Genomic DNA, 44,439 nt, shown 5'->3' with positions numbered 1-44,439 from the left:
AGAAGGGCATACGGCGGATGCCTAGGCGTTTCGAAACGAAGAAGGACGCGATAAGCTGCGATAAGCCATGGCGAGCTGCAAGTAAGCATTGACCCATGGATTTCCGAATGGGGCAACCCGGCAGGAGTAATGACCTGTCATCCTACTTTCGAGGTAGGAAGACCCACCCGATGAACTGAAACATCTAAGTAGTCGGAGGAAAAGAAAACAAAGGTGTTCTGCTCATGAATGGGCTGGATGCAGATCGACAGGATATTTACTTCTCAGCAAGGAAGAAGACGGAGTCGTAGTCGGAAGCTACGGCGACGGCTGATGACACAGCTGAGGAGGAAATAGACCGAGAGATGCGCCAGAATGTTCATGAGTAGAGCACAGTGATTCCCTGAGTAGCGGCGAGCGAAACGGGAGGAGCCCAAACCAGAGGACTTCGGTTCTTTGGGGTTGCGGACCTGCAACAAGCTTCATCATCTAGTGGAAGTATCTGGGAAGGTACGGCGAAGAGAGTGAGACCCTCGTACACGAAAGAAGAGAGAGTGGGCAGGAATCCAGAGTACCACAGGGCACGAGGAACCCGGAGGGAAGCAGGGTGGACCACCATCCAAGGCTAAACATGACGAAACGACCGATAGCGGAAAAGTACCGTGAGGGAAAGGTGAAAAGAACCCCGGGAGGGGAGTGCAAAAGACCTGAAACCGTATGTCTACAAACAGTCGAAGCACAATCAATGTGCGACGGCGTGCCTATTGAAGAATGAACCGGCGAGTTGATTTATACTGCGAGGTTAAGCGGGAGACGCGGAGCCGCAGCGAAAGCGAGTCTTAAGAGGGCGGAAGTAGTATGGATCAGACCCGAAACCACAGTGATCTATGCATGTCCAGGTTGAAGCTCAGGTAAAAATGAGTGGAGGACCGAACCGGTGAGTGTTGAAAAACTTTCGGATGAGGTGTGCATAGGGGTGAAATGCCAATCGAACGTGGAGATAGCTGGTTCTCCCCGAAATAGCTTTAGGGCTAGCCTTAAGCGAATAACCATAAAGACGGTAGAGCACTGATCGGGCAAGGGGGCGTAAAGCCTACCGACCCCAGTCAAACTACGAATGGCTTATATGGGGCAGCTTAGGAGTCAGCGTGCGAGTGATAAGACCCGTACGCAAGAGGGAAACAGCCCAGACCGCCGGCTAAGGTCCCAAATGCTGTGCTAAGTGGAAAAGGATGTAGGACTTCGAAAACAACCAGGATGTTGGCTCAGAAGCAGCCACCATTAAAAGAGTGCGTAATAGCTCACTGGTCGAGAGGCCCTGCGCCGAAAATATCCGGGGCTCAAGCACAGAACCGAAGCCGCGGCAAAGTAGTAATACTTTGGGTAGGGGAGCGTTCTTACTTGGAAGAAGGCAGACCGGAAGGACTGCTGGACGAGTAAGAAGTGAGAATGCCGGTATGAGTAGCGAAACGACAGGTGAGAATCCCTGTCCACCGAAAGCCTAAGGGATCCTGGGCAACGCTCGTCGCCCCAGGGTAAGTCGGGACCTAAGCCGAGGCGTAAAGCATAGGCGATGGACAACCGGTGAAAATTCCGGTACCGGGTCAGTTTGTTTGAGGATGGAGTGACGCAGGAAGGAAGCTGAGCGCGCGACTGGTTGGGCGCGTCGAAGGCGGTAGGCTAGTACGGAGGCAAATCCCCGTACTATAAGGCCGAGAACCGATAGATAGGAGAGACTACGGTCAATCTGAATTCAGCCGCACTACACTGCCAAGAAAAGCTTCTAACGAGAACTGATCCGCCCGTACCAAAACCGCACAGGTAGGCGGGGAGAGAATCCTAAGGTGCGCGGGAAAACCCTCGTTAAGGAACTCGGCAAAATGCATCCGTAACTTCGGGAAAAGGATGGCCGGAGGTTGTGAAGTTATTTACTGATGGAGCGACAGCCGGCGGCAGAAAAGAGGCCCAAGCGACTGTTTACCACAAACACAGGTGCCTGCGAAAGCGCAAGCTGAAGTATAGGTGCTGACGCCTGCCCGGTGCAGGAAGGTTAAGGAGAGTTGTTAGTCTTTGGGATGAAGCAGCGAACTGAAGCCCCTGTAAACGGCGGCCGTAACTATAACGGTCCTAAGGTAGCGAAATTCCTTGTCGGGTAAGTTCCGACCCGCACGAAAGGCGTAACGATTTGGGCACTGTCTCAACGAGGGACCCGGTGAAATTGAAATACCTGTGAAGATGCAGGTTACCCGCGACTGGACAGAAAGACCCCATGGAGCTTTACTGCAGCTTGGCATTGGTCTTTGGCATATAACGTACAGGATAGCCGGGAGACTGGGAAAATATCTCGCTAGAGGTATTGGAGTCACCGTTGGGATACCGGCCTTTATATGCCAAGGATCTAACCGAAACGTTAACAGCGTTCGGGACAGTACCAGGCGGGCAGTTTGACTGGGGCGGTCGCCTCCGAAAGAGCAACGGAGGCGTCCAAAGGTTCCCTCAGCGCGGACAGAAATCGCGCGCAGAGCATAAAGGCAGAAGGGAGCTTGACTGCGAGACTGACGGGTCGAGCAGGTACGAAAGTAGGGCTTAGTGATCCGGTGGAAAGAGAGTGGAATTGCCATCGCTCAACGGATAAAAGCTACCCTGGGGATAACAGGCTAATCTCTCCCAAGAGTCCATATCGACGGGGAGGTTTGGCACCTCGATGTCGGCTCATCACATCCTGGGGCTGAAGCAGGTCCCAAGGGTTGGGCTGTTCGCCCATTAAAGTGGTACGTGAGCTGGGTTCAGAACGTCGTGAGACAGTTCGGTCCATATCCATCGCGGGCGCAAGATACATGAGGGAGGCTGCTCCTAGTACGAGAGGACCGGAGTGGACGAACCAACGGTGTACCGGTTGTCCTGCCAAGGGCACGGCCGGGTAGCTGCGTTCGGAAGGGATAAACGCTGAAAGCATCTAAGCGTGAAGCCGTCCCGAGATGAAGTATCTCATCTCAATCAGAGAGTAAGACCCCTTGCAGAAGACGAGGTAGATAGGCTGGGCGTAGAAGTGCGGCAACGCATGCAGCTGACCAGTACTAATCGGTCGAGGGCTTGATTTATTTTTGTTGGTATTTCGCAACTAATTTGCAAAGAGTTTCTTCTGTCTAGTTTTGAGTGAGCAAAAGTTTACTCAAGTATGCGGTGATGATGCCCGGACGGTTCCACCTGTTCCCATTCCGAACACAGCAGTTAAGCGTCCGCAGGCCGAGGGTACTTCGTTGGAGACGACGCGGGAGAGTAGGTAGTTGCCGCAAAGAAAGCTCGTGAGAACTCACGGGCTTTTTTATTTGTCGGCGGCGGGTTTTTCTTTCAATTGGAATTTGCCTTTGAAAAACAGGGAAATACGACCTCTTGCAATATTGAGCGCACAGGACTATAATAGCGGTCAACTTAGGCAGCGTTTATTTTTGACGGTCTAGGTGCCGGTTTTTATATAGACCTTGAAGGGAGGCCTTCTCTATGATTTTGGATCGTTTGGAATATCTGCCGCTCGGCAGCTTCCAATACAAGCTTCTCGCAGTTACGGGACTTGGCTGGCTGTTCGATGCGATGGATACGGGGCTTATCGCCTTTGTTCTGCCCGTGCTCGCGCGGGAATGGTCGCTTTCGCCCGCGCAGACCGGATGGATCGGGTCGATTGGACTCATCGGTATGGCGCTTGGCGCCGTGCTTGCAGGTACAATTGCGGATCGTATTGGCCGTAAACAGGTGTTCACGCTTACGGTTTTGCTGTACAGCATTTCGACGGGGCTTTGCGCAGTCGCATGGAATTATGAATCGCTGCTTATTTTTCGCTTTCTTGTCGGATTTGGGCTCGGCGGGGAGCTGCCGGTCGCGGCAACGCTCATGAGCGAATATGCGCCGGCACATCTGCGCGGTCGTTTCATTGTACTGCTGGAGAGTTTTTGGGCGCTTGGATGGCTCGCGGCGGCGTGTATCGCGTATTTGCTGATTCCGGTTTACGGTTGGCAGGCGGCGTTTGTCATTGGCACATTGCCCGCGCTGTACGTATTCGTTCTGCGTCTGCATATGCCGGAGTCAGTTCGCTATCTGCTCTCGAAAGGCCGCGTGGATGAGGCAAAAGAGATCATTCGCGCGATTGAGCGTCAGCTGAAGCTGCCGGAAAAACCCTTCCTCGATCAGCTTGCGCCGCAGACGGTGCAGGCAGAGACAGTCGAGACGCCCGGATTCCCGGCGCTCTGGGCGAAGGGGATGCGGCAGCGGACGATCATGCTGTGGTGCGCGTGGTTCGGCATTGTGTTCAGCTACTACGGCATCTTTATGTGGCTGCCGTCCATCGTCTATGCACAGGGGTTCGAGATTGTCAAGACGTTTGAATATGTTCTCGTGATGACGCTCGCGCAGTTGCCCGGCTACTATGCGGCGGCATGGCTGGTCGATGTCATCGGACGCCGCTATACGCTCGGTCTTTTCCTCTTGATGAGCGGCGTGTGCAGTTTCTTCTTCGGCAACGCGGGCAGCGTCGCGGCGCTCCTCATGTGGGGCGCGGCGATGAGTTTCTTCAATCTCGGCGCGTGGGGCGTTATTTATACCTATACGCCGGAGCAATATCCGACGTCGATGCGTGCGCTCGGCAGCGGCTGGGCGGCCGGATTCGGTCGCATCGGCGGCATGATTGCGCCGATGCTTGTCGGCGTCATGATCGCGCAGGCGTTTCCGCTGCAGAATATCTTTTTGATGTTTGCGTCGGTTTTTGTGCTGATTTCCGTTACGGTGGTTCTGCTTGGCAAGGAGAGCAAGCGGCAGACACTTGAGGAGCTGGAGCATTCGCTGGGCTGATTATCTTGCGTACCGGCTCTATCCTGCCGTATGAAAAAACTAGCGAAAAATCTTCGTCTGTGCTACAATAGAGCGAATCAACTCTATTGCAGTACAGATTTTTTTGAGGTGACATTTTGCGAAAAAATTTGAAGCGCCTTCTTGCGGCGTCTCTTTTTGCGTTTTCATTGAACTTTGCTGCGCCGAGCGTCCATGCGATGCCTCCGATTCTTCCGTATGCCGAGGTCACGGAGGGGATGCACGGAACGGCGTATACGGTGCTCGATACGTCGGGCGAGATTCGTACGTTTCCAATTGAGATCATCGGGCGCATGGAGAGCGGTAAAGGCTCTCAGCGGATGATCATGGCGCGGACAAGCGGCGATTTTATTGAGCATGTCGGCGGCGTTCTGCAAGGGATGAGCGGCAGCCCCATCTATGTTGACGGTCGTCTTATCGGCGCGCTTGCGGCAGGGCTGAAAGATCTCAGTCCTTATACTTTTTTCATTACGCCGATTGAGGACATGACGCCTCTTTGGGATATGCCCGATACGAAGAATCAAACACGGATTCAGACGGTGAATATTGTCGAGGCGGTTGAGGCGCGCCGGAAAGCAGAGGAAAAGGAAAAACTGCGTGCGCGCGAAAAGGCTGTTGGAAAGATGTCGCGTGCGGAGCGTGAGGCAGAGTGGCGCGATATGATCGATGCGCTCACGGGTAAGAAGGCGGACGAGACAAAAGCTGCAGAGGAGACCTCCGAAGGAACAAACGAAGCGCCTGAAGAGAACACGCCGGCACAGAGCGAGACAGCGGAACAGGGCAAGACGGAGGAGAAGGCGTATTTCTTTACGCGTGGATTTAATGCGGCGGGGCTGCGTTATTTGGAAAAGAACCTGCCCGCCGGCACGACGTTCATTCCTCTCGGTACGACGGGAGACAGCGGTAAGATACATACGCGCTACGATGCAACGCTTGAGGGCGGTCAGCCGATCGGCGTTGCCGTTGTCTACGGTGATTTCAGCATCGGTGCGACGGGAACGGTTACGGCGGTCGACGGAAAAAAGGTCGTTGCCTTTGGGCACTCGTTCATGCATAAGGGAAATGTCAACTATTTCATGACGGATGCGGATGTCATCGGGACAATTGCGGGGCAGAGCAACGGCGTTAAGATTGCCAATATCGGCAGCGTGATCGGGCGCATCAGCCAGGATCGCGAGACCGGAGTAGCGGGGACTCTCGGCACGTTCCCGACGGCGGTGCCCGTGCGCATTCATGTGAAGGACGATGCGCTCGGCACAGAGGAGACATTCGGGGCGCAGATCGCCTATGACGAGGATTTTCTCCCTGTGCTCTCCAGCAGCATCGCCTATGCCGCAATGAGCAAAGTGTCGGATGCGCTCGGCAGCAGCACGGCGCGCATTCACTTTACGATTCGGACGAACGCCTACGAAAACGGAGTGTTTGAGCGGCGCAATATGTACTACAACACGGCGGATGTCGGGCAGATCGCAGTCACGGAGCTGCTGCAGGCGCTTGGGACAATCGTGACGAATGCGGAGAAGGAATCCGACATCGTCGATGTGGATGTGGACGTCGAGCTCACCGGTGACCGCCAGACGGCGCTGCTGGTCTCGGCTACCCCGGATAAAACGACTGTAAAGCCCGGGGAAACGGTGACGTTTCAAACGAAGATCCGTCCGTATCGAAAACCTGAGGAAACACTTTCCATCCCTTACAAAGTACCGAAAGATCAGGTACCCGGCACGCTGAACCTTGATATTCGCGGCGGGGGATTTGTCCCCGTATCGCCGCTTGCACTGCTTGCACAAGCAGGGCTTGAGGTTCCGGACGACGAAGAGCGGTTCAAGACGACGGAAGAAAAACTGCGCGATCTCGCGGAAACAGGGCAGAACAACGAGGTCATCATTGCGCCCGGTGCCGCACCCGCACCTGCTTCCGAGAAAGAGCTGAAAAAGCGTATCAAGGAAGCAGCCAAGGCATCGGCGCGCGCGGCGAAGAAAGAACAAACGCAGGGCGGTGTGAAGCTCCTCGCGGATGAGAAGAAGCGTGAGAAAAAAGAGAGATTCTTTGCGCCCTATGTGATCGAAAATGTCATACATGCAAGTCTCAAGGTAGAGGAATAGCCGCATAGGAGGAAAACGGCGAATGGAACAACTGGTCATTCATGGAGGGAGACCCTTGTGCGGACGCGTCAAGATCGGCGGGGCAAAGAACGCGGTTCTGCCCATCATTGCGGCGGCGCTGCTTGGCAGCCGCGGCGTATCGGTGCTGGACGATGTGCCTGCGCTTGAGGACGTCTATACGATTTCCGCTGTCTTACGTTCGCTTGGCGTCTCTGCCGACTATGCGGCGGCGGAGCATCGGTTAAAGATCGACGCCACGCGCATCGGTACGACATCAGCCCCCTATGAGCTCGTGCGCAAGATGCGCGCTTCCTTCCTCATCATGGGACCTCTGCTTGCGCGTGAGGGACGTGCGGAGATATCGCTCCCCGGCGGCTGTGCGATCGGCACGCGTCCCATCGACCTGCATCTCAAGGGCTTTGAGGCACTTGGCGCGCAGGTTGACATCACACAGGGCGCAATCCATGCGAGTGCACCGAACGGGCTGAAGGGCGCGAATATTTACTTTGACTTCCCGAGTGTCGGAGCGACGGAGAACGTCATGATGGCCGCGTCCTGCGCCGAGGGGCAGACAATTCTCGAAAATCCTGCGATGGAGCCCGAGATTGTTGACCTCGCGAACTATCTGAACGTCATGGGGGCGCACATCCGCGGCGCCGGGACGAACCGTATCAAGATCGACGGCGTACCGGGACTTTCGGCGGCGGACTATACCATCATCCCCGATCGTATCGAGGCGGGGACGTACATGGTAGCGGCAGCAATGACACGCGGCGACGTCTACATCGAGAATGCCATCAGCGAGCATCTGAAACCCGTCGTGGCAAAACTCCAAGAGGCCGGGGCGATGATCGAGGAGAGCATCGAGGGCATCCGCGTCCGGGCGGAGCAGCCTATGCGGGCGATCGATCTGAAGACGATGCCATACCCGGGGTTCCCGACAGATATGCAGGCGCAGTTCATGGCGATGCTTGCCGTCGCGGAGGGGACAAGCACGGTGACGGAGACCGTCTTTGAGAACCGGTTCATGCACGTCGAGGAACTCGTGCGTATGGGTGCACAGATTCGCGTGGACGGCCGCACGGCGACCGTGGAGGGCACGGCGGCGCTGCACGGTGCTCCCGTGCGTGCGACTGATCTGCGCGCAGGTGCGGCGATGGTGCTCGCGGGACTCGTCACCGAGGGCGAGACGCGCGTCGGATATATCCATCATATCGATCGCGGCTACGATGATCTCGTGGCAAAACTCGTCGCGCTCGGTGCGGATATTGAGAGACGCGAAGCGGAATGGACAGAATAATAAAAAGTTCTTGCATAAATATGATTTATGCGATAAAATTAAGTGACAATGACCGATTGAGGAGGAATGAATCATGAAACACATCAAGACGGTCAACAAGCCGACGATGCAGTCCACGCTCTACACGGGCGGCTGCGGCGAGTGTCAGGCATCCTGCCAGTCCGCCTGCAAGACTTCGTGCACAGTAGGCAATCAGCCCTGCGCGAAGTAATCAGCGGCGGGTGACGAAGCTGCCGCATCGGCGAGCCTATCGCAGAGCGGCAGTTTTGTTTTTTCATCGCATCATATCGATTTATGCCGCCCCCCGGTAGCGGCACGGCGACGCCGTGCCCTTTGCCGATAGAGGGCGGCATATCTTTTGTAGTGTTACGTATAAGGAGAAATAATGAAAGTCCGAACGCATAAGTTCAAGCAGAACGGTATGCATATCCTCGTCGATGTCAACAGCGGCGCTGTCCACGTCATCGACGAGATGATCTACGACATCATGGACGACTTCGACGGGACGAACGACGAGGCGGTCGCCGCACGTCTCGCGGGACGCTATCCTGCGGCGGAGCTGCGCGAGGCGATCGGGGAGCTGCATGAGCTCATGGCGGCGGGGGCGCTCTTTGCTCCCGATATCGACGTGCCGCCGACGTTCAAGTCGCGCGGTCTTGTGAAATCCCTCTGTCTCATGGTCGCGCAGGACTGCAATCTGCGCTGCAAATATTGTTTCGGCGACGGCGGCAGCTACGGCGGGCACCGCGCAATCATGTCGCCCGAGGTCGGGCGCGCGGCGGTCGATTTCATCATCAATGGCTGCGGCCCGCGCAAACACTGTGAGATCGATTTCTTTGGCGGCGAGCCGTTGATGAATCTGCGCACGGTCAAGGAAGTGACGGAGTATGTACGTAAACGCGAGCAGGAATCCGGCAAGGAGTTCAAGCTGACGCTCACAACGAACGGGATGCTCCTTTCGGATAAAAATATCGCGTGGCTGAACGACAACAACATCTCTGTCGTCCTCTCCTCCGACGGGCGGCGCGAGGTGCATGACAGTATGCGCCCCGACTCTGCCGGACAGGGCACGTACGACATCGTGATGCGCAACTTCCGCAAACTCGTCGAGGCACGCGGGGGCAACGACTATTATTTGCGCGGCACCTATACGCGCGAAAACCTCGACTTTACGAAGGATGTGCTCGCGCTGAACGAGGCGGGGTTTGACATCCTCTCGATGGAGCCCGTCGTGCTGAAGGACAGTCCGCTCGGCTTTACCGAGGAGGACTTGCCGCGCATTTACGAGGAGTATGACCGCCTGACGGAGACCTATCTGAACCGCGTGCGCGAGGGGAAGGGGTTCTTCTTCTTCCATTTCAACATGGATCTCAATCACGGCCCCTGCGTCGCGAAACGCCTTGCGGGCTGCGGCGCGGGGCACGAATACTATGCCGTCGCCGAGAACGGTGACCTCTACCCCTGCCATCAGTTTGTCGGGCGCGAGGGCTACCGGCTCGGCTCGGTATTCACGGGCGTTGAGAGCATGGAGCTCCCGACGTATTTCCGCAATTCCCACGTCCTCAATAAGCCGCTCTGCCGTGACTGCTGGGCGCGGTTCTATTGCAGCGGCGGCTGCCATGCGAACGCTGACCTCTTCCACGGCGATATTCGCCACCCGTATGAGGTGGGCTGCGAGATTCAGAAGAAACGCCTTGAGTGTGCGATTCTCGTGCAGGCGGTGTTAGCGCTGGAGAAAGAGGAAGCAGAAGCGGGGGCGGCATCCGAAGCAGAACCTATGAGTATGGCGTGAAGGCGTGACGCGGGATTTTGGCGCCTAGCGTCGTTATTCGTCGAATACTTCGCTCGTATTCTCCTCATGCCTAGCCATGCATCCAAACTGCCGCGTCACTCAGGTTACGGCGGCGTGACTTAGCGCCAAACATTGTTCCGCCTGTGCGATGTGATATGCTGCCTAAATAAAAACTTCACCTAAATTTAAGTTTTCCAACGCTCCATCCGATATATTCGGTGGAGCATTTTGTTTGCTCACATATCAAGAGGAGGTGATGCGATGAGAATTGCAGGCGAGCTGACGGCGCCGGTCGGGCAGGGAAGCAGGGGAACCCGGCACGGACGAAGAGCGATAGGCGGCAGCGAGGCGTCGTTTGCACAGGTACTCGAAGGGGAAAAACGGCGCGTCCGGTTCTCGCAGCACGCGGAAGAGCGGCTGCAAAGACGCGGCGTGATGCTCACAAACAGCGAGCTCGAGAAGCTCGGCAGTACGATTGACCGCATGAGGGAAAAGGGCGCAAGGGAAGCTCTTATCTACATGAAGGACAGTACCGCAATGGTCGTCTCCGTGACGAACCGTACCGTGATTACGGCGCTTGATGACGTAACCGCGGCAGACAGCATATTTACGAATATTGACAGTGCAGCCATTATCTGAAAAAGCCGGACCTACGGGAAGCTTTTGACCGCGCTCGACTAGTGCGGTCAGCATGGAGACACTGTGAACACAGATGTCTCTATTTTGGCGCGCAGGATCGTATGGACTGCGCCCTACGACAAGATAACGGCTCTTCCTTTGCACTGTCACACACGCAAAGGAGAGATTCATTATGATGCGTTCCATGTTCTCGGGTGTTTCCGGGCTGAAGGGTCATCAGACCCGCATGGATGTCATTGGCAACAACATCGCGAACGTCAACACGACGGGCTTCAAGGCGAGCCGCGTGACGTTTGCAGATATGATTTCACAGAACCTTTCAGGTGCGTCCGCACCGCAGGGGACGATCGGCGGCGTCAACCCGAAGCAGATCGGTCTCGGCATGGCGGTCGCGAGCACCGATCTCCTCTATACAAACGGATCCGTACAGTCGACGGGCAAGAACACCGACATCGCCATCTCGCGCGGCGACGGGCTCTTTGTTGTATCGCGCGGCAATGAGAAGTACTACACCCGCAACGGTGCGTTCGAGTTCGACGCGCAGGGCAACCTTACGATCCCGAGCACGGGTCTCTATGTGCAGGGCTATATGGCGAACAATGGCGTGATCTCAAACGGCGGAGCGAATACGACGAATATTCAAGTCCCGGCGGGTAAGTCCATGAAGGCCACGACGACGACGACGGCGTCCTTTACAAAGAACCTCAATGCGACGACACCGGGGTATGAGGTTGCGAATACTCTTGTGCGCTATGCGGACGGAACGACGGGAACGGTCAGCTCCTATACACCGACGGAGTCCGGCAGCTACGTTCTGACGACCGATAAAGGGAAGAAAATTAGAATTGCGAATACTGCACCGGCACAGGCGATCGGTTCCGCACCGAACGGCGCTCTCTATTCGTCCAATATCTCCAATATCACGGCGAAGACCGGCGGCACCGTGGATTTGCAGCTTGACGTAGATACTACCAACCCCTCCAGCCCGTTGAAGATTGGTACTGCGACGACGGTGAACCGTACAGGGCTGACGACGGGGACCTATGCCTTCGGCGATATGTATAACATCAGCGGCTCGATCACGGCGGCGACGACGGTTGCCGGAACGCCGCCGACAGTGAAGCTGACACTTGACACAGACAATAACATCAATCCGGGATCTACCGTCGAAGTGGTCGTCCCCAACCCGACGAGTTTTACTTATAAAGTGGGCGATAAGTATACGGGTCAGCTCAAGGTCTCAAAGGTGACGGGCAATACCGGCGCTACAGTGACGACGGCAGACGGCAACAAGGCCGAGCTCACGAGCGCACTGGCTGTCACTAGTGCGACGCAGACCTACGCACACACCGGCAGCGCGGCAGACGGGCTCATTACGGCAATTACACGTGAGTCCACCTATACATACGGTGGAAAGACCGTATCGAGCGTGACGCTGAATACAAAGACGGGCACTTCCGTCGACGGCCTTGTCGGTAAGAGCTATGCCGCAGGGGATACGTTCTATCCGTCGTTCACGTCTCTCATTACAGTCTACGATTCGCTTGGCAAGAGCCATTCCGTTCCCGTGGTCTTCACGAAGTCGTCGAACAACACGTGGACGCTTTCCCTCGGCACGGGCGGTGATACCTACAACATCACCGAGGAAGACGGAACAACGACGACGGTTGCGCTCTCGAAAACCGATTTGAAATTTGACGCTACAGGCGCCTATGTAAGCGGGTCGGCATCGCTCAATATGACCTATACGAACGGTGCCGCGGCACAACAGTTGACGATGAATCTCGCCGCCCTCACGCAGTATTCGGGGACAAGCACTGCCGCCGGGACGACGGACGGCAATGCGGCAGGGACACTCTCGAAGGTTGAGATCGACAGTGCGGGCGTGATCACGGGCACCTACACGAACGGTGTACGACAGAAAGAGGCGCAGATCGCGATGGCGCAGTTCAACAACCCGTCGGGGCTTACGAAGATGGGCGGCAACCTCTATCAGGAGTCGAACAACTCCGGTACGCGTACGATCAGCGGCGCGGCGGACATCGGTTCGGAGCTGACGACCTCGGCACTCGAGATGTCGAACGTCGACATTGCCGATCAGTTCTCCGACATGATCATCACACAGCGCGGTTTCCAGTCGAACTCGAAGATCATCACCGTCTCAGACGAGATGCTTGAAACCCTCATCAATATGAAGCGGTAAAATTTTATAGGATCTACAAGCGAGCCTATCGCATATGCGGCAGGCTTGCTTTTTTACTCTTTTGCACTTGCTGCGGCGGTGGAACTTAACGGCACACAAACATAGAAACTTTATTGATAGCAAATATAACTTTTATTTATACGCGCAATGCTTTACCTATAAAATAATATGATGTATAATAAAGTCGTTATGAGAACTGTATATGATGAGGGGCTTGTGTGGAAAGTGCCGCCGGAATGGTGCTTTCTAAGAATGGAGGAATTATATTCATGGACATGTTGTTAGGCTTTATTGTCCTCCTCGTCTGCCTCATTGTCGGCGTACGGCACGGCGGACTTGGACTTGCGGTGATCAGCGGAATCGGTCTTGTGATCTACACGTTCGGGTTCGGCTATCAGCCGGGCAAGCCGCCGGTCGACGTCATGCTGATCATCCTTGCGGTCGTGACCTGCGCGGGCTTCCTGCAGACGTCGGGCGGTCTCACTGTCATGCTGAAGTATGCGGAGAAGTTCCTCCGGAACAATCCGAAGCATGTCACGATCCTTGCGCCGCTGACAACGTGGTTCCTCACGGTGCTTTGCGGCACGGGACATGTCGTCTATACGATGTTCCCGATCATCTACGATATTGCCATCAAGCAGGGCATCCGTCCGGAGCGCCCGATGGCGGTGGCATCCGTTGCTTCGCAGATGGCGATCTGCGCATCGCCGGTATCGGTCGCAGTCGTATCGCTCGTCGCGTTCCTCTCTGCGTCGGGGCATGAGTTCACGGTGTTCCAAGTGCTCTCCGTGTCGATTCCGGCAACGTTCTCCGGCGTCCTTTTTGCGGCGCTGTGGAGCTATCGCCGCGGCAAGGATCTTGAGGACGACGAGCGCTTCCAGGAGTTCATCCGCGACCCGGAGAACAAGCAGTATGTCTACGGTGATTCCGAGACACTGCTCGATAAGGAGCTGCCGAAGGAATACTACCGTGCGATGTACATCTTCTTCGCCGGCATCATCGCGATTGCCGTGCTCGGCAACTTCCCCGAACTCCTGCCGAAATTTGCGGCAAAGGAGGGAGCGGCGCCGAAGCCCATCTCGATGGTTGTGGTCATTCAGATGGTCATGCTGCTCGTGGGCGCTGTGATCCTCATTACCTGCAAAATGAAGGCAAAGGATGTCGGCAATTCGCAGGTGTTCCGCTCGGGCGTTGTCGCGCTCGTCTCCGTCTACGGCGTCGCGTGGATGGCGGATACCTACTTTATGAACCATATCGCGTTCCTCAAGCAGTTCCTCGGCACCGCGGTGCAGACCTATCCGTGGGCATATGCGGTGCTCGCCTTCCTCACGTCGAAGCTCGTGAATTCGCAGGGCGCGGCAATCGCGATCGTGGTGCCGATGGCGATCAACGTGGGGATGGATCCCGTGATGATTCTGTCGTTTGTGTCGGCGTGTTACGGCTACTTCTTCCTGCCGACGTATCCATCCGACCTTGCGTGCATCGGGTTTGACCGCTCGGGGACAACGCGCATCGGCAAGTATATATTGAACCACTCGTTCATGATCCCGGGACTCATCGGTGTCAGCTCGGGCTGCTGCGTCGGGTATGTCGTCGCGCATCTGCTGTTCTGAACTCTTTTATGAATGAAAACTTCCGCAGAGGTTATGTCTCTGCGGTGGTTTTTTTATGCCCATATGTTATACTGTAACCGGAAGAGCTGTGAGGTGATTCTGTGCGTATTGTGATGTATCGGAAAAGTGACGGCACAAGTCCTGTGCAAGAGTTCATCGCTTCACTCGACGATAAAATGCAGGCAAAAGTAATCCGTGCGATCGATATGTTAGAACAACGAGGAAGTCAGCTCCGTGTGCCGATATCGAAAGAACTAGACGAAGGGATTTTCGAACGTCGTATTTCACTCGCAGGCAATGCAACGCGCATTTTGTATTTCTTTGTGATTGGCAATATGGCAGTACTGACCAACGGGTTCATCAAGAAAACAATGAAGACACCTCGATATGAAATTGAACGGGCAAAATGGTATCGTGCCGAATATTTAAAAAGGGGGCAACTATAATGCAAGCCGGTGTCGACTGGATGGAATTTCGTGAAGAGCTTTTGAAAAATCCTAAAGTGAAGAGAGAATACGATGCTCTTGAGGATTGGTACCGGGAAGAGCTTGCCCGTCAGCGGGCGGCAGACGCTGTGCAGGGGACATCCGTGCCTCCCACTGCAAAAACAAGTGCCGCGCCGGCAGCTTGTCTCTGATGTCATAAATATGTAAAAAACTCCCGAGGCGTCGGCGCTTCGGGAGTTTTGATATGCATATTGTATGTTGTGCCGATTCAGAGTATACTATGCTCAGCGCTGCGGCTGAGAATGTCCTTGCTGAAATCGATGAAGGACTGCGCCGCACGCGAGATGTAGCGGTCGCGTTTCCATGCGAGACCGACATCGACGTGTGTTGGTGTTGCGAGCGGGATCGCGCGGATCCCGGGGACATCGCGGACGACCATGTCGAGCAGGAATGCGATGCCGACGCCGCTCGCGACGAGTCCCATGATGGTGACGACCTGATTGGACTCGAGGACGATATTCGGCGTGATGTCCGCTGTTTTCATCTTTTGCAGCATGATCTGCCGGAGGAAGGAGCCTTCCTTGAGCATGATGAGGCTGCTGTCCTCGATGTCCTGCATCGTGATCGCCTTGCGCGCGGCGAGCGGGCTGTCCTCCTGTACGCAGCATACAATCTGACTGCGTGCCATAGGCAGGAGCCGCAGATTGGGCGCGGCTTCGGGGATGATGATGATGCCAAAGTCCAGCTCATCGCGCTCGAGCTGTTCGCGGATGGCAACGGAGCCTTCCTCGTGGAGGTAGACGTCCAGATGGGAATAGCGGCGCTGGAAACTCGAAAAAATCTTCGGGAAGAGATAGGCGCCCATCATCGGCGGGATGCCGATCTTGATCGTCCCCTTTTGCAGCTGCTTGTAGTCGTTGACTTCAAGCACAGCGTCTTGGATGCTGCGGAGCGCGACTTCGACGCGCCCGAGGAAGACAGCACCTTCGGGGGTGAGGGAGAGCTGTTTCTGACTCCGATCAAAGAGTTGGATGCCAAGCTCGCTTTCCAGTTTCTTGATGGCAACGGTGATGTTCGGCTGAGAAACGCGAAGGCGTTCGGCGGCACGCGTGATGTTTTTCAAGCGGCTTGCCATTTGGAAATACTCCAACTGCCGTAGTTCCATAAGACCATCCTCCTAATAATTATTTTTTATATGGCTTCTATTATACCATACTTTCAATGAATATATGGTTCTATAATGTAAATTTATTGAAAAATTTTCGGGAATTTTTGAGAGTTTTTTTAAAAAACAGGTAGGATTTTCGCGGGGTTTATGGAATAATATAGGAAGATGTGGACGTGTGTCTCCTTTTTGCTGTATGGGGCAGCCGTGAGAATGCGCGTCCGGCGACCGAGAGAAATGGATTGGGGGCTTTTGCGTTGGAAAAATCAACGGTCATCGGGATCATCATGGGTATCATCTCGATCTTTGTTGGTATGATCCTAAAAGGAGCGCCGCTTTCGGCACTGAACAACCCGGCGGCGTTCCTTATCATTATCGGCGGCACGTTCTCGTGTCTCTTTATCGGGTTCCGCATGGAACAGCTGGGGAACTTTGTCAATCTGATTAAGAAGACGTGCCAGGTGCCGCAGCTCCAGGAAAAGGGACAGCTGGTGCAGCAGTTCATCGAGCTGTCGCAGATTGCGCGCCGCGAGGGCATCCTCGCACTTGAGAGCAAGGCGCAGGAGATAGAGGATCCTTTCTTCCGTACAGGGCTCGGGATGGTCATCGACGGTATGGATCCCGACTTCGTCGGTGATGTGCTCGATGCGGAGCTTGCCATCATGCAGGAACGTCATGCCGAAGGGCGCTCGATGTTCACGCAGGCAGGCACCTATGCGCCGACACTGGGCGTTCTCGGCGCCGTTGTCGGCCTGATCGCGGCACTCGGAAACCTCAACGATATTGATAAGCTCGGTCACTCCATTGCCGCGGCGTTCGTCGCGACGATTCTCGGTATCTTCACGGGATACGTTCTGTGGATGCCGTTTGCAAACAAGCTCAAGATCATGTCCGAACAGGAAGTCAGTCAAAAACGCATGATCATTGAGGGCATTCTCTCGCTCCAAGCCGGCGATTCGCCGACGGCGATTGAGGCAAAGCTCATGGTCTTTATCCCGCAGACGGAGCGTGAGGCGCTGAAGGGAGAGGGCTGATATGGCGCGTAAAAAACATGCGAAGCCGCATGAGGAGGAAGTGGGCGAGGCTTGGCTGCTGCCCTATTCCGATCTGATGACGCTGCTCTTGGCGCTCTTTATCGCACTCTTTGCGATGTCCCAAACGGACGCATCGAAGATGCAGGCGCTTGCACAGGCGTTTACGGCGGCGTTCAACATGGGCGGGCCGTCGTTCTTCTCCGGCATGGGCCCGTCGACATCGCAGACTGCGCCGTCGATCAGCGGCAATGACAACGGTAACGGCGCCTATATGAAGGAGAATGAGAACCTTTCGGAGGCGCAGGAGAAGCTCGAACAATACATCAAGGAACACGATTTGCAGGATCAGGTGAGCACGGAGCTCTCCGAGGACGGTTTGATGATCCGCCTGAAGGAGAAAGCGCTGTTCGACTCCGGTTCCGCGGCTCTCCAAGGGCAGGCGGAGCAGATTGTACCCGTGATCGCGGCGCTCCTTACCTCGCTGCCGGAGCGCGTGACGATCTCCGGGCATACGGATAATGTGCCGATCGCAACGTCTCAGTTCCCGTCGAACTGGGAGCTGAGTTCCGCGCGTGCGGTGAGTCTCATGCGCGGTCTGATGGGGGCGCAGCCCTCGCTGAATCCGGCGCGGTTCAGCGCGCTCGGCTACAGCGAGTATCGTCCGATCGCGAGCAACGATACGGAGGAGGGGCGTGCGCAGAATCGCCGCGTCGAGGTGTTCATTGCACGCAGTATGCGCTTTAGCCAAGAGGATTCGAGTACATCCTCAGACGGCAAGGTCGTGTCAAATGCAAATGCGCCGTCAACGTCCATGCCAAAATCGGCGGCAGGAGAACCGTCGGCGAATATGAGCGTGGGAACCGCACCGATGGGCGCGGAGCAGCGTCCGACGCAGACGACGCCGGGCGTTGTTCCGGCTCCCCTGCAGCACTGATCGTGCAGGGGAAATACAAAGAGAGATTGAAAGGGGCTGTTGCGGGGGCAATGGCTCCTTTTTGTATCATGAATCGGCAGAGGTGGACATTCCATGATCCTAGGTGTTGGCAGCGATATCATTCATATTCCGCGCATTGCGAAGGCGATTGAGAACCCGCGCTTTGTGGCGCGCGTCTATACGGCGGGAGAAATCGCTTATGCGCGGGGGCGAGGTGCCGGCGCCGCCGCAAGCTTTGCCGCACGGTTCGCAGGCAAAGAGGCGGTGATGAAAGCGTTCGGCACGGGGCTGCGCGACGGAACGCTGCTCGACATCGAGATCCTGCCCGATGCGCTTGGGGCGCCGCAGGCGGGGCTCACAGGTGCGTTTGCAGCGCGCGCGGCGGCAATGGGTGTCATACGCGTATGGATCACGCTTAGTCATGAAAAAGAATATGCGACGGCATATTGTGTTTTGGAGGGATCATTATGAATATCGCATTTGCATCGGATATGCGGACGATTGACGAACGCGTTGTCGGGGAGTACGGTCTCCCGGCACTTGCTCTCATGGAGAATGCGGGACGGCGCACAGCGGAGGAAACGGTGTCTCTCATCGGAAGCGCACGAGGGAAGTCCGTCTGCGTCTTTGCGGGCGGCGGCAACAACGGCGGCGATGCCTTTGCTGCCGCACGGCATCTGATGAATATGGGCGCGCGCGTGAAGCTGTTTTTTACCGGAAATGAGGAGCGTCTTGGCGATGCGGCACGCGCGATGCACGATGCCGTTCGGGCGATGGGCGTGGAGGTGCGTCTGCTTGAGAGCGATCGAGACTGGGATCGCCTGCGCGTTGCGCTGCGCTTTGCAGACGGCGTTGTGGACGGCATCCTCGGCACGGGTGTGCAGGGGGAACTTCGCAAGCCTGTGATCCATCTCATTGAGGAGATGAATGCGGCCGGGAAAAAGACGCTCTCCATCGATGTGCCGAGCGGCGTGGAGGCGGATACGGGGCGGATTGTTTCGCTTGCGGTACAGGCACATCGGACGCTTGCGCTTGGACTGCCGAAAGTTGGGCATTTCATCGGGCAGGGCGCAAATAATACCGGAGAGTTGCTTGTGGACGATATCGGCATTCCGCGGGCGCTTCTCACGGGCGAGAGTCTGCGTCAGTCGCTCATCACGCAGGAAACGGTGACGAAACTGCTGCCGGTGCGCCGCCGCGATGTGCATAAGGGAGACTGTGGGCGCATCCTTATCCTTGCGGGCTCGGTCGGTATGACAGGCGCGGCGGCGATGGCGGCAGAGGCGGCACTGCGCATCGGCGCAGGGCTTGTGACACTTGCCGTACCGGAGCGGATCTATGAGATCCTTGCGGCGAAACTGAACGAGGTCATGGTTGTGCCGATCCCGGACGAGGGCAAGGGCTGCTTCGGCGGCATGGAGGCGCTGCAAAAATCTCTCTCGCTTGCGGCGCCGGCAGATGCCGTGCTGATCGGTCCGGGGCTTGGTCGTGCGGCAGAGACGGCGGAGTTCGTTCGGCTCTTTGCTGCCGACGTCAAGGCTCCGCTCGTGATGGATGCGGATGCAATTTGGGCATTTGCGGGTCAGCTCACGGCGCTCCGGGATCTGCCGCAGGTGCCGATCCTCACGCCGCATATCGGGGAGTTCGCCCATCTCCTTGGAAAATCTGCGGAGGAGGTGCGTGCGAACCTCCTGCAAACAGCACGGAATGCGGCGCGCGACTGCCAGGCAGTCTTTGTGGTGAAGAGCGAGTGTACGATTGTCGTCTATCCGGACGGGGACGCATTCTTTACGACCTGCGGCAACCCGGGCATGGCGACGGCAGGGAGCGGCGACGTGCTCGCAGGGACGATTGCGGGGCTGATGCGCCAGATGGAGAGCGGCATGACGCCGATCGTCGGTGTATATCTGCACGGGCGTGCAGGTGACCTTACTTATGAGCGCAAAGGAAATGGTCTGATGGCACGCGATATTCTGATGAAGCTTCCGAAAGCACGCAAGGAGTTGACAAGATAAACGCGCGGTACTATGATAAGGAATACATTTTGAACGGAAGGGCGTTCTCGTGCCCTCTCCATTAGGAAAGAGGCGTCTATTTATGGCAAAGGCGGATATTGACTGGGAGCATCTCGAGTTTTCCTACCGCGCTCTGCCGCAGCGCTATGTGGCGCATTATGCGGACGGAAAATGGGATGAGGGAGGTCTTTCCTCCGAGGCGACGGTTGCGATCAGCGAATGTGCGGGCATTCTGCAATACTGTCAGGAGGTTTTCGAAGGGTTGAAGGCGTATGAGACCGTTGACGGACACATCGTTGCGTTTCGCCCGGATCTCAACGCGGCGCGTATGTACGATTCGGCGGCATATCTTGAGATGCCGTCCTTTCCAAAAGAGCGCTTCCTCGCGGCGGTCGACGCGGTGGTCAAGGCGAACCGCGACTATGTGCCGCCGTACGGCTCGGATGCATCGCTTTACCTGCGTCCCTTCATGTTCGCATCGGGCGAGGTGATCGGGGTAAAGCCGGCGGATGCGTATGAGTTTCGGCTCTTCGGCACGCCCGTGGGGGCTTATTTTAAGGGCGGGGTAAAGTCCGTACGGCTCTGCGTGAGCGCGTTCGACCGTGCGGCACCGCACGGGACGGGGCACATCAAGGCGGGGCTGAACTACGCGATGAGTCTCCATGCCTATATGACAGCACATGCGGCGGGATTCGACGAGAATATGTTCCTTGATGCGGCGACGCGCACCTATGTCGAGGAGACCGGCGGTGCGAATTTCCTCTTCGTCACGGGAGACGGAACGATCGTGACGCCGAAATCAGATTCCATTCTGCCGTCGATCACGCGCCGCTCTCTCGTCCATATCGCCGAGCATATCCTCGGGATGAAGGTGGAGCATCGTCCCGTGCCGTTCGAAGAACTCGCGTCTTTTTCCGAGTGCGGACTCTGCGGGACGGCGGCGGTCATCTCTCCCGTCGGCTCAGTGACGCACGGCGACCGCGTGATCGTGTTCCCGGACAGTTCCGATCATATGGGACCGGTGCTGCAAAAGCTGTACGATACGCTGCGCGGTATCCAGCTCGGCACCGTGCCTGCGCCCGAGGGATGGATCCGTAAAATTTGTTAAGCAACGGGATTGCCGCCATTGTGCCCAAACATATTGGGCAGGGGCGGCAGTCCCAAATTTTTTTGAAAAGAAAAGAAAGACAAAAAGGATTTTGGGCGGTCTCAGAGAATTTCTTAAATATAGCATCGGTTCGGATTTGTGTGCGCAGATTCGTAGGGAAGGCGGGGGCGCACGGAAACGGGAGAGACGGAGAGGGAAGTTTAACGCTTGGGGGTTCATATGCCGTTTGATTTTACAATGCCGACGCAGTTTCGCGGCATTCTGTCGACCATCACACCGCTCGATGTACTCGATATTCTCATCGTGGCGGTCATTCTCTACCGCGTCTATATCATGCTCGAGGATACCCGCGCCATTACGCTTGGCAAGGGTATCCTTGTGCTGCTCGGCATCACGGTGGTGGCGAGCTGGTTTGATCTGCATGTCATCTCGTGGCTGCTGCAAAAATCCGTGACACTGCTCTTTGTCGCGCTGCCGATCGTCTTTCAGCCGGAGCTGCGCCGTGCGCTCGAACATCTCGGCCAGGGGCGCTTCCTCGGTGCGGGAGGGCTTCTCGACGATGAGGAGGCGCAGAGTACGATTCGCGAGATCCGGAATGCCGTGAAGATCCTTTCGACCAATAAAATCGGCGCGCTGCTCGTCATTGAGCGAAATATGGGACTGAACGACATCAGCGCAACGGGGATACAGATTGACGGGCTCATCACCTCGGATTTTCTTATCAACGTGTTTATTCCGAATACGCCGCTCCATGACGGCGCGGCGGTCATTCGCGGGAAGCGGCTCATCGCTGCGGGCTGTCTCCTGCCGCTGACGGAGAACCGTACACTCTCGAGCGAGCTCGGCACGCGCCACCGTGCCGCAATCGGGCTTTCGGAGCAGTGCGACGCACTCATCGTCGTTGTCAGCGAGGAGACGGGAACGATCTCGATCGCTGAGAACGGGAGGATCCACCGGCATCTGGATGAGGATCAGCTTACGCACATTCTCACACCCGCTTTTGCCTACAGCGCGCGCTCGTCGATCTTTGAACTGGTTCGGGGCTGGAGGAAGAAATGATGAACGCTCTGCGAGATATAGTGCAGCACAATTGGCTCGTGAAAATCTGTGCGCTCGTCATTGCCATTTTGCTTTGGCTCTATGTGATGAACGATCAAAATCCGGCGATCGAGGGCAGCTATTCGATTCCCGTATCCATGGCGGATGCGCCCGACGGGTATCGTATGCATGCCTCCGCCGAAACGGTAACGATCCGTGTGCGTGCGCCGCGTTCGGCGTTTGTCGCGGCGGATCGCGGCGATTTCCATGCCAAGCTGAATTTCGCGGACTACGCGGAGGGAGATAAAAATTATCCGGTGGAGACGACAATCCCATACGGGTTTGAGCTCATCAGCACGTCGCCCGATAAAATTACGGTCTCTCTTGACCGTATCGTGCAGAAGTCGTTTAAGGTGGATGTGATGACGAGCGGCACGCCGGCAAGCGGCGTCGCCGTAGACAAGATTTCACAGACCGTTGCGGCGGCGACGGTCGAAGGGCCGCGCTCCGAGGTGGATCGTGTGACACGCATCGTGGCGCATGTGAATCTCGGCGGGCAGGGGCAGGATTTTTCCGTGGCAGCACCGCTTCTTGCGATGAACAGCGACGGACGTGAGTCCTCCGAGGTCGTCGTCTCGCCGAGCCAAACGGAGATCGCGGTGAAGCTTGCGCGCGGCCTCACGCGCAAGGTGGTAGAGATCAAGGTCAAAGCGCAGAGCGATCTCTCACCGAACCTGAAGCTCGAAGGCATCACCGCCGCGCCGACGCGCATCGAGATTGCAGGCGCAGAAGACGTGCTCAAATCCATCACGAGCATCGATACGGAGGAGATCTCGCTCGCGGATGTCAAGGAAAACGAGACGCGCCGCGTGCAGCTTCGCCTGCCCGCAGGGGTTACGGTGACGGATCCGAATGTAACCGTAGAGATTAAGGTCGGAGCGATGAGATGATCCGCATCAAAAATCTGCGCGTTCCCTACGATGCAGCGCAGCCCCTCGCAATGATTGCGGCAGAGCGGCTTTCGCTGCCGACCCGAGCTGTGCGCGGGGTGTTTGTCGTTCATAAGGCGCTTGACGCACGCCGTTACCGCGGCGCGCCGATCGTGCGGGTCTATATGCTCGACGTGCAGGTGGAGGACGAGCGCGCCGTTCTTCGGAAACACAGAAAAGATAAGGATATTGCTCCTGCGCGGGATGAGAATCCTATGGAGCTCTTGCCGCCGGGCATTTTTACGGCACGCAGCGTGCATCGCCCCGTCGTTGTGGGATTTGGTCCCGCGGGTATCTTTGCCGCGTGGGTGCTTGCACAAGCGGGGGCGGCGCCGATTGTCCTCGAACGCGGGCGCGACGTCGACCGCCGTACGCAGGACGTGGCGGTGTTTTGGAAAACGGGGCGGCTCGATCCGCTGTCCAACGTGCAGTTCGGCGAGGGAGGCGCGGGGACGTTCTCCGACGGGAAGCTCACGGCACGCAGCAGCGATCCGCGGATGCGTGCCATCATCGAGGCGTTTATCGCGGCGGGCGCACCCGAGGAAATCCGTGTGCTCCAAAAACCGCACATCGGGACGGACATCCTGCGTACGGTCGTGAAAAATCTGCGCGCCGAAATCATACGATGCGGCGGCACAGTGCGATTTGAGACGCAGGTGACAGGTGTTGAGCGAAAGGACGGGCGCATTGCGGCTGTCGTAGTGAACGAAGCGGAGCGCATCCCGGCGGACGCGGTATTCCTCGGCATCGGGCATTCGGCACGCGATACCTATGCGATGCTCCATGCGGCGGCGCTTGCCATGACGGCAAAGCCGTTCGCCGTCGGCGTGCGCATCGAGCATCCGCAAGCGTTTATCGATCGGATGCAGTACGGCGCGGCGGACTATGAACTGCTGCCCGCCGCCGACTATGCGCTGACCTACCGCGACGATACGGCCGGACGCGGCGTCTACTCGTTCTGCATGTGCCCGGGCGGCATGGTGGTCGCGGCGGCATCGGAACAGGGAATGCTCGCGACGAACGGCATGAGCAATTACCGCCGCAACTCCGGGACGGCGAACAGTGCGCTTCTCGTGCAGGTAAGTCCTGCGGATTGGAACGGCGACGTGCTCGGCGGTATCCGATTGCAGCGTGACCTTGAACGTAGTGCGTTCCGTGCGGGCGGCGGCGATTATTGCGCCCCTGTGCAGTCCGTCGGGGATTTCCTCGCGGGGCGGACGGGGACGCGTGACTTTGCCGTCACGCCGACCTATGCGCCGGGCGTGCGTCCCGGCGATCTGCATGAGGTGCTGCCCGCGTTCGCTGCGGGCGCGCTTGCGCGCGCACTCGTACATTGGGAGCGTCGCATCCCGGGCTTTGGCGCGTCGGATATTCCCCTGACGGGCGTTGAGTCACGCTCTTCCGCGCCCTGCCGCATCGTTCGCGATGCGCGGACGATGCAGGCGGAGGGGACGGCAGGGCTGTACCCGATCGGCGAGGGGGCGGGCTACGCGGGCGGCATCATGAGCGCGGCGCTCGACGGAGTGAAAGCCGCGCTTGCTTTTTTGACGCAGATACAGTAGATTATGGAAGAGCAATCATAACCTGAGAATAAGGGGCTGTTAATGTTGAGATTATTTGGGACGGACGGCGTACGCGGCGAGGCAAATACGGAGCTGTCGCCGGAGCTGGCATATCGGCTCGGGCGCGCGGCGACACTTTACTTCGGCGCGCATGAGGAGGCGCGTCCGCGCATCCTGATTGGGCGGGACACGCGCATTTCGGGCGAGATGTTCGAGGCGGCGCTCACGGCGGGCATCTGCTCGGCGGGCGGCGTTGCGATTCTCGCGGGCATTGTTCCGACGCCTGCCATCGCCTACCTTGCGCACAAACACCGGACGCAGGCGGGCATTGTGATCTCGGCGTCGCACAATCCGTTCGGCGACAACGGCATCAAGTTCTTTGGCGGCGACGGCTATAAGCTCCCGGATGCAGTGGAGGACGAACTCGAGGCGCTCGTTCGGCGGATCGAAGCGGGCGACGACGCAGCGCGTCCCACGGGGCGGCATGTCGGTACGGTAGAGCGCCGGCACGATCTCGTCAATCAGTATGTGGACTATGTCGTCGGCACCTGCCCGCAGCGGCTCGACGGCATGAAGATCGTACTCGACTGCGCGAACGGCGCGGCATATGAGGCAATGCCGAAGGTGCTGCGCGCGCTCGGCGCGGAGCTTAAGGTCATTCATGCGCTCCCGAACGGTGTCAACATCAACGACAACTGCGGCTCGACACATTTGGACTCCCTGCGCCGTACGGTGCTCGAAACAGGCGCGGACATCGGCATCGCCCACGACGGCGACGCGGATCGCTGTCTCTGTCTCGATGAAACAGGGGCGCTCATCGACGGTGACCACATCCTTGTGGCGTGCGCGGGAGAGATGCTGCGTGCCGGGAGACTTCCGCATAAGACCGTGGTCTCAACGGTCATGGCGAATATCGGATTTCATAAGGCAATCGAGGCGCTCGGCGGGCACGTCGAGGTGACGCAGGTCGGCGACCGCTATGTGCTCGAGGCGATGCGCCGCAGCGGCTATACCATCGGCGGCGAGCAGTCGGGGCATATCATCTTTGCCGACTACGGCACGACGGGCGACGGCCTTGTGACGGCGCTGCAGGTGCTTGCAGTGCTCAAACGCAGCGGGGAAAAGGCATCCGAGCTGAATGCGCTCATGACGACCTATCCGCAGCTCCTCGTCAACGTGCGGGTAAAGACAAAGGAAGGCTGGTCGGAGAACACGGCGATCCGCGCGGCGATCCGTGCGGGAGAGGAACGCCTCGGCGCGGACGGGCGCGTGCTCGTGCGTCCCTCGGGGACGGAGCCGCTCATCCGCGTGATGGCGGAGGGGACGGATCAAAAACAGCTTGAGGAGATCTGCGGCGCGATCGCAGATGTTGTATTGCGGGAGCAGGGGGAGGCGTAACGCATTATGCCACATGTCACGGCGATTCTGTTCGTACTCATCGCCGGTGTCATGTGGGCGGCGAGCGGTACGGCGGCGCAGCATTTCTATACGCAGTCAACGCATGCTCCTCTTGAACTGACGCAGGTGCGGCTGTTCCTCTCGAGCAGTCTGTTTTTCCTGCTTGCATGGTGGAGCGGGGGGCTTAGGCGCGGTTTGCGCTCTCTGCGGCGCAATCCGCGGATTTTGATCAAACTTGCGATCTTTGGCGTCATCGGCATCATGTCGGTACAGTATACGTATTTTGAAGGGATCGCGGCGGGCGACGCAGCGGCGACGACGGTCATCACCTATACGTCGCCCGTCATCATGATCCTCTATATGGCGCTGCGGCATCACCGTATCCCATCGCATATGGAAATGGTGACGGTTGCGGCGGCGGTCACGGGCGTGTTCCTGCTCGTGACGGGCGGCAATCCCGAACGACTGTCCGTGCCGATTGCCTGCGTTCTGTGGAGTCTTGCTTCGGCGGTGACGTTCACGTTTGCAATGATTTACCCCGTGCATCTGCTGCATCTCTTTGACCGATTCTTCCTGCTTGCCGTCTGTATGCTGATGGGCGGGCTCTCGCTGCTCCCCATCACACATGCGGTGACGGAGATTCCAAGTTTCTTTACGCCGCAGACGACGCTTGATCTCTTTGTCATCGTGGTGCTTGGTACGGTAGTGGCGTTCTTTACGTTCAACGCGGGGCTGCGCTGGCTCTCGCCCGAGGAGGCGGCGATCACGGCGACGATCGAGCCGGTGGCGAGCGTGCTCTTTGCGTATATTATCTTTGACACGCATTTTGTACCGATGCAGGTGCTCGGTATTTTCCTTGTCGTAGCGGCGATTGCCGTGCCGAATCTGCAAAAGAAGAGGAGAGCCGCATGAAGATCCCACTGCGCTATCAGATGTCGGAGTATGACTGCGGCCCGACGGCGCTGCTGAATGCGATGAGCTTCCTCTTTGACCGTGCGGAGATCCCGCCCGAGATCATCCGCAGCGTTATGCTGTACTCGCTCGACTGCTACGGTATGGATGGGCGTGCGTGCAAGGCGGGCACGTCGCGCATGGCGATGATGTATCTCTCCAATTGGCTGGAGGGGTTCAGCCGCGCGACCGAGTTCCCGCTCTCGTGCCGTTATATCGCGGGATGCCGTGTCCGCGTCGGGCGGGACAGCGACATCAACGATGCCCTCGTGCGCGGCGGTGTGGCGGTCGTGCGTCTCTTCTATGAGGTGGAGCATTATGCGCTCATCACGGGAGCGGAGGAGGATCGGATTTACCTCTTTGATCCCTATTATTTGGAGGAAGCGGAGCCGGAGTTCGTGCGTGACGGCGTGACGGTGACCTGCGCGCACCCGCACGCATACAACCGTATCGTGCCGTATTCCTGTCTCAACAGGGAGACGCGCGAGCTCTACGCACTCGGTGCACCGGATGACCGCGAGGCGGTGCTGCTCTTTGACGCACGGACACGCAGAGAGCCGGGCGATACGATCGAATATTTTATTTAGGAAAACCTTGAAAATACGGGATGCCGGGGAGGATGCTACTTGCAGGAAACAACAGCAGAGATTGTGTTCAAGAACAAGGAGGAGGCGTATGCCGTACTCGGCGACCGCGATGCCGTTCTGCGCAGCATGGAGGAGAATTTTGACTGTGGGTTCGTCAGCAGGGGAATGTCTCTTGCAGTGACGGGCGCACCTGCGGAGGTCGCGGCGGTGCGTACACTCGTCGATGAGATGCTGTTCCTTCATAAGCAGGGGACAAAGCCAACGACGCATGAGGCGGTGTACGGCGCGCGTCTCATCAAGGAAGGGCGCATAGAGGAGCTGCACAGTCTCTTCGCCGAGGTGCTCCTTGTGACGGCAAAGGGCAAGTCGGTACGCGCCAAGACTGCAGGGCAGCGCGACTACCTGAGTACGATTCGCAGGAATGCCGTGACGCTCGGCGTCGGCCCTGCGGGAACGGGCAAGACCTACCTAGCCGTCGTCATGGCGGTAGCGGCACTCAGAAGTCGCGAGGTCAGCCGTATCATCCTGACGCGTCCTGCGGTCGAGGCGGGCGAGCATCTAGGATTTTTGCCCGGCGATCTCACGGAAAAGATCAATCCCTATTTGCGCCCTCTCTACGATGCGCTTCAGGATCTCCTCGGTACGGAAGCGTACCAGAAGATGATGAGCCGCGGGCTCATCGAGGTCGCGCCGCTCGCCTACATCCGCGGGCGAACGCTCGAGGATGCGTTCATCATTCTCGACGAGGCGCAGAATACGACGGGTGCGCAGATGAAGATGTTCCTCACGCGCCTCGGGTTCGGTTCCCGAATGGTGGTCACGGGTGACCTCGAGCAGGTCGATCTGCCGCGCGGCACGGCATCGGGGCTGAAACAGGCGTGCAGAATCCTGCGCGGGGTGAAGGGCGTCGGTATCGTAAAACTCGAGCCGGTCGACATCATCCGGCACGAGGTCGTGACGCGCATCGTTGAGGCATATGGTGCGTGGGAGAAGAGACGGGAGCGCGCATGATGGAGATTACGATTTCCGCGCAGCCGGAAGAACTGTGCATCGCGCCCGGGGACGAAGCCGCCGTGCGCCGTGCGGTCGAAACGGTCGGACGTCTCTACGGCGCCGAGGGCGCGGAGGTGAGCGTGACGCTCACGAACGACGCCTATATTCATGAGATCAACAGGCAGTACCGTGGTGTTGACCGCCCGACCGACGTCATTTCCTTTGCCCTCATGGAGAGCGAAGAGCCGGAGATTTTAGACGATCCTGCGGGCGATGTGCTCGGCGATCTCGTGATCTCGCTCGAGCGTGCGCGGGCGCAGGCGGAGGAATACGGGCACAGCTATCTGCGCGAGCTCTCCTTTCTCACCGTGCACGGGATGCTGCACCTCCTCGGCTACGACCATATGGAGGACGCCGAGCGCGCGGAGATGGAGGAGGAGCAGCGGCATGTCATGGAGGCATTGGGGATAGGGCGATGAATCATTATAAATCGGGCTTTGCCGCCGTCATCGGTCGTCCGAACGTCGGCAAGTCCACACTCATCAACGCGCTCATCGGGCAAAAGATCGCCATCATGAGCGACAAGCCGCAGACGACGCGCAGCCGCATCCTCTGCATCCTGACGCAGGAGGACGCACAGGTCATCTTCCTCGATACCCCCGGCGTACACAAGCCGAAGCACAAGCTCGGCAGCCATATGGCAAAGGCAACCGAGGGGGCGCTTCACGGCGTGGACGTCGTTGTGTTCGTTGTGGACGCGACTGAGAAAATGGGCGCAGGCGAGCAGTACATTCTCAAACAGCTCGAAAAAGTCCGCGTCCCGGTGCTCCTCGCGGTGAATAAGATCGATCTCCTGCGCCGCGAGGAGACACTGCCGATCATTGCGGGCTATGCCAAAACCTATGATTTTGCAGGGATTGTTCCCATCTCGGCACGGGCAGAGGAAAATCTCGCAGGTCTCCTCGACGAGATCAAAAAACATCTGCCCGAGGGGCCGCGCTACTACCCGGAGGATATGGTCACGGATCAGCCGGAGCGGCTCATCATCGCCGAGCTCGTGCGGGAAAAGGCGCTCGAACTGACGCGGGACGAGATCCCCCATGCCGTTGCCGTGGACATCGAGGAGATCACGACACGTGCGAAGGGGGACGTCTACGTCCGCGCCGTCATCTACGTCGAGCGCGAATCACAGAAGGGGATCGTGATCGGTGCGCGCGGGGCGCTCCTGCGGACGATCGGCGCGCGGGCGCGCGCGGATATCGAGACGCTGCTCGGCGCTAAAGTGTATCTTGACCTTTGGGTCAAGACACGCAGGGACTGGCGCAACCGTGAGAGCGCGCTGCGCGAGTTCGGTCTTTCGGGAGACGATTAGGGAAGAGGGGAGGAGAGGAAAATTACGCTGAACCGCATGTACCGCAAAGCGGTAAACAGAGCTTCGCGCCGCTTTGTCAACGGGCTTTTGGTCATTGTGCCGCTCATCATCACGGTTTTTGTCATCGAGTGGACGCTGCGCTTCACCGAGGGCGTGCTCGGGCAGTATCTGCCGTTCTACTTCCCGGGCATGGGCATCATTACGCTCGTCGCCGTTATCTATGCGGTCGGCTGGGCGTCGACGAACTGGGTGATCGCCTCTGTCATCTCCTTCGGCGAGAATATGATCGGGACGATCCCCTTTGTGAAATTCGTCTACACAAGCGTGAAGCGACTCTCCGAGGCGGTGCTTGACTCGAGCAGCAACTTCAAACGCGTCGTGCATGTGCCGTTCCAAGGGGCACGTGCGCTCGGGTTCGTCATGTCCGACCTCCCGCCGCGGTTTCAGCAGGCGATGGGCGAGACGAAATACATCTGCGTCTTTGTACCGTGGAGTCTCAATATGACCTCGGGGACAACGATCCTCGTACCGGAAGAGGATGTCGTCGATCTCAATATTCCAAAGGAAGAAGCGCTCCAGTACATGTTGACGGCGGGCGCAGTGATGCCGCTCTCGGACGCACGCGTGACGGCGGCACAGAAGGCGGTGCAGAAAAAAATGGAGCAGCTGACGGCGCAGGCAGCGGAGCAGGCGGCCGCACAGCGTGCGGCACGGGAGGAATAGCCGGTGCTCTACACGGCGGAGGGTATCATACTCGGCGCAAAGAACTGGGGCGAGGCAGATAAGGTGATGACCGTGTTCACGCGCGAGCGCGGGATGCTGCGTGCCGCCGCATTCGGCTGCCGCAGACCGCGCAGCGCACTTGCAGGCGCGATGCAGATGTTTGTCCACGCCGATTTCCAGCTCGCGGAGGGACCGCGGCTTGAGACCGTCAAGACGGCAGTTGTCCGCGCGCATCATGCGAAACTCTCGGCGGATCTCACCGCGCTTGCCTACGCAACCTTTGTCGCCGAGGTCGTGCGCGAGTTCCTGCCCGAGGGGGTACCGGACGAGCAGTTCTTTGACCGGCTCGCAGAGATTCTCACGGCGTTTGAGAGGCGCAATCCGCGTGTTGCCGCACTTGCCGCCGTGCTTCAAATTCTTTCTGCGGCGGGGCTTCGTCAGACCTATGAACGCTGTCTGCACTGCGGCACAGAGATTACAGGCGACGCGTTCTTTCATGCAGGCGAGGGCGGCGCGCTCTGTCCCTCGTGCCGCACGGCAGATGCGGCGGACTTTCCGGCGGAACTGCGGGAACTGCTCACGGGGCTTTCGGCGCTCAATTGGGCGCATCCTGCGCCCCTTTCCGTGCGCGGCGCGACGCTCATGGCGGCGGAGCGCATTGTGCTCGCCCATGTGCAGGAACTGACGGGGCATCCCCTGCGATCCCTTGATTTTTTAACGCAGCTGACATAACGCGGACGGAAATATTTAGGCTATCATGAAAAAAACGCTCATAAAAAAAGGAAAAGAGAAGACGACGGCGAAAATATACAGGTAGTCATTTGCATGTATTTTTATATGCAAATTTACGAGCGACTGAAGAGGGGAACGGAGGGGAAGCCTGTCATGATCATGCTGACGAAGTTCAACTCCAAGACGAACAAAAAAGGGGAGTTTGTACTCAATGCCGAAATCATCGAGAGCATTGAGGAGACGCCGGATACCGTGGTGACGCTCACCAACGGCAAAAAGCTGATCGTCGAGGAGCCGATGGAGGAAATTGTGCGGCGTACCATCAAATATCGCCGTGCACTTCATCAAAATTAGTTGGCGAATTTCCATTCCTTTGCTATAATGGAAGAACAATGTTCTTTCATGCGGCAAGGGAGTGCCCCAATGTGGAGTCCGTATGACTTCGTGGTCATTTTTAGGGAGGGAATTTACTCATGGCGGAGGAAAAGGAAGAACTGGCAGCGGAGCCGAAGCAAAAATCGCCGATGCTCATGATGATCGTCGTGGTCGTTGTGGCGGTTCTTGTCGCAGTGGCGGCAGCCGGCGGTATCTCGTATTATATCTTTTCGCAGGCGGAGTCTCCGTCTCACGCAGAGGAATCGGGGAGCGGCGCGTCGCACCATGATCCGGGCGTATTCTACAAGCTCGGCGATGCGAAAGAGGGCGTTCTTGTCAATGTCGGCGGCGGTCGTGCGGGCAAATTCCTCAAGGCCGGCATTGTGTTGGAACTAAATCCCGGCAAAAAGGACAACGTAGTCGACGGCAAGGTCGGCTCCGTCGCCGAGACAAAGATTCTCGATACGACGATGCAGTTCCTGCGAGCCGCACCGCTCGAGGAGTTCGACGCCTCAAAGCAGGATGAACTGAAGAAGCAGCTGAAAGACGCGCTGAACGATCGTTTGGGTCAAGGCTCCGTCTACGATGTTTACATCACCAGCTTCCTGCTGCAGTAAGCAACATGAAACACTGCACAAAGGGAAGGGGGAAGGGTCTTGGCTGAGGACGTACTGTCTCAATCCGAAATAGACAAGCTGCTTTCGGCACTTTCGGACGGCTCGGTTTCCGCCGAGGAAGTCAAGGCGGAGGAAGAAGAGCGTAAAGTCAAGGTATATGACTTCAAACGACCGGATAAGTTCTCGAAAGATCAGATTCGCACGCTCTTCATGCTGCACGAGAGTTTTTCGCGTCTCTTGAACACCTATCTGTCGGCAAGTCTGCGGACGATGGTCAACATCGAGGTGCTTTCGGTTGAGCAGATGACCTATCAGGAATTTGTCCAATCGATGGCGAACCCGGCGGTGATCGGCATCATTGCGCTGCCGCCGCTCAAGGGAAACATCATCATTGAGGTGGGGCCGGATATTGCGTTTGCATACGTCGACCGCGTCTTTGGCGGAGAGGGGAAGCCAAGTGTCAAGTCGCGTGCGCTGACGGATATTGAGAGCGCGGTAATGCGGCGCTTCATCGACACGGTGATCAACTATTTCCGTGAGGCGTGGAGCAACGTCGTGGAGTTCCGCCCGAACTTCGAGACGATGGAGACAAATCCGCAGTTTGCGCAGATTGTACCGCCCAGCGACATGGTCGTTCTGGTCACGATCCACATGAAGCTCGGAGATGTCGAGGGAATGATGAATATCTGCATTCCCTATCTGGTGCTCGAGCCGGTCATGTCCAAACTCACAACATCGTTCTGGGTGGCGGCATCCGTCGACAGGGAAAGCTCGCCCGACCAGGTGGCGGATCTCCAGCGAAAGATCGAGCGGACGTGGGTGCCGTTTTCGGTTGAGCTTGGAACCGTGGATATCACGATCAACGAGTTCCTCACGCTCGGGTTCGGCGATGTGCTTCAGCTCGATACGCTGGCAAAAGATGAACTCGTCTGTTACGTCGGTACGAACGCAAAGTTCCGTGCGTATCCGGGCACGGCGGGGAAACGGATGGCCGTGCAGATATCCGGCATTATAGAAGGGGATGAAGACGCGAATGAGCGATGAAATGATCTCGCAGGAGGAAATAGATGCCCTCCTCAGCGGCGGATCGGTCGGCGACGCTGCAGCGCCCGCGGAGGAAGCACCGTCCGGCGATGCAGGCACATCCTCTGCCGAGGATGCGGGCGTTACCGATATGGAGCGCGACGCGCTCGGGGAAATCGGAAATATATCCATGGGCGGAGCGGCGACTACGCTGTCTGTCCTCTTGGGACGCAAGGTCTCCATCACAACGCCGACGGTATCGATCTCGAACCTCCGCCAGCTGAAGGAGAAGTACCCCATTCCGTTCCTCGTCGTCGAGGTCGGTTACAGCATCGGCATCGAGGGGAACAATGTCCTCTGCATCCAAGCGCGCGACGCGGCGATTATTGCCGATCTCATGATGGGGAATGACGGGACGAATCCCGACGAAGAACTCAGCGAAATCCATATGAGCGCGGTCAGCGAGTCCATGAATCAGATGATGGGCAGCGTTGCAACCTCGCTTTCCTCCATGTTTAACAAAAAGGTGGATATCACCCCGCCCGTTGTGACGCTTGTTGACCTTGGAACGGAAGAAGTCGTCTCGAAACTCCTTGATAAGGCAGATCCGATTGTGCAGGCGTCGTTCCGCATGGAAGTCGACGGCCTCATTGACAGCGAGATCATGCAGCTTTTGCCGCTTGATGTCGCAAAGGGCATGGTTGACGCACTGATGAATCAGCAGCCCGACGTGGAGAATGAAGGTGCGGAGATCGAGGCGGCACAGGCGGCAGCGCCTGCAGCAGCGCCCGCGCCTATGGCAGCGGCGCCCGCCGCACCTGCCGCACCCGCAAACTATGGATATGGAGCACCGCCTATGCAGCCGCATGTAGCATCGAACGTCCCTGTGCAGTCCGCGCAGTTCACTCCGCTGAGCAGCGTTCCCGTACAGGTCAACGACGCGAATATCGGCCTGATTCTCGACGTACCTCTTCAGGTGAACGTGGAGCTTGGCCGAACCAAGAAGTCCATCAAGGACATTCTCGATCTTACAAAAGGATCGATTGTGGAACTCGACAAGCTTGCCGGTGAACCCGTGGATATCATGGTCAACGGCAAGTATCTGGCGAAGGGCGAAGTTGTCGTCATTGACGAGAATTTCGGCGTTCGCATCACGGAGATTGTCAGTCCGCTGGAACGCGCCGCGCGTCTCCAATAGCGGGGAGAGCGGCGATCTTTTGAAAGAAGCATAGAAAGTCCTTGTCACAGGCGGCACTTTTCGTTATAATGGGTAGCGATTAAACCCAACATCACGGTGTGCGCGTTCAGTGCCCTTTGGATGGGGATGCTCTGAGTCAAGTGTAAGGAGAGATGAGAAAATGGCAACTCGCGTTTTGGTCGTTGATGATGCAGCATTTATGCGAATGATGGTCAAGGACATCCTGTCAAAAAACGGCTATGAAATCGTCGGTGAGGCAGAAAACGGGATGAAGGCACTCGAGAAATATCAGGAACTCAAACCGGATCTCGTGACCATGGATATCACGATGCCGGAAATGGACGGCATTACCGCCGTCAAGGAAATCAAGAAAGTCGATCCTGCGGCAAAGGTTGTTATGTGCAGTGCGATGGGGCAGCAGGCGATGGTCATCGAGGCGATCCAGGCGGGCGCACGCGACTTCATTGTGAAGCCGTTCCAAGCGGATCGCGTGCTGGAGGCTATTCGCAAAGCCGTCGGCTGATGAAAGAACGGATATTTTTTCTGTCCTTACTGCTCGGATGCACGCTTCTTGCACTATATGCAGGGGACGTGTCCGCCGCAGGTGAGACGGGCGGCGGATACCTAGCCGGTTATGAACAGGCTGACCCGCGCCCGTCGGCCGTATCATGGTGGTCGACGGTCGCCTATGTGGTCAGCCTTTTTGCTGTTTTCGCGTTCGTCGTCATCCTTGCCTATTTTGTTGCGCGCGCCTATGGGAAAAGCTCTATGCGAACGCTTGCGGCACGCGGGGGACAGGTCTATATGCAGCTGCCGCTCGGACCGAACCGCGCGGTCTGCGTTGTGGAGCTCTTCGGGCGCGTTTTTGTGTTGGGGGTAACGGATCAGAGCATCCGCCTCATCACGGAGATTGACGATCCGGAGACACTGGAGGAGATTCGCGCGAACGCCGCCGCGGGAGGGACGGGCGTTTTCAGCGAGCAGTTCGGCTCGCTCTCGGATTTCGTTCAAAAGATACCTCCGATCTTTCGCAGGTGAGGGGGCTGAGAGGAATGGGGGGGACAGCTTTGCAGCGGCGCAGTTTGCTTGCTCTTGCGGGAGCGGCGCTCTTGCTTTGTCTTGCGGGACATGCAAGCGCCGCGCCGCTCATTCCAACCGTAAGTCTCGACGTGGGGACGTCGGAGAATCCGCAGGATGTTGCCGCGAGTATGCAGCTCCTCGCGGTGCTTACGGTGCTTTCGCTTGCGCCGGCAATGCTCATCATGACGACGTCCTTCGTACGCATCGTCGTTGTCATCGGTTTTTTGCGCAATGCACTCTCGACGCAGAACGTCCCGCCGAATCAGGTGGTACTCGCTCTGTCGCTCTTCCTCACGTTCTACATCATGGCGCCCTATTGGGGACAGGCGAACGAGAACGGCATCCGACCCTATCTCGACGGGCAGATCACACAGGAACAAGCACTTGAAAATGTCGTAGAGCCCATGCGTGATTTTATGTTCCATCAAACGAGGGAATCGGATCTCGCGCTCTTTGTGAACCTCTCGGATGCGGAGCGTCCCAATTCGCCGGACGACGTTTCGACATTTACGCTCATCCCCGCGTTCATCATCAGTGAGCTCAAGACCGCGTTCCAAATCGGTTTTATGATCTATATTCCGTTCATTGTCATCGATATGATTGTGGCAAGTACGCTGATGTCGATGGGCATGATGATGCTGCCGCCGGTCATGATTTCGCTGCCGTTCAAAATACTGCTGTTCGTGATGGTCGACGGGTGGCATCTGCTGATCCAGTCGCTCATCATGAGCTTCCGCTGACGGGGGGCGAAGCGATGTCCGGAGATTTGGTCATCCAGCTTGCCCAAGAAGCGCTCATGATCGTGCTCTTGGTATCCGCCCCGATGCTTGGGCTCGGACTCATCGTCGGTCTCTTGGTCGCGGTGTTTCAGGCGACAACCTCCATTCAGGAACAGACGCTGGCCTTTATTCCAAAGATCGTGGCGGTCTTTGTCGCGATTCTCATTTTTGGCCCGTGGATGCTGCGGATCATGGTGGAATATGTGACCAATGTTTTCGTCAATCTGCCGCAATACCTGCGGTAAGAGGAGGGGCACATGGATCTCTATGAGCTGCTCCAAGGTCATATCGCGGCGTTCCTGCTCATGCTGACGCGCATCAGCGGCATCTTTCTCATATCGCCTTTTTTCGGCAGCATGAATATTCCTATGTTCTTTCGCGTCGGCATCGCGCTCGCAATGAGCGTTGTCCTCTTTCCCGTAGTCGACGGACTCGGCACGCCCGAAACGCCGCCAAGCATCATCATGTTCGGCGCGGCGGTACTCGGAGAACTGTTCATCGGCTGGCTGATCGGTTTTGTGGCTTACATATCGTTTGCCGCCATCACAATGGCGGGCAAGGTCATGGACATGCAGGTGGGCTTTGCCGTCGTCAATGTTGTAGATCCGACTTCCGGTCAGCAGATCCCGCTCATCGGAAGTTTTCTTTATAATCTGGCGGTGATCATTCTGCTCGTCACGAACGGGCACCACATGCTCATCGCGGCGCTTGTGGAAAGCTTTCGTGCCGTCCCGCTCGCGGGTCTGGAGGCAAATATTTCCCTCGCGCTCATCATTGCGAATTTTACGGGGACAATTTTCCTCACAGGCATGAAGATTGCGATGCCGATCACATTCGCGATTCTGCTGACGAACGTCGGACTCGGTATCCTCTCCCGGACGATGCCGCAGATGAATATCTTTGTCGTCGGTATTCCCATGCAGCTCATGATCGGGCTTTTTGTACTTTCGATGATCATGCCGTTTTATGTCTTATTCCTGGATGTGCTGTTCAATGAAATGTATGGAAATATATCGCTTGCGATACGCGCCCTGCAATAAGCGCGCATTCGTCTTCGACCTCCAGCGTTTCGCGGGCGGGGAAAAGACGGAAGAACCAACTGCAAAGAAGCGTGCCGACGCCCGCAAAAAAGGACAGGTCGGACGCAGTCAAGAGCTGAATACGGCGTTTGTCCTCCTCATCGGCTTCTTTTCGCTGAAGCTTCTCTGGGATTCTATCTACCTTGCGATCGCATCGTACACGACCTACGTGTTCGCAAATCTCAATCAACCGGTCGATACGGAAAACATCGTACGGCTCTTCATCGGGATTATGGAGATCCTTGCCAAGACCGCGCTGCCGATCATGCTCTTCATTATGCTCATCGGGCTTGCCGTTAATTTTTTTCAGGTGGGTCTCAACTTCAACACGGAGGCCATCGAGTTCAAACTCGATAAGCTCAATCCCATCAACGGATTTGGACGTATCTTTTCAAAACGCTCCCTCGTGGAGCTCGCGAAATCTTTTTTTAAGATCCTCGTCATAGGATTTTTCCTCTACCGCTTCATCCACGAGCAAATCATTGCAATGCCGCAGTTCATGTTCTTTGACCTGACGACGAGCCTTGCGCTTGTCGCCGAGATCATCTTCCGGATGGCGTTCATCGTCATCGGCGTGATCATGATCATGGCGGTCGCAGACTACGGCTACCAGAACTGGCAGACGACGCAGGATCTCAAGATGACGAAACAGGAAGTCAAGGACGAGATGAAGCAAACCGAGGGCGATCCGCAGATCAAGGGGAAGATCCGGCAGAAGCAGCGGCAGATGGCAATGGCACGCATGATGAAGGAAGTGCCGAAGGCGGACGTCATCATCACGAACCCGACGCATTACGCAGTCGCGCTGGCCTATGAAAAAGGAATGGTCGCGCCGACAGTCCTGGCCAAAGGACAGGATCTCGTCGCGCAGCGCATCAAGGAACTCGGACGCGAGGCGCGCGTTCCCATCGTCGAGAATAAGCCGCTCGCACGCACCCTGTATGCTGCCGTGCAGGTAGGCGATGCCGTTCCGCAAGAGCTCTATCAAGCGGTTGCCGAGGTGCTTGCCTACGTCTACCGGCTCAAACATGCAAGGCGCGGCGCATAATCCGTGACAAAAGTCATATTAGCATTTGACGTGTTTGGAATATTTGATATAATATTAAGGAGATCGTGACGGCAACCGTTGCACTCCAAAGGGAAATGGGAAAGAAGGGGTGAGTGAGGGTATGGCAGCATCGCAGTCCGGCAGCATCAATCCGCTTTCATCCGGCAACCTCATACAACGGTATAGTGATGTTCTGATTGCCGTCGCCATTGTGACGATTGTCATTATGATGATCATTCCGCTGCCGACCATCATCCTGGACATACTCATCTGCCTCAATATCACGATTGCCCTGCTCGTCGTCATGTCGGCAATCTATAATGTGGAGGCGCTCGACCTTTCCGTATTCCCGTCGCTGCTCCTCATCACAACGCTGTTCCGATTGGCACTCAACATCTCCTCAACGCGTCTTATCCTGCTCAACGGCTATGCAGGCGAGGTCATCACCGCATTCGGCAATTTCGTTGTCGGCGGCAACGCGGTCGTCGGCTTCATCGTGTTCGTTATCCTTGTCATCGTCAACTTCATCGTCATCACCAAAGGATCCGAGCGCGTCGCCGAAGTCTCGGCGCGATTCACGCTTGACGCGATGCCGGGGAAACAGATGGCAATCGACGCCGACCTCAACCAAGGCGCTATTTCGGATGCCGAGGCAAAGCGGCGCCGTGAGAAAGTACAGCGCGAATCCGACTTCTTCGGCGCGATGGACGGTGCCTCAAAGTTCGTCAAGGGCGATGCGATCGCGGCGATCGTCATCATGATGATCAACATCGGCGGCGGCTTCGTCATCGGCATGCTCCAGCGCAACATGGACGCGGCACAGGCACTCCAGACCTACACGCTGCTCACCGTCGGCGAGGGACTCGTCGCGCAGATTCCGGCACTGCTCATCTCGACGGCGACCGGTATTATCGTGACCCGTTCGGCAGCGGAGGGGAACCTCGGCAGCGACCTCGTCAAGCAGCTCTTCCGCAACGACCGCATCTTTATGATCCTTTCGGGCGTCCTGCTCTTCCTTGCCGTTATGCCCGGGCTTCCGGGCATCCCGTTCTTTGCGCTTGCCTGTATCTGCGCGTTCATTGCGTGGAACCTCCACCGCGGCCAAACGGCGGTGCAGGAAGTCCAGAAGGTCGAGCAGAAGGCAAAGGCGAAAAAAGAAGCAACGACACCCGAGAACATCGTCTCGCTCCTGCAGGTCGATCCGATGGAACTCGAGATCGGCTACAGCCTCATCCCGCTCGTCGATACGGGACAGGGCGGCGATCTGCTCGACCGCATCGTCATGATTCGGCGGCAGTGTGCGCTTGAACTCGGGCTTGTCGTCCCGACCATCCGTATCCGCGACAACATCCAGATCAAGCCCAATGCCTATATCATCAAGCTCAAAGGCATTGAGATTGCGCGCGGCGAGCTGATGCTCGACCATTATCTCGCGATGAACTCCGGCACGGTCTTTGAGGAAGTGCCGGGCATTGAGACGGTTGAGCCGGCGTTTGGACTGCCTGCCCTTTGGATCTCGGAGAACGAGCGCGAGCAGGCGGAACTCAACGGCTACACTGTCGTCGATGCCGTTTCCGTGCTCGCAACGCATCTCACGGAGATCATCAAGCAGCATGCCGATGAGATCCTAGGGCGTCAGGAGACGCAGAACCTTCTCGATAATCTGCGCAAGACCAACGGTGCACTTGTGGACGAGGTCGTCCCGAATCTGCTTACCGTCGGCGAAGTGCAGAAGGTACTTGCAAATCTCCTGCACGAGCGCATCTCCATTCGCGATATGAGTACGATCCTCGAAGTTCTTGCCGATTACGGCGCGGCGACGAAGGATACGGACATCCTCACCGAGTACGTCCGCCATACGATGGCGCGGCATATCACCCAGCAGAACGTGCAGAACGGCATACTGCCGTGCATCACGCTCGACCCCGCACTCGAGAACAAGATCGCGGGCGGGGTGCAGCGCACAGAGCACGGATCATATGTCAGCCTCGATCCGGACTCTATGCAGAAACTGCTCACGGTGCTGCAGGAAGAGCTCAACAAGCTCACGGATCAGGGGTATCAGCCCATTGTTCTCACGAGCCCGACCGTGCGTCCCTATTTCCGCAATCTTGTCGAGCGCTCTATTTCCGGACTCATCGTCCTTTCCCATGCGGAAATTGAACAGAATGTTGAAATACAAATCCTTGGGGTGGTGAGAATCTAAGTGCAGGTCAAGACCGTACGCGCTTCCTCGGTGAAGGAAGCGATGGAGCAGATCAAGGACGAGCTCGGCAGCGATGCCGTACTCCTTCATACAAAAAAATATCGTGAAGGCGGTATGCTCGGCGGCGCGGAGATGATCGAGGTGACGGCGGCGGTGGATGAGACACAGTCTCGTGTGCCGCGTTCTGCAGCGGCATATACACCGCCGCCTGCACCAATTCTCCCAACGAATGCGGCGGAGCGGTACCGCATGAACGAAGAAGCCTTCGCGGGGGGAACCGTCGGTGTGGCTCCTGCCGCGGTGCCGCAGGGGTATGATACCTATGCACCCGCGTATCAGTCTCGGGAATCAATGTATGCAGCGGATGGATACGGGACCGCGGCCGCAATGAACCTGCAGTCCCCCGCCGCTGCGGCACCGGTGCAGCAGACCGCGCCGCTGCAGCCGCAGTCGGTGGAGCAGTCTGCACCGCCGTCCTATACGCAGCACGTATCCTCCCCTGCGACACAGCCTGAGCCGATTGCGGAACCTCATGCCGAACATGAGGAGGACGATGCGTCTGCCGCGCGGATTCGTCTGCTTGAGGACGAACTGGCGCAGATGAAGACGATGCTCGCCGCGATGATGGCGGCGTCGCAGCCCAAAGAGATTGTCTCCATCCGAGATGCGCTCAAGCGGCAGGATGTGCGGAAGGAGCTTCGCGAAGAGCTTGCCGCGAAAGTGCCCGTCGCCGATATCAACCTCGACAGTCTCAGTCCACGAGCTAAGGAGGTTCTGGCGGGGTATCTCTCACAGGTGATGAAGTTCACCGACGGGCTGAGACTCGGTGCGCACGGCTCGCGTGTCGTTGCCTTCATCGGCACAACGGGCGTCGGCAAGACGACGACGCTTGCCAAAGTGGCGGCGCATTTCGTTCTCGAGCAGAACCTCAAGGGGGCGCTCATCACGGCGGATACCTATCGCATCTCCGCCGTGGAGCAGCTCAAAAAATACGCGGAGATTCTAGGACTCCCCGTCGAGGTTGTCTATTCCGCTGCAGATCTCAAAAAGGCGATTGCCCGCCACCGCAGCAAAGATTTTATTCTCGTCGATACGGCGGGGCGGAGCCAGTACAACGACTTCCAAATGGACGAGCTCAAGCAGCTGCTCGCCGCACATCCCCGTATGGAAAAACATCTTGTCGTGAGCGCCACGACGAAGGAGCAGGATGCCGCAGAGATCATGGCGCGGTTTTCCGCCTGCAAGCCCGACCGCATCATCTTTACCAAGACGGACGAAACACGCAGCGTCGGTGTGGTACTGAACCTTCTCGCGGGCAAGGAGCTGCCGCTGTCGTTCCTTTCGAACGGTCAGAGCGTGCCGGACGATATCATTCCGGCGACGGCACAGCGTCTGGCGGAACTCTTGTTGAGGGAATGACATGACAGATCAGGCAACGCGCCTGCGCCAAATGGCAGGTGTCGACGGGGCGCAGACGCCGGCTCCCGTGCAGACACCGGCGCCGCTCGCACCCGCACAGGCGGAGGCATGGGCAAATGTGCGCGTGATCGCCATTACCAGCGGCAAAGGCGGGGTCGGCAAGACAAATATTGCGGTCAACCTTGCCATCGCGATCAAGCGCATGGGGCATCGCGTTCTTGTCATCGATGCGGATCTCGGCATGGCGAACGTGGATGTCCTGCTCGGCGCTGCGTCACGCAAGCATTTGCTGGATCTTCTCCGACCGGACGTCGGCCTCACGGACGTCATGGTGGAGACGCCGTACGGCATCCGATACATCTCCGGCGGATCCGGCATCGAAAAAGCGATGGATTACGATCATGCCGAAAAATTACTGCTTCAGCAAAAGCTTGCGGACTGCGCCGCACACGCTGACATCATCATCGTGGACACAGGCGCGGGGCTCGGGCGCAACGTGATGGACTTTATCCTCGCTGCAGACGAGGTGCTGCTCGTCACGACGCCGGAGCCGACATCCCTCACGGATGCGTACGCGGTCATGAAGGCATACAGCATCTATGCCGTGCAGAAAAATCTCCGGCTCATCATCAACCGCGTCTATGAGCCGAAGGAGAGCCGCGAAGTGATGGCAAAACTCGAGCGCGCGGCGGAAAAATTCCTGCATATGCCGGTTGCGTGTCTCGGCTATGTCTTTGAGGATACCGCCGTGACCAAAGCGGTACGGCGGCAGACCCCGATCATCGAGGCGGAACCGGGCAGCGCCGCGGCACGCTGCATCGAGGCGCTCGCGAAAGCGCTTGTCACAGGAACGGAAATGAAAGTTCAGCGTGGATGGAAAGGTTTTTTACAACAAATTTTTAAGTTTTCAACCTGAACAGGGAGGATATTTTTGATGGCGGGCGAATTGGTACAGGCAAGGAATATTTTGGCCATTGGGCAGCGGCTCGAAATATTTTTTGAAAACAGCGAGGAAGGAACCAGCGGCTACAGCAGTCGTGTGGAGGATATCGTCGGAGACGATCTCGTTGTTGCCATGCCGGTGGATGAGCGCCATGTTCCGGTCATCCCGCGCGCCCGCGAGAACCTCTACGTTCTCGCGGCAGGCGACGGGTGTCACTTTCGCTTTTTCAGCACCTATCGGAAACACGGCCGGATCGATGGGCGGCTCCCTGTTCTGCATATGTCCATTCCTGAAATTGCCGAGCGGTTCCAAAAGCGCGGTCTCTTCCGTGTGAAGGTAAACCTTATCGTTACTGTGCGCCTCGTTGACCGGGAGGGACAGATTGACGCGCCGGTTCGTGTCCGCGTCGTTGATCTCAGCGGCAGCGGCATGGCGTTCGTTTGGCCGAAGCAAGTTCCGCTCAACTCGGATGCCGCGCTTGAGATCAACGATATCCCGGGGGTCGGGACACTGGAACTTATGTCGCGTATCATGCGCTGCACGCGCATTGAACGGGAGGACGATCTGCCTGTTTATCATGTTGGGGTACAGTTCCAAAGCCTGTCGCGCGCCCTGCGGGATAAGATCGTTCGCTATCTCTTCCAAGTACAGCGGGCACAGGTAGGACGCGAAACCAATGACTAGACAGGGACGCAGCCGACAGTCCGGCAATCGGGGCGCACCCGATGCGCGCACGCGGTCGCGGTTGGTGGTGATCGGGTCTTCGACGGGCGGCCCGCAGGCGCTGCAGACTGTCATCATGGGGCTGTCAAAAGACTTTCCGTGTCCCATCGTCGTCGTTCAGCACATGCCCGCCGGGTTTACAGCAGCGCTTGCCGCGCGGCTCGACGGCATTGCCGCCGTCTCCGTAAAGGAGGCGCACGACGGAGAGATTCTAGTGCCGGGGTGTGTTTACATCGCTCCGGGCAATTATCATTTGCGGATTCTGCATGACGCGGGAGGGCGCCGCATCGCACTCAGCGACGAGCCGCCCGTCGGCAACCATCGACCGGCCGTCAACGTGATGTACGAATCTGTGGCACACCTCGGCAAGGACGTCGTCGCGGTTATTCTCACGGGAATGGGACACGACGG

General features: G+C 57.5%; 42 protein-coding genes and 2 rRNA genes (1 of these 44 cut by a window edge). 43 read left to right on the top strand and 1 reads right to left on the bottom strand.

Going from position 1 to position 44,439, the window contains the following annotated elements:
• From HMPREF9162_RS07145 to HMPREF9162_RS07095, 12 genes are all read left to right on the top strand, one after another.
• Positions 1-3,080, top strand: a 23S ribosomal RNA gene (locus HMPREF9162_RS07145); the annotation flags it as partial.
• A gap of 78 nt (positions 3,081-3,158) precedes the next feature.
• Positions 3,159-3,275, top strand: a 5S ribosomal RNA gene (rrf, locus tag HMPREF9162_RS07140).
• Between the two features lie 205 nt (positions 3,276-3,480).
• Complete coding sequence (locus HMPREF9162_RS07135; protein ID WP_009438918.1) at positions 3,481-4,821, top strand: MFS transporter; 1,341 nt, start codon at positions 3,481-3,483, stop codon at positions 4,819-4,821.
• 116 nt (positions 4,822-4,937) lie between these two features.
• Positions 4,938-6,944 (top strand): SpoIVB peptidase S55 domain-containing protein, encoded by a 2,007-nt coding sequence (locus HMPREF9162_RS07130; RefSeq protein WP_037350362.1) that lies wholly within the window; start codon positions 4,938-4,940, stop codon positions 6,942-6,944.
• A gap of 22 nt (positions 6,945-6,966) precedes the next feature.
• On the top strand, positions 6,967-8,244 hold the full coding sequence (murA, locus tag HMPREF9162_RS07125) for a UDP-N-acetylglucosamine 1-carboxyvinyltransferase (protein WP_009349282.1): 1,278 nt from the start codon (positions 6,967-6,969) through the stop codon (positions 8,242-8,244).
• Positions 8,245-8,317: 73 nt separating this feature from the next.
• Positions 8,318-8,455 (top strand): six-cysteine ranthipeptide SCIFF, encoded by a 138-nt coding sequence (gene scfA, locus HMPREF9162_RS11980; RefSeq protein ID WP_006691237.1) that lies wholly within the window; start codon positions 8,318-8,320, stop codon positions 8,453-8,455.
• 174 nt (positions 8,456-8,629) lie between these two features.
• A complete protein-coding gene (gene scfB / locus HMPREF9162_RS07120) occupies positions 8,630-10,036 on the top strand; it encodes a thioether cross-link-forming SCIFF peptide maturase (RefSeq protein ID WP_009438904.1) in 1,407 nt (468 codons plus the stop codon).
• Positions 10,037-10,297: 261 nt separating this feature from the next.
• Positions 10,298-10,675: a TIGR02530 family flagellar biosynthesis protein gene (locus HMPREF9162_RS07115; protein WP_009438883.1), complete on the top strand. Its 378-nt coding sequence runs from the start codon at positions 10,298-10,300 to the stop codon at positions 10,673-10,675.
• A gap of 172 nt (positions 10,676-10,847) precedes the next feature.
• A complete protein-coding gene (locus tag HMPREF9162_RS07110) occupies positions 10,848-12,878 on the top strand; it encodes a flagellar hook-basal body complex protein (RefSeq protein ID WP_009438839.1) in 2,031 nt (676 codons plus the stop codon).
• A 269-nt stretch (positions 12,879-13,147) separates the two neighbouring features.
• Positions 13,148-14,491: an anaerobic C4-dicarboxylate transporter gene (locus HMPREF9162_RS07105; protein WP_037350358.1), complete on the top strand. Its 1,344-nt coding sequence runs from the start codon at positions 13,148-13,150 to the stop codon at positions 14,489-14,491.
• 101 nt (positions 14,492-14,592) lie between these two features.
• Positions 14,593-14,937, top strand: a complete 345-nt coding sequence (locus HMPREF9162_RS07100) for a type II toxin-antitoxin system RelE/ParE family toxin (protein ID WP_009438889.1) — start codon at positions 14,593-14,595, stop codon at positions 14,935-14,937.
• Positions 14,937-15,128, top strand: a complete 192-nt coding sequence (locus HMPREF9162_RS07095) for a hypothetical protein (RefSeq protein ID WP_009349275.1) — start codon at positions 14,937-14,939, stop codon at positions 15,126-15,128. Before HMPREF9162_RS07100 ends, HMPREF9162_RS07095 begins: the two co-directional genes overlap by 1 nt.
• Positions 15,129-15,205: 77 nt before the next feature.
• Here HMPREF9162_RS07095 and HMPREF9162_RS07090 read toward each other — a convergent pair whose 3' ends face one another.
• Positions 15,206-16,102: a LysR family transcriptional regulator gene (locus tag HMPREF9162_RS07090; protein WP_009349274.1), complete on the bottom strand. Its 897-nt coding sequence runs from the start codon at positions 16,100-16,102 to the stop codon at positions 15,206-15,208.
• 242 nt (positions 16,103-16,344) lie between these two features.
• Between HMPREF9162_RS07090 and motA the strand changes: the two genes are divergently transcribed.
• The 31 genes from motA to HMPREF9162_RS06935 form a co-directional block, all read left to right on the top strand.
• On the top strand, positions 16,345-17,136 hold the full coding sequence (gene motA, locus HMPREF9162_RS07085) for a flagellar motor stator protein MotA (protein WP_026762147.1): 792 nt from the start codon (positions 16,345-16,347) through the stop codon (positions 17,134-17,136).
• Position 17,137: 1 nt separating this feature from the next.
• Positions 17,138-18,070 carry a flagellar motor protein MotB gene (locus HMPREF9162_RS07080; protein ID WP_009438739.1) on the top strand — a complete coding sequence of 311 codons (933 nt, stop codon included), beginning with the start codon at positions 17,138-17,140 and terminating at the stop codon, positions 18,068-18,070.
• 93 nt (positions 18,071-18,163) lie between these two features.
• On the top strand, positions 18,164-18,541 hold the full coding sequence (gene acpS, locus HMPREF9162_RS07075) for a holo-ACP synthase (RefSeq protein WP_009438624.1): 378 nt from the start codon (positions 18,164-18,166) through the stop codon (positions 18,539-18,541).
• A complete protein-coding gene (locus HMPREF9162_RS07070; RefSeq protein ID WP_009438892.1) occupies positions 18,538-20,085 on the top strand; it encodes an NAD(P)H-hydrate dehydratase in 1,548 nt (515 codons plus the stop codon). Before acpS ends, HMPREF9162_RS07070 begins: the two co-directional genes overlap by 4 nt.
• Before the next feature lie 82 nt (positions 20,086-20,167).
• Positions 20,168-21,193 carry a branched-chain amino acid aminotransferase gene (locus HMPREF9162_RS07065; protein ID WP_009438783.1) on the top strand — a complete coding sequence of 342 codons (1,026 nt, stop codon included), beginning with the start codon at positions 20,168-20,170 and terminating at the stop codon, positions 21,191-21,193.
• A 219-nt stretch (positions 21,194-21,412) separates the two neighbouring features.
• Positions 21,413-22,252 (top strand): diadenylate cyclase CdaA, encoded by an 840-nt coding sequence (gene cdaA / locus HMPREF9162_RS07060; RefSeq protein WP_009349267.1) that lies wholly within the window; start codon positions 21,413-21,415, stop codon positions 22,250-22,252.
• Positions 22,252-23,181 carry a YbbR-like domain-containing protein gene (locus HMPREF9162_RS07055; protein WP_009438893.1) on the top strand — a complete coding sequence of 310 codons (930 nt, stop codon included), beginning with the start codon at positions 22,252-22,254 and terminating at the stop codon, positions 23,179-23,181. Before cdaA ends, HMPREF9162_RS07055 begins: the two co-directional genes overlap by 1 nt.
• Positions 23,178-24,782, top strand: coding sequence for an NAD(P)/FAD-dependent oxidoreductase (locus HMPREF9162_RS07050; protein WP_009438940.1), 1,605 nt, complete (start codon positions 23,178-23,180; stop codon positions 24,780-24,782). The genes HMPREF9162_RS07055 and HMPREF9162_RS07050 overlap by 4 nt, the downstream gene beginning before the upstream one ends.
• Positions 24,783-24,824: 42 nt before the next feature.
• Positions 24,825-26,180 (top strand): phosphoglucosamine mutase, encoded by a 1,356-nt coding sequence (gene glmM / locus HMPREF9162_RS07045; RefSeq protein WP_009438730.1) that lies wholly within the window; start codon positions 24,825-24,827, stop codon positions 26,178-26,180.
• A 6-nt stretch (positions 26,181-26,186) separates the two neighbouring features.
• Complete coding sequence (locus tag HMPREF9162_RS07040) at positions 26,187-27,092, top strand: DMT family transporter (RefSeq protein ID WP_009438804.1); 906 nt, start codon at positions 26,187-26,189, stop codon at positions 27,090-27,092.
• Positions 27,089-27,718, top strand: a complete 630-nt coding sequence (locus tag HMPREF9162_RS07035) for a hypothetical protein (RefSeq protein WP_009438899.1) — start codon at positions 27,089-27,091, stop codon at positions 27,716-27,718. The genes HMPREF9162_RS07040 and HMPREF9162_RS07035 overlap by 4 nt, the downstream gene beginning before the upstream one ends.
• A 39-nt stretch (positions 27,719-27,757) precedes the next feature.
• The gene (locus HMPREF9162_RS07030) at positions 27,758-28,729 is read left to right on the top strand and encodes a PhoH family protein (protein ID WP_009438867.1); all 972 of its coding nucleotides are present in this window, start codon (positions 27,758-27,760) and stop codon (positions 28,727-28,729) included.
• Positions 28,729-29,190 carry an rRNA maturation RNase YbeY gene (ybeY, locus tag HMPREF9162_RS07025; RefSeq protein WP_037350349.1) on the top strand — a complete coding sequence of 154 codons (462 nt, stop codon included), beginning with the start codon at positions 28,729-28,731 and terminating at the stop codon, positions 29,188-29,190. Before HMPREF9162_RS07030 ends, ybeY begins: the two co-directional genes overlap by 1 nt.
• Positions 29,187-30,083 carry a GTPase Era gene (era, locus tag HMPREF9162_RS07020; RefSeq protein ID WP_009438699.1) on the top strand — a complete coding sequence of 299 codons (897 nt, stop codon included), beginning with the start codon at positions 29,187-29,189 and terminating at the stop codon, positions 30,081-30,083. Before ybeY ends, era begins: the two co-directional genes overlap by 4 nt.
• Positions 30,084-30,119: 36 nt before the next feature.
• The gene (locus HMPREF9162_RS07015; protein WP_009438795.1) at positions 30,120-30,806 is read left to right on the top strand and encodes a DUF502 domain-containing protein; all 687 of its coding nucleotides are present in this window, start codon (positions 30,120-30,122) and stop codon (positions 30,804-30,806) included.
• Between the two features lie 3 nt (positions 30,807-30,809).
• Positions 30,810-31,538: a DNA repair protein RecO gene (gene recO / locus HMPREF9162_RS07010; RefSeq protein ID WP_009438874.1), complete on the top strand. Its 729-nt coding sequence runs from the start codon at positions 30,810-30,812 to the stop codon at positions 31,536-31,538.
• Between the two features lie 153 nt (positions 31,539-31,691).
• Complete coding sequence (locus HMPREF9162_RS07005; RefSeq protein ID WP_009438920.1) at positions 31,692-31,892, top strand: flagellar FlbD family protein; 201 nt, start codon at positions 31,692-31,694, stop codon at positions 31,890-31,892.
• A 119-nt stretch (positions 31,893-32,011) separates the two neighbouring features.
• Positions 32,012-32,530 carry a flagellar basal body-associated protein FliL gene (gene fliL / locus HMPREF9162_RS07000; protein ID WP_009438728.1) on the top strand — a complete coding sequence of 173 codons (519 nt, stop codon included), beginning with the start codon at positions 32,012-32,014 and terminating at the stop codon, positions 32,528-32,530.
• 39 nt (positions 32,531-32,569) lie between these two features.
• Positions 32,570-33,574, top strand: coding sequence for a flagellar motor switch protein FliM (gene fliM, locus HMPREF9162_RS06995; protein ID WP_009438721.1), 1,005 nt, complete (start codon positions 32,570-32,572; stop codon positions 33,572-33,574).
• Positions 33,564-34,751, top strand: a complete 1,188-nt coding sequence (fliY, locus tag HMPREF9162_RS06990) for a flagellar motor switch phosphatase FliY (RefSeq protein WP_037350346.1) — start codon at positions 33,564-33,566, stop codon at positions 34,749-34,751. The genes fliM and fliY overlap by 11 nt, the downstream gene beginning before the upstream one ends.
• A gap of 160 nt (positions 34,752-34,911) precedes the next feature.
• Positions 34,912-35,274: a response regulator gene (locus HMPREF9162_RS06985; RefSeq protein ID WP_006692844.1), complete on the top strand. Its 363-nt coding sequence runs from the start codon at positions 34,912-34,914 to the stop codon at positions 35,272-35,274.
• A complete protein-coding gene (locus HMPREF9162_RS06980; protein WP_009349252.1) occupies positions 35,274-35,789 on the top strand; it encodes a flagellar biosynthetic protein FliO in 516 nt (171 codons plus the stop codon). The genes HMPREF9162_RS06985 and HMPREF9162_RS06980 overlap by 1 nt, the downstream gene beginning before the upstream one ends.
• Before the next feature lie 14 nt (positions 35,790-35,803).
• Positions 35,804-36,571 (top strand): flagellar type III secretion system pore protein FliP, encoded by a 768-nt coding sequence (fliP, locus tag HMPREF9162_RS06975; RefSeq protein WP_009438664.1) that lies wholly within the window; start codon positions 35,804-35,806, stop codon positions 36,569-36,571.
• 14 nt (positions 36,572-36,585) lie between these two features.
• Positions 36,586-36,855, top strand: coding sequence for a flagellar biosynthesis protein FliQ (fliQ, locus tag HMPREF9162_RS06970; RefSeq protein WP_009349250.1), 270 nt, complete (start codon positions 36,586-36,588; stop codon positions 36,853-36,855).
• Positions 36,856-36,867: 12 nt separating this feature from the next.
• A complete protein-coding gene (fliR, locus tag HMPREF9162_RS06965) occupies positions 36,868-37,650 on the top strand; it encodes a flagellar biosynthetic protein FliR (RefSeq protein WP_009349249.1) in 783 nt (260 codons plus the stop codon).
• Complete coding sequence (gene flhB / locus HMPREF9162_RS06960; RefSeq protein ID WP_009438832.1) at positions 37,613-38,737, top strand: flagellar biosynthesis protein FlhB; 1,125 nt, start codon at positions 37,613-37,615, stop codon at positions 38,735-38,737. The genes fliR and flhB overlap by 38 nt, the downstream gene beginning before the upstream one ends.
• 121 nt (positions 38,738-38,858) lie before the next feature.
• Positions 38,859-40,943, top strand: coding sequence for a flagellar biosynthesis protein FlhA (flhA, locus tag HMPREF9162_RS06955; RefSeq protein WP_009438768.1), 2,085 nt, complete (start codon positions 38,859-38,861; stop codon positions 40,941-40,943).
• Positions 40,944-42,362 carry a flagellar biosynthesis protein FlhF gene (flhF, locus tag HMPREF9162_RS06950; protein WP_009438719.1) on the top strand — a complete coding sequence of 473 codons (1,419 nt, stop codon included), beginning with the start codon at positions 40,944-40,946 and terminating at the stop codon, positions 42,360-42,362.
• A 1-nt stretch (position 42,363) separates the two neighbouring features.
• Positions 42,364-43,278 (top strand): MinD/ParA family protein, encoded by a 915-nt coding sequence (locus HMPREF9162_RS06945; RefSeq protein ID WP_009349245.1) that lies wholly within the window; start codon positions 42,364-42,366, stop codon positions 43,276-43,278.
• A gap of 18 nt (positions 43,279-43,296) precedes the next feature.
• The gene (locus tag HMPREF9162_RS06940) at positions 43,297-43,989 is read left to right on the top strand and encodes a flagellar brake protein (protein ID WP_009438942.1); all 693 of its coding nucleotides are present in this window, start codon (positions 43,297-43,299) and stop codon (positions 43,987-43,989) included.
• Positions 43,982-44,439, top strand: the 5' portion of a protein-coding gene (locus HMPREF9162_RS06935) for a CheB methylesterase domain-containing protein (RefSeq protein ID WP_009438902.1). 172 nt of this gene lie beyond the right edge of the window; the window shows 458 of its 630 coding nt (coding positions 1-458); its start codon is at positions 43,982-43,984; its stop codon lies off the right edge, out of view. Before HMPREF9162_RS06940 ends, HMPREF9162_RS06935 begins: the two co-directional genes overlap by 8 nt.

The organism is Selenomonas sp. oral taxon 137 str. F0430, from assembly GCF_000183625.1.
Lineage (GTDB): Bacteria > Bacillota > Negativicutes > Selenomonadales > Selenomonadaceae > Centipeda > Centipeda artemidis.
The sequence above is the reverse complement of the archived record's forward strand: the minus strand, read 5'-3'. Positions and strand labels throughout refer to the sequence as shown.

Coding starts and splice junctions, on each gene's coding strand:
- HMPREF9162_RS07135 (WP_009438918.1), top strand. CDS start 3,481: ATGATTTTGGATCGTTTGGAATATCTGCCGCTCGGCAGCTTCCAATAC.
- murA (WP_009349282.1), top strand. CDS start 6,967: ATGGAACAACTGGTCATTCATGGAGGGAGACCCTTGTGCGGACGCGTC.
- scfA (WP_006691237.1), top strand. CDS start 8,318: ATGAAACACATCAAGACGGTCAACAAGCCGACGATGCAGTCCACGCTC.
- scfB (WP_009438904.1), top strand. CDS start 8,630: ATGAAAGTCCGAACGCATAAGTTCAAGCAGAACGGTATGCATATCCTC.
- HMPREF9162_RS07115 (WP_009438883.1), top strand. CDS start 10,298: ATGAGAATTGCAGGCGAGCTGACGGCGCCGGTCGGGCAGGGAAGCAGG.
- HMPREF9162_RS07110 (WP_009438839.1), top strand. CDS start 10,848: ATGATGCGTTCCATGTTCTCGGGTGTTTCCGGGCTGAAGGGTCATCAG.
- HMPREF9162_RS07105 (WP_037350358.1), top strand. CDS start 13,148: ATGGACATGTTGTTAGGCTTTATTGTCCTCCTCGTCTGCCTCATTGTC.
- HMPREF9162_RS07095 (WP_009349275.1), top strand. CDS start 14,937: ATGCAAGCCGGTGTCGACTGGATGGAATTTCGTGAAGAGCTTTTGAAA.
- HMPREF9162_RS07090 (WP_009349274.1), bottom strand. CDS start 16,102: ATGGAACTACGGCAGTTGGAGTATTTCCAAATGGCAAGCCGCTTGAAA.
- HMPREF9162_RS07080 (WP_009438739.1), top strand. CDS start 17,138: ATGGCGCGTAAAAAACATGCGAAGCCGCATGAGGAGGAAGTGGGCGAG.
- acpS (WP_009438624.1), top strand. CDS start 18,164: ATGATCCTAGGTGTTGGCAGCGATATCATTCATATTCCGCGCATTGCG.
- HMPREF9162_RS07070 (WP_009438892.1), top strand. CDS start 18,538: ATGAATATCGCATTTGCATCGGATATGCGGACGATTGACGAACGCGTT.
- HMPREF9162_RS07065 (WP_009438783.1), top strand. CDS start 20,168: ATGGCAAAGGCGGATATTGACTGGGAGCATCTCGAGTTTTCCTACCGC.
- cdaA (WP_009349267.1), top strand. CDS start 21,413: ATGCCGTTTGATTTTACAATGCCGACGCAGTTTCGCGGCATTCTGTCG.
- HMPREF9162_RS07055 (WP_009438893.1), top strand. CDS start 22,252: ATGAACGCTCTGCGAGATATAGTGCAGCACAATTGGCTCGTGAAAATC.
- HMPREF9162_RS07050 (WP_009438940.1), top strand. CDS start 23,178: ATGATCCGCATCAAAAATCTGCGCGTTCCCTACGATGCAGCGCAGCCC.
- glmM (WP_009438730.1), top strand. CDS start 24,825: ATGTTGAGATTATTTGGGACGGACGGCGTACGCGGCGAGGCAAATACG.
- HMPREF9162_RS07040 (WP_009438804.1), top strand. CDS start 26,187: ATGCCACATGTCACGGCGATTCTGTTCGTACTCATCGCCGGTGTCATG.
- HMPREF9162_RS07035 (WP_009438899.1), top strand. CDS start 27,089: ATGAAGATCCCACTGCGCTATCAGATGTCGGAGTATGACTGCGGCCCG.
- ybeY (WP_037350349.1), top strand. CDS start 28,729: ATGGAGATTACGATTTCCGCGCAGCCGGAAGAACTGTGCATCGCGCCC.
- era (WP_009438699.1), top strand. CDS start 29,187: ATGAATCATTATAAATCGGGCTTTGCCGCCGTCATCGGTCGTCCGAAC.
- HMPREF9162_RS07015 (WP_009438795.1), top strand. CDS start 30,120: ATGTACCGCAAAGCGGTAAACAGAGCTTCGCGCCGCTTTGTCAACGGG.
- HMPREF9162_RS07005 (WP_009438920.1), top strand. CDS start 31,692: ATGATCATGCTGACGAAGTTCAACTCCAAGACGAACAAAAAAGGGGAG.
- fliL (WP_009438728.1), top strand. CDS start 32,012: ATGGCGGAGGAAAAGGAAGAACTGGCAGCGGAGCCGAAGCAAAAATCG.
- fliY (WP_037350346.1), top strand. CDS start 33,564: ATGAGCGATGAAATGATCTCGCAGGAGGAAATAGATGCCCTCCTCAGC.
- HMPREF9162_RS06985 (WP_006692844.1), top strand. CDS start 34,912: ATGGCAACTCGCGTTTTGGTCGTTGATGATGCAGCATTTATGCGAATG.
- HMPREF9162_RS06980 (WP_009349252.1), top strand. CDS start 35,274: ATGAAAGAACGGATATTTTTTCTGTCCTTACTGCTCGGATGCACGCTT.
- fliP (WP_009438664.1), top strand. CDS start 35,804: ATGGGGGGGACAGCTTTGCAGCGGCGCAGTTTGCTTGCTCTTGCGGGA.
- fliQ (WP_009349250.1), top strand. CDS start 36,586: ATGTCCGGAGATTTGGTCATCCAGCTTGCCCAAGAAGCGCTCATGATC.
- fliR (WP_009349249.1), top strand. CDS start 36,868: ATGGATCTCTATGAGCTGCTCCAAGGTCATATCGCGGCGTTCCTGCTC.
- flhB (WP_009438832.1), top strand. CDS start 37,613: ATGGAAATATATCGCTTGCGATACGCGCCCTGCAATAAGCGCGCATTC.
- flhA (WP_009438768.1), top strand. CDS start 38,859: ATGGCAGCATCGCAGTCCGGCAGCATCAATCCGCTTTCATCCGGCAAC.
- HMPREF9162_RS06945 (WP_009349245.1), top strand. CDS start 42,364: ATGACAGATCAGGCAACGCGCCTGCGCCAAATGGCAGGTGTCGACGGG.
- HMPREF9162_RS06940 (WP_009438942.1), top strand. CDS start 43,297: ATGGCGGGCGAATTGGTACAGGCAAGGAATATTTTGGCCATTGGGCAG.